The sequence below is a fragment of the Vibrio sp. ZF 223 genome, assembly GCF_003050585.1.
GTDB classification, from domain to species: Bacteria; Pseudomonadota; Gammaproteobacteria; order Enterobacterales; family Vibrionaceae; genus Vibrio; species Vibrio crassostreae.
Window position 1 is genome coordinate 1 of sequence record NZ_PIGB01000012.1, and the last position, 57,671, is coordinate 57,671.

Sequence of the window (57,671 nt, forward strand, 5' to 3'; positions counted from 1 at the left end):
AGTAAGACACACCCTGGAGGGGTTCCCGAGTGGCCAAAGGGAGCAGACTGTAAATCTGCCGGCACTGCCTTCGATGGTTCGAATCCGTCTCCCTCCACCATATTCTTCTTACCTCTTTCGAGAGTTAAGAGAACAACCTAGTTGATGGGCTTATGGGAAAACATCAATTTAGGCTTACTTTGTGAAAAGTAAGACACACCCTGGAGGGGTTCCCGAGTGGCCAAAGGGAGCAGACTGTAAATCTGCCGGCACTGCCTTCGATGGTTCGAATCCGTCTCCCTCCACCATATTCTTCTTACCTCTTTCGAGAGTTAAGAGAACAACCTAGTTGATGGGCTTATGGGAAAACATCAATTTAGGCTTACTTTGTGAAGAGTAAGACACACCCTGGAGGGGTTCCCGAGTGGCCAAAGGGAGCAGACTGTAAATCTGCCGGCACTGCCTTCGATGGTTCGAATCCGTCTCCCTCCACCATATTCTCCTTAATTGGAAGATCGAAAAGCCAGCTCATTGAGTTGGCTTTTTTTGTTTCTGAACGCGTTATTGAAAAGCCCTGTCTTATCAAGACAGAAGTTGAAACCGCTTCTGTCTAAGTTCAACACTTCAAACTTCTATCCGTAGATCTCATAACAAGATTGAATCTCTTAAAGATCATTGAGCACTCAGTCTCTCCAGGCTTCCATGTGGCGTCCACATACCAAGTAAGCAGCGCAACCTAAGCAGTTTGTAGATACATGCTCCTCACACTCATCCGCTATTTGTTGTTTCTGCTGTAGTGATGTTTCAGGTTCTAGTATCGGCTCGAAAAATTCAGTCGTCACGATTAATACCTCTATATTGGTTAGATAGCCTCGATTGAATATCTAAATAAAATGAGTAACTTGCGTTCAGCCTAACTCACTGTTAGCACAAAGTATCACTCTAAATAATTGTCGTGATGGTACTATTTTCTAGCAACGCGAATATCTAAAGAGCCGCATCTTCTGTAAGCCGAAGGCAAACGCCCTTCTTAAAATTTACAGTTCCAAACAACCGGACACAAAAAAGCCCCTACAGATTTCTCCGTAAGGGCTTTCAATAATCAAAGTAATGTCTAGTTAACTCATTTTTAGTTAACTATCGAGATTAACCTTGAATACCAACAATTAACCACGGTGCATTTTGAGTCGTTAAATCACGCTCTAAGTGCCAGATATCAGTGATATCTTCTTTCGTTAAATCACGCTCTAAGTGCCAGATATCAGTGATATCTTCTTCAATGCCGTCCGCTGTATCACGGTAGCGACCGCTAAACTGAAGGCTTAGCTGCGCTTTGCTACCATCATGATCTGCGCGAACGATTTCAGCATCAACGTACATTACGTCTGTGTGCTGATCACCGTCCAGCTTATTACGCTCAACTTTTAGATCTTCAAATAGGCTTGGAGACACGTACTCTTCAATCGTGTTTAGCTCGTTGTGGTTCCATGCACCTTGCAGTGTACGGTAGTGCTCACGAGAGCCATTGATGAATGCCGCTTGATCAAAGCCTGGTGGGTAGTTATGTGGAACATCGCTTTGTGCACCAAAACCGAAACCACCAGCAGCGCCTTGTGATTGAGGCTGTGCTTGTTCGAAGTTATGAACGTTTGGTTGCTGCTTAGGTTGTTCAAACTTGTTCTGACCCATTCCGCCGAATGCTGGCTGCTGGCCACGTGCATTCTGCTGATTCATTGAGCCCTGCTTCGCACCCAACATTCCACGTAGGAATTTAAACGCTAGGAACGCAATCAGACCCATGATAAGAATATCCATAAACTGGATACCTTCAAATGCGCCACCAAAGAATGCTGCTAAAAGACCACCAGCAAGTAAACCACCTAGTAGACCGCCCATAAGGCCTTTCTTGCTAGAGTTAGCTGCTGTGTTCTTACCCGTTTGATCTTGTCGGATCGAATTCGTGTTTTGTTGTTTTGGTGCTGGAGCCGTTTTAAAGCTTTTGCCAAATGACTTACCACCACCAAACTTTTTCGCTTCCGCGATTGGCGTCACCGCGACTGTTACCAACAGGATCGCGACTAGTGAGAAAAATCGTTTCATTATTATCCTTTATAGGGTTCTTTATCTTTCGACACCTTAATCATACTCGTTAACAAAGAACAATGAAATATTCACGGCCTTTACACATGTATCATAATATTGCGGCTATTAATTGATTACTAAACTAGCGAAGGGATTGACGGCACTCTGGGGCAGCATTAAAATATTGAACGATGTTCATTTAATAGAAAGTACCCATGGCAAGACGAAACGATCATACTCGCGAACAATTAGTGCAATTAACCTTAAAAACGGTGACCGACTTCTTAGAAGAGCACTCTTATCACGAGTTAAGTCTACGTAAAATCGCCAATATGATTGGTTACGTTCCAAGTACCTTGGTGAATGTATTTGGTAACTACAACCTATTGCTATTACATGTGGTCGCTCAAACATTAGATGAACTGGCGTCAGAATCTGCTGCAGCGGTTGAACAATCGAGCAACCCTCAACAAGCTCTATTCAACCTTGCATACTGTTACCACGATTTTGCACAAAAACACCCTCACCGTTGGCAGCTTATCTTTGAGCACAACATGAACGGTGAAAACCTTCCTGAATGGCAATCAAACCGCATCGATAGAATGACAGGTATGCTAGAGCAACTATTAATAGCTATTGCCCCTGAACATACTAAAAGCGAAGTCGTTAAAGCTAGCCGTGTATTATGGTCTGGAGTACATGGAATTACTCTACTCAGCGTTGATGATAAATTTTTCGCCGCTGAGCCAATCGATGGTAAAGAGTTGATCAATAACCTAGTCTCAAACTACTTAACCAACTGGTAATCATCCAAGGAAAGACAATGAACAACAGCAGCCAATCTTCGCTGTTAACGCAAAAAAGGTTCCTACCCTACTTTATTACCCAATTTCTAGGAGCCTTTAACGACAACATATTCAAAAATGTCCTGTTACTGTTTGTTGCTTTCGCAAGCGTAGACACGCTGCCTATTTCTAGCAATCTATTCATTAATTTGGCCGCTGGCCTGTTTATTCTGCCCTTCTTCCTATTCTCAGCTTTAGCCGGTGTACTGGCTGATAAATACGAAAAATCGTGGTTTATCCGTAAAGTTAAGCTCCTTGAAGTGGTGATTATGTCACTGGGTGCGATCGGATTTATCTATGAAAGCTACGGAATATTACTTCTGCTTCTGTTCCTTATGGGAACACAAAGTGCTTTCTTTGGCCCTGTGAAATACGCCCTGCTTCCACAACAGTTAGAAACAAAAGAACTGGTATCTGGTAATGCTCTCGTCGAAACAGGTACATTCTTAGCGATCCTGATCGGTACTCTAGGCGCAGGCATCATTGCATCTGAAGAAGGCGCAAAGCTCATTGCCGCAGTGTGTATTGTTTCGTTCGCCGTGCTTGGCTATGCATCAAGCTGCTTTATTCCACAAGCGCCAAGTAATGCACCAGACCTGAAAGTAAAGTGGCAACCTGTAAAGCTCACCCGTGCAACACTGGCGATTGCCAAAAAAGACCGCCCAACCTTTCAAGCTCTGATGTCTATAAGCTGGTTCTGGTTCCTTGGTGCAGCTTACCTAACTCAGTTTCCCAACTTCACCAAACTGCATCTAAACGGTACTGAAAGCTCAGTCGCCTTTTTACTGGCACTGTTCTCAGTAGGCATCGCGATCGGCTCTTTAGCTTGCGATAAGTTATCTAACCACCGCATTGAAATCGGCATCGTGCCAATGGGCAGCTTAGGTATCTCGATCTTCGGTCTTTTGATGGCGATATCCATCCCGGAGTCTTTACCCAACTTTAGCTCTTTCCACCAATTCGTAACCTATTCAGAGCTGTGGCCGCTATTTGCTTACCTTCTGCTATTGGGGATCTCTGGCGGTATCTTTATTGTTCCTCTGTATTCACTGATGCAGCTACGTGCCAAGCCAGATGAGCGTGCCCAAGTGATTGCCGGGCTCAATATTTATAACTCACTGTTCATGGTGGGAAGTGCGGTTTTAGGTATTGTTTGCCTCAGTGTTCTAGAGCTTTCAATTCCACAGCTGTTTGTGTTGCTCGCGTTGGGCAACACTTTGGTGATGCTGTACCTGTTTTATCAGGTTCCTATCTACGCTTTCCGCTTCTTTACGTGGGTGGTCACTCACACCATGTACCGAGTCAGGCATAAAAACTTACATCACCTGCCAGAAAAAGGCGGTGCGTTAATTGTCTGCAATCATGTAAGTTATATGGATGCACTGCTGCTGAGTGCGGTTTGCCCTCGTCTTATCCGTTTCGTGATGGAAGAGGAATACACCAAGTTGCCGCCGATTCGACGTTTCTTGAAAAGAGCTGGGGTGATTCCAATCTCAGCAACCAACCGCAGTTCGATACGAAACGCTTTTAAAGAAGTAGAGCGAGCCCTGCATGAAGGCCACATCGTGTGTATTTTCCCAGAAGGAAAGCTAACCTCTGATGGCGAAGTGGCTGAGTTCATGCGTGGTATGGAGCTAATTATCAAACGCTCCCCTGTCCCTGTGATCCCTATGGCTCTAAAAGGATTATGGGGAAGCTACTTTAGTCGTTACAAAGGCCGTGCCTGCAAAGGGCTACCCACTCGCTTCTGGACCAAATTAGAGATAGAAGCTGGCGAACCTATTGCACCTAAAGAAGCCTCTTGTGAAACTCTTCGACAGTCGGTGTCCAATCTTCGCGGATCTCTACGCTAGCTAACCAGCCCTTTATTCATATCAGCTGAACAAGCGTTAAGTTTTCCTTAACGTTTGTTCAATTCATTTAGACTTACTTATCATTTTATTGAACGTATAGTGGTCTCATTACAATAACATCACTACAAAACAAGACTCTAAATACAATGAACCTAAAAAAGTCCGTTCCGTTTTATCTTGCTGCGCTGTTTTGCTTAACGCCTTGGGTCAGCTCACCGACAGCCCTGGTTATCGGTTTCCTACTTGCTAGTTTAGGTTTAGTCCCTGAACACTTGGAAGTCGGCAAACTCACCAAAAAGCTACTAGCTTACTCGATTGTTGGCTTGGGTTTTGGCATTCAGTTTGAAAAAGCATTAGCGGTAACAGGCGATGGTATTGGTCTCATTGTAACGACGATTATCGGTACATTAGTCATTGGTTGGTTCTTGGCTAAGAGAATGGGGCTAGACCGCACAACGGGTTACCTTATCTCTTCTGGTACCGCGATTTGTGGTGGTAGCGCGATAGCAGCAGTGGCACCCGCGATCAAAGCAGACGATGAACAGATTGGTTTGGCGTTAGCCACTGTATTCGTGTTGAACTCGGTCGCTCTATTCTTATTCCCTATGATTGGTCACGCGCTTGAACTCAGCCAACAAACATTTGGTACTTGGGCAGCTATTGCGATTCACGATACGTCTTCAGTTGTCGGCGCAGCTTCAGCGTATGGCGAAGAAGCACTGACGACAGCGACCACATTGAAGCTCGCTCGGGCACTTTGGATCATCCCAATCGCTTTAATCAGTGCGATGCTCTTCAAGAACGATCAAAAGAAGATTACGGTTCCCTACTTCATTTTCTTCTATTGCGCTGCTATCGCAGTGAGTGACTTACTGCCACAATTTGAGATGGTTTATCAAGGAATCTTTGATGTGTCTAAGCGAGCACTGGTGGTGTGTTTGTTCTTAATTGGCTGTGGTATTTCAGTTGAGAAGTTAAAAGCAGCAGGACCGAAACCATTGATGTTTGGTATTACAATGTGGGTCATGATCTCGACAGGTTCATTGGCGTGGTTAACTCTCACCTAGACCGCAAGCGAACGCTCTAGATAGTTGCTCGATTACCTAGACACTCAGATTAGCGAATGACACAACAAAAAGGCAAAGCTCAAATGGGCTTTGCCTTTATCGTTTGTGGTAAAAATATTCTTTGTTGCAACAATCACGAATCAAACAGGGGCTTATCACTCTTCTTGCTCTCTCTTTTCATTAAAACGAGTACCACAACCAACACAAATGCGGTGAGTTCAGCCAACGAGCGAGTCAACCCTGACGAAGTAACCGCTTGGCCTATCTGCAGCAAAACCGCAATGATGAGGGCAATTTTCATAATAAGACCTTATTCTATAATCCGTTATTTATATGGCTTATTATGATTGATGGTTATAAAGATAATAAATTCTGTTTTGAACTATCTAATTGCTAAATTAACTAACTGCAGGCCAAGTGAACAAAAAACCTCCGACTCAATTAGTTAGAGCGCCGGTGTTGCAACAACCACTGCGCTAATCCCGCTCTCGATACCTTAATACCTAACTGTTCTTGTTGAGGCATGCGGTAATACTCAATAGGGAACTTAAATCGCTCTAGGCTTCCTTGTAGCTGTTCTGCAAACCATTCTTTGGTTAGAACTTCATCACAGTCCACAATAGCTACTGGTCTAAAACCAAATTCGCTGTCTTCTATGGGCACAATAAAGGCTTGCTTAACTTCGGGCAGCTGGTTAAGTACTCGCTCGACCTCCTCACAGTGAATATTCTCACCGCCAGAAATAAACTGATTGTCGGCGCGACCAATAATCGACACTTGCTCACCAACCCACTCCCCAAGATCCTTGCTATCAAACCAGCCATTCTCACCCACTAATGGGGTTAAAGTGCCTTGATAGTAGTAACCAGAAGCGAGCGTCTCGCCGCCAATAAAGATGCGTTGTTCTTCAATTTTTAGCTGGCGATGATTAAGGACAAACCCTGCAGTGCTGCTAGCATCAACAGGCTTTGCCGTCACCGTAGAGGCTGCTTCCGTCATTCCATAACCAAGCCAAGTCTCAATCCCCATTTGCTGAGCTTCAAGGCCAAGCGCCTCTGGAATATGGCTACCACCCAAAAGTACATGAGTTAAAGTAAGTGCTTGCTTACTCTTTAACAATCGATGTAACTGAGTAGCCACCAATGAGGCATGACTGCAACCTTCTATATCGGTTTCAAGCTGGCCAGAACCTATTTTGATGCAGCCACCCGCAGTTAACCAGCGATGGACAATCGCCAATCCCGACACATGGTACATAGGTAAACTCAGTAACCAAGTGTTACCTTGTTGATAACGAAACACCTCAAGTAGCCCAGACGCAGAACATAAGTGCTGCTCAAGTGTATGGGCGACCGCTTTGGGGTTTCCAGTAGAACCTGAAGTGAATACGATGCTCGCTAGATTTTTCGGATTGAAGTTAGAGTCTTGAGATGTCGAGAGCCGATTGTCATCACCATCGACCTTAACTTCATTTAAGCAAGGCAAGGTCACCAACTGAGCATTCAAGTCCGTAGTATCAGATTGTTCTATGCCGCTACTGCCCAAAAACCAAAGGTAGCTCTGTTGATCTGCTTGATATAAGGCATCGAGCTTTTGCTTCAGGCGTAAACGAGGCTGAGGCATCGTTAATGCACAAACCACACCCAAATTGAGTGCGGCAAGGTAAACAGGGAGCACTTCAGCTTGGTTCTTACCAACAATCGTCAATACATCACCTTCAGATAGGCCTTGATGAGATAGCTGTTGTTGGTACTCACTCACCAACACAAACACTTGTCGCCAAGTATAAGTGCGGTGAGTAGTCACTAGCGCTGGTTGAAGTGGGTTCTGCTGCGCCCACTGTTCCCAAAGTGGGTGATTATTAGATTGTGGGCGCATCATAAGATAACCAAGTTATAGATTGAAAAGTGTCTAAGCCAATCAAACGATCAGCCTAAGAAGACCAAATCAGTTGCTGCTGATCAAGAGTCGAAACAGGAAGTTGGCAACCCGGCCATGAAACTTCCAACTGTTGCTGATACAAGCCAATCGTATCCAGCCCCGGCACTTCATTTGGCAGATATTGCTGCGCCAGACGAGCAATCTGAGTCAGACCTAGGCTCGACTCAATGCTTGAACTCAATACAGGTTTAATCCCAAGTTGCTGTGCACGCTCAATGATTGCCACACAACGCTCTACAGAGCCAATGAGAGTTGGCTTGATAACTACAGCTTTAACACCAGTAAGGTCGCTAAGATCAAACTCTGGATTACGCACAGCTTCTTGCAGTGTTTCATCCCAAGCAATCGCTACGCCGTGGTCAATAGCAAATGCCAAGCTGTCTTCCGGCTTTTGGCAAGGTTCTTCAATAAAGCTGATACGCTGACGTAATGAAGGCGAAATGTACTTAATGAACTGCTTCGCTTTTTCTGGCTTCCACGCACGGTTGGCATCAAGCCTTAGAGTCAAATCCGGAATCGATTCAAGGAATAAGCTAACCAGCATGCCATCGCGAATCGCTTCGTAGAGGCCGACTTTCACTTTTGCAACCTTCTCGCCTTCCATTTCATTTAGTACAGGGATCAGTTCATCTGGATCACCTGTACACAAAGGCGCAGCCTGGTAGTTACCTTCCGTGTTGAGTTCGCCTCGTAATTCCATCATCGCCATCGAAAAACCGAAGGCAACAGAAGGATATAGATCATTAAAAGGTGTTTGAGGGTTGTTGTGACTCCAAAGCTCTAATTCATGTTGCAGTTGAATACCGGCTTGTTCAGCATCTTCTTGGCTGAAGCCTGGCAGAGGCGCCACTTCACCAAAACCTGTTTTACCGTCACACTCTAGTTGGATGACATAGCCAACGCGTTCGTTCAACTTATTGTCACGAAGAACCACTCCACTATCCATAGGTAATTGATAACGGTAGAGTTTAGCGTGACGCTGAGAATTCACTGAGTTCATAAAGTTTCCTAAAAAACGGGGAACATCAAAACAAAACGAGCCGCTATTAGCGACTCATTTTGAAAAGGAGAAAGACTATGGGTTACGCGGGAACTTGTCGAAGTCCGGTCGACGTTTCTCGTTGAATGCGTTGCGGCCTTCTTGACCTTCCTCTGTCATGTAGAACATCATGGTTGCGTTACCAGCCAACTCTTGTAGACCGGCTTGACCATCACAGTCAGCATTAAGAGCTGCTTTCAAGCAACGTAGAGCCATTGGGCTGTGTTGCAGCACTTCACGACACCAACGAACGGTTTCTTTTTCTAGGTCAGCGACAGGCACAACCGTGTTCACCAAGCCCATGTCCAATGCTTCTTGAGCATCGTAGAAACGGCATAGGAACCAGATTTCACGCGCTTTCTTTTGGCCAACGATACGAGCCATGTAAGAAGCACCCCAGCCGCCATCGAATGAACCTACTTTAGGACCAGTCTGACCGAACTGCGCGTTTTCAGCAGCAATCGTAAGGTCTGCCATCATGTGAAGTACATGACCGCCACCGACAGCCCAACCCGATACCGCTGCGATTACTGGTTTTGGACAAGTACGAATTTGACGTTGGAAATCCAGTACGTTCAGGTGATGTGTACCTGAATCGTCTTGGTAGCCGCCGTAGTCACCGCGAATACTTTGGTCACCACCAGAACAGAACGCCTTCTCACCAAGGCCCGTCAAAATGATTACGCCAACCTTCTCGTCGTAACGAGCGTCAGCCAATGCATTGATCATCTCTTTTACGGTTTGTGGACGGAAGGCATTGTGGACTTGAGGACGCGCAATCGTGATTTTTGCAATACCATCGTCAGACTTGTGGTACTGAATATCTTCGTATTGACTGCTTTCATCGCTCCAGTTAACTGCCGCATAAAGTTCTTCTTCTGTGATGCCTACTGTTTTAGCCATGGTGATTCCCATTGTTCTATTAGAGACCACGACTAACGAGTAGTCGTGACGGTGTTGCTCTGCTTTTGATAGTGCTTGATACGAGAGAATCGCTCAGTCAGATTAACGACGACTGGCGATACATTGGATTATCAGGTTGGAAAACAGTTCTGGTTGCTCAAAATGAACATTATGACCAGCGTAATCCACCTGACTATATTCAAAGCCACTATTCTCAGCTAGCTCCATGAATTTACGGTCTTTTTCTCCACACACATAATGCAATAAGTGCTCGTGAGATTTCAATGTGGCACGTAAATCCGGTTGCTTAGCTAACGAAGTAGATAACAACATATTTGCTACGGATACTCCAAGGTTACCACTACGCTTTATGACCAAAGTTTGTCTTTGCTCATGATTTAGTGAAGAAAAGACGCTTTGTTGATACCAATCGTCTAAAACATCTTCAATCGACTGCTGTGCAAAGCGAACAGCCCACTGCGTATCATGTACTAACCTTTGTGCTCTTTCTTCATCACATTCCAAACCAAAGTTGCCACCTTCAATGATGACTTTCTCTAGGTTAAGCGTCTCGAAGCAAGGGCTTGTCACCCCATACATAGCGAGTCTGCCGCCCATAGAATATCCGATCACCACGATAGGGTAATTAGCAGGAAGATCGTTGAGTGCCAGTTGAGATGTGATGCACTGGACAATTTTCTTGCAGCAATGATCAAACCCTACCGGATCGATAAAGCGACTTTGTCCGTGTCCGGGTAAATCTATGCAAAGGAGAGGAAAATCCTCGAGGAATGGATGGCATGCACTCCAATCATCCCCGCTTCCGAGTAAACCATGTAAAAAAACAAGCAAAGGTTTGTCAGAAGAATCTTGTACAGCTGGGTAATAATCGGAGTAAAGCATGTAAAGTCCTTAGGCTAATGCCTCGGTGAGCATTGAACTGAATTGTTTCAGCAAAGTAGACGCTTGTTCGGGAGGCGTCTTAACTTCCACGAGCAAGGTACCCTGACCCTGTTCGAAATGTTGTTCGATAATGGTTTGATAGCAATTCAAGGTTTCTGGCGCAGCGTATCCCAACTGGAATTGCGCAGCAGCGTGTTCAAAACTGAAACCATGAGGCATTTGATAAAGTGACTGTTTCTGCTGCTCTGGCACCGGCAATAAATCAAAGATCGCACCACCATCATTGTTGGTCACAACAATAACCATCGGCGTTAAATTATGAGTCAGCAGAGCGAGTGAGTTGATGTCGTAAAGCAAAGAAGTATCGCCAATCAACATCAATAAGGGATTCTGGTTGGCTTTCACCACGCCCGCAGCCGTCGCCACCAAGCCATCAATGCCCGATGCACCACGATTGCTGTAAACTCGATTCGCAGATATTGACGACAACATATCCACCAGCCTTACCATCAAGCTGTTTCCCACAAACAACTCTCTGTCTTTAAGTCTAGACGACAAGTCAACCGCAACACTCAACTCTGTCAGTTGGTCATTATTGGATATTTGTGCGAGTGCGAGTTGCTGAACGGTATTTGCGACCTCGATTAAAGGCGTCGCCCAACCAGAGTGTTTGCCTAACAATGTTGGCAGATGTTGATCGGTTATCCATGACTCAATATTGGCAACAATATGAGTTTGAGGCAGATGGTCTTGATTTATACGGTGCGCATCAGGTGAAACCACTACATATTGCGTGGAATCGAACGAAGCCGCTTGTGACTTAATCCATTGGTTTAGTCGTTTAGAAACGATACGCTCACCAAACTGAAGAATAAAATCACACTGGTTGAGTTGCTCTTTAACTGAGTCACTCTGTAACCACAGATCATAATGCTTCCAATCACTGTTCATGCCCGATTGAGGGTCACAGAAGATTGGCCAGCCCAAAGCAGAAGCAAACTGCTGCGCTTTTGTTGCCGCTTCTTTATCAATCGAACCAATAATCACGGCACCTTTACGCTCTAGGTAATCGCCCGGCGCTACTGGCTGTACAGTCAAATGATTGGGTAAACAAGTGTTAGAATACGGGTTGGCTGACGAGCTCCACCCTGCGATACTTTTAGTGTAATCCGCATACATTTCAGCACTGTTCTTAGAATAGAGCGGCTCTGGGAACGGACAATTGATATGAATCGCGCCGCCAACATTGCATTGTTTCGCAAGCGCACTATCAACCGATGTTAGCAGCCAATTCAAAGAAACTTGTATCGTAGGGCTTGGAAGGTTAAGCGCCGTTTCAACGTGAGACGAAAAGATACCCTGTTGCTGGATCGCTTGGTTAGCGCCGCAATCCACTAAATCGATAGGTCGATCTGAGGTCAGTAAAATCAGCTTCTCTCGTGTTAACCCAGACTCAGCGGTCGCAGGAAGAAGGTTCGCGACAGCTGTTCCCGATGTCACAATCACCGCAACGGGCTTGTTACTCGCCTTAGCTAAACCTAAAGCTAAAAATCCAAGCCCGCGCTCATCAAAGTGCGTGTGTAAGGTTAACTTGGGATTAGCTTCAGCTTCGAGAGTTAACGGTGTTGAGCGAGAACCCGGTGCAACACAAACATGTTCAACACCGTTGCGTGCTAGCTCTTCAAGTAATGTGTGACACCAAACTCTATTTAATACGGCTTGGTCGTGATTCATGACGCCACACCCAGTGGTGGATGATCGGAAATTAGGCTGAGCAGAGTCGACATCTTCTTGTTCAGCTCTTGCCACTCATGTTCAGCAACCGATCCCGGCACGATCCCTGCTCCAGCGAACAGCTGTACTTGATCGTTTACAATCAAGGCGCTTCGAATCGCCACGCAGAATTCCGCTCTCTGATGGCTGATATAGCCTACAGAGCCTGCATACCAGCCTCGAGCAAACGGTTCGTGTTCAAGAATGAAATCCATCGCTTCTTTACGTGGCAAACCCGCTACCGCTGCAGTTGGCTGTAAGGCAGCAAGCAACTGCACACCATTAACACCATTATTAAGTTGAGCATGGATATTGCGCTTCAAATGCTGCACCTTACGCAAGCGCACTAAGCGGGCATCCTTTTCAACATGGACCGTTTGAGAATGAGGAGTGAGACGCTCAATGATGTCGTCAACCACATACTGGTTCTCATTGAGGTTTTTGCTGTCTTGAGAAAGCCAGTTGGCCAGTTCCATATCCTCAGTAGCGTTCTCTCCACGACCAATGGTTCCAGCAAGCGCTTCGGTATCGAGCTCAGTACCATGTCGGCTATATAAGCGCTCTGGCGTCGAGCCAATAAAGCTGTGTTTAGAGTCCAGCACCAACATAAAGTGGAAACTGTGGTGATTTTGCAGATAGCTGGCTTTAAGTAATTGAGCCGCACAAATAGGCGCATCGAGTTGTAGCGTGGTTTTACGCGCTAAAACAACTTTCTTATACTCTTCGTCGCTAATGCCTTTTAGAACTTTCTCAACCAATCCGCCCCACTGTTCTCTTTCTGGAACGTGGTTAATCTGTTCAATATGAGCAGATAACGGCGCCAATATCGCCGCTTCAACGGATAACTTATTTAAGGCATTGATAGAAGCAACGCGATCAGGAGACAAGTTAACCGCCAGCGACCAAGTGTTGTCAAAGCGAATTAATTCAACCTGAGGAAGGAAGAAAAACGATTCCATGCAGCGACGGTTCTTTGCGGTGTGCCCGTCAAACGAGCGTCCACCCCAGATTCGTTGGTCTTCGCCAAGAATCGCGTACGCAGGTGCAGGATCTGAAAACGTATGTAACTGTCCGAGCGCAACAACCTCTTCACGAGTGTCGCGTGACTGCCAGTAGAACTTAGGAAAGAGCGGTTGAGCATGAAGCCATTCAATAAATGCAAACGATGGTTTTTGCGTTAGAACTTCAACACAACGAACTTCGCTTGCTTGGGCATTTTGTACTCGCTCAATCAAAGCGGAGATAGTTTGCTGGAAATGTGACAAATCGACCTCGTTCACATCTAAATTATTATTATATTAGTTTGATACTTTATGGGCAGTACCCACTTAGATCAAGAATGTACTATATCTTTTCAACATTCCTGTGATTTTAAGCGATCCCGCCCCTTTATTCATCTTAGCCAATAACCAAGAAAGCGATTAATTAAAATTTAGAAAATAGTGACAACAAAAAGACCAAACGTGACACTGAAATGCGACATTCATCAGATTTTTATTCTATCAAACGCCATTTTGCGGTACTTTAATAAAGTATTTAAATTAATTTCAGGAAATCGGCAATGCAAAATATCGGGATGTCGTCAAAACTCAACAGCGTATGCTACGAAATCAGGGGGCCTGTACTCAAACATGCTAAGCGCATGGAAGAAGAAGGGCATAAAATACTAAAGCTTAATATTGGTAACCCCGCCCCATTTGGTTTTGACGCCCCTGATGAAATCCTTGTTGACGTAATCCGTAATCTACCGACATCTCAAGGTTACTGCGACTCAAAAGGCATCTATTCAGCCCGCAAAGCGGTTGTTCAGCACTACCAGAAAAAAGGCCTACGTAACCTTGATGTAGAAGACGTTTACATTGGTAACGGCGCATCAGAGCTTATCGTTATGTCTATGCAGGCGCTACTGGATAATGGTGATGAAATCTTAGTCCCCGCTCCGGACTACCCACTATGGACAGCGTCTGTTGCGCTTTCTGGTGGTACACCGGTTCACTACATGTGTGATGAAGATGCTGATTGGTATCCAGATTTAGACGACATGCGCGCGAAAATCTCTCCAAAGACTCGCGGCATCGTTCTTATCAACCCGAACAACCCAACAGGTGCAGTTTACAGCCGTGATTTCCTACTACAAGTTGTCGAAATTGCACGTGAGCACGGCCTAATCATCTTCGCTGATGAGATTTACGATAAAGTACTTTACGATGGTGCAGTGCATACCTCTGTTGCAACGCTTGCTGAAGACGTATTAATGGTCACGTTCAACGGTCTATCTAAGGCTTACCGTGTATGTGGTTTCCGTGGTGGCTGGATGTTCTTAACAGGTCCTAAACACCTAGCAAAAGGTTATGTCGAAGGGCTAGAGATGCTTGCCTCGATGCGTTTGTGTGCCAACGTACCAATGCAGCACGCTATCCAAACGGCATTAGGCGGCTATCAGAGTATCAATGAGTTGATTCTTCCTGGTGGTCGACTGCTTGAGCAACGTGACCGAGCATGGGAACTGATTAACAAGATCCCTGGCGTTTCTTGTGTGAAGCCGAAAGGCGCAATGTACTTGTTCCCTAAGATCGACACCAAGATGTACAACATCAAAGACGATCAGAAGTTCGTACTCGACTTCCTGAAACAAGAGAAGGTGTTATTGGTTCAAGGTACAGGCTTCAACTGGCCTAAACCTGATCACTTTCGTATTGTGACTTTGCCACACATTGAAGACCTTGAAGTGGCGATTGGCCGCCTAGAGCGCTTCTTGCAAACTTACAGCCAAGACGATCTTATCGACGCTAAATAAACACAACGAGAGATGACTACAATTTGCTGTTTTAAAAGACTTTAACTTGTATTCATTCACTTCTATGCTTAAGAGGCTCCTGTTTAGGAGCCTTTTTTGTATCCGCTGTCTCGTACAGTTTGTGGCAAACACAAGGTACGAGTGGAGCACTCTCTAGATAGGACACTTATGAAACAGAGCCATTTCTTCGCCCATCTCGCACGCATGAAGCTGATTCAACGTTGGCCCCTGATGCGATCTGTTTCAAGCGAGAACATTTCAGAACACAGCCTACAGGTCGCTTTCGTTGCCCACGCTTTGGCGCTGATCAAAAACAAGAAGTTTGATGGTCAACTTAATCCTGAGCATATTGCTCTGCTTGGCATGTACCACGACACCAGTGAGGTACTGACAGGCGATTTGCCAACGCCAGTTAAATACTACAACCCGGATATCGCCCAAGAATATAAGAAGATAGAAGCCGCAGCAGAGCAAAGACTGCTTTCTATGTTGCCAGAGGAGTTCCGAGACGACTTCGCCCCATTTTTAATATCTGGAACAGCGAGTAAAGAAGAGCAAAGCATCGTCAAGCAGGCCGACACCATCTGTGCTTACCTGAAATGCTTGGAAGAGCTCAGTGCGGGCAATCATGAATACGAGCAAGCCAAGCGCCGACTGGAAGAGACACTCGAACAACGCAAAAGCCCAGAAATGGACTACTTTCTCACCACATTTGCGCCAAGCTTTGAATTATCACTAGACGAGATAAGCTAGCTGGGTATAAGTTGTTTTTAATTAGCTAAATAAAATCAATTTGATAGGTGCTATTTTGAATTCTCTACTCGAACCACCCTTTGTACTCGAACAAGAATGGCAGCATCGAAATGACGATGAACATAAAATAAGACGAGATGATCACCGTAGCCCATATCAACGTGACCGAGCGCGCGTGCTTCACTCTGCTGCTTTTCGTCGCTTACAAGCGAAAACCCAGATTCATGGCACCATGGTGAATGACTTTCATCGAACACGCCTTACTCACTCTCTTGAGGCCGCCCAGCTTGGCACAGGTATCGTTGCTCAACTGAAGAAAAAGCAACCCGAGTTTCGAGACCTATTACCCTCAGACAGTTTAATTGATTCACTGTGTTTGGCTCACGACATCGGTCATCCACCATACGGACATGGCGGCGAAGTCGCACTCAACTATATGATGCGCGACCACGGCGGCTTTGAAGGCAACGCTCAAACGTTTCGCATTGTCACTCAGCTAGAACCTTACACTGAGAATCACGGGATGAACCTGTCTCGACGCACGCTACTGGGGTTAATTAAGTACCCTTCGCTGCTCAGTCAAGTCCAAGCGAGATTACAGTCTGAACCGGTAAAGCATCAACGACAGCTCCGAGCCAAAGATTGGATGCCGGCAAAAGGCATCTACGATCATGATGAAGAGTTGTTTAACTGGGTGCTTGAACCGCTTTCAAGCAGCGACCAACAGCTCCTAAAACAGAAAAGAAAAACGCATACCGAGCCACTTGAGCACAATAAGACCAAATATAAGTCACTGGACTGTTCGATCATGGAGCTGGCTGATGACATCGCGTATGGCGTGCACGATTTAGAAGATGCGATTGTGCTTGGTTCTGTGACCAAAGCTCAGTGGATCGAATCGGCTTACCCTCAGCTGAAAGAGATGGCCGACCCTTGGATTTGTGAACACCTAGATTCAATTACAGAGATGCTTTTCTCTGGTGAACAGTATCGTCGAAAGGATGCGATTGGTGGAATCGTCAACGCATTGTTGACCAGTATTTCAATTAAGCGAGTGGATGCTAGCTTTGAGAATGTGCTTTTGGCTTACAATGCGGTGCTTGAACCAAGCATGGACGGCACGCTTGATAAACTGAAACACTTTGTCAGCGAGTTTGTGATTCAAGTGCCTCAGGTTCAAGTCATCGAATACAAAGGCCAACAGATCATCATGGATATGTTTGAAACATTCAGCGCTGATCCTGAACGCTTGCTGCCACTGCCCATCAAGAAGCAATGGCTACAGCATCAAGATGAGTCTCGAAAAATGCGCGTGATTGCGGATTACATTTCATCAATGACTGATGATCTTGCGCAGAAAATGCATCAGCAACTATTCTCGGCTCATACCGAGTTTTAATTCCTGACTCATTTTACTGAAACGGCTTAATCTAAGTAGTTTTTCTCAAACACACCCGGCGGCATTTGATTGATTTGAAACTGAATCATTTGATCAAATGCCGTTAGCAAAGGGCTAAATTCGCCATCACTCTCTAACAAGCTAAGCAAATGATAGCCAGCTTCAACGGTTGAAAGGCTGTTTTCACTGGGTGCTTTGCGAATTCGGTAATTACCCTTGAGATCTTTGGGTAAGTGGACCGTGTTCAACGCATGCAAGTTATTCGACACTTGCCACACCTTGAATGCTTTCTTCCACGTCCCATCCAATAAAATCACACGTAGCTTCTTGCTTGGGTATGTTGCCGACTCAACAGGCACAGAATTTTCACTTGGGTATAAAATCACATGTTGGTACTGTTCATCGGCCAGCAATGCGTTCAGTTGTTCGTTGTCTGAAAAGTCTTCACCAACAAGCGTCACGCTGTTTTTTAGAGATAACGAGAGAATACGCGCGGTTCCCATCGGACGGTGCTCTTCTGATGGGTGCTGAAGAATGATAAGCTCAACATTCGATTCGAGTGGTGTAACCCACTGACAAATACAAGCTTTCAAAGCCTTGCTGCATTGGGGGCAATAACGAGACATGGATTTAATGTGTACCCTGTTTTAATTTTCACTTCACTTTTATGCGTCTTATTCCAATTTGAGCCAATACAAGCTTGGGTCGTATGGGATAGCAATGCGATTGCCGAGGGGCAATGGTGGCGGATCCTAACAGGAAACTTTTCACATACCAACTACTCGCACCTTCTGATGAATCTAGCAGGCTTATGGATCATCAGCTATCTGTTTCAACCGAGTAAAAAACAGCTTGTTCTTGCTCTGCTTGTGATTAGTCTAGTGACTGGGATCGCTCTGTTGTTTTCGAGTATTCAGATCTATGTTGGCCTATCTGGCACTTTGCATGGGTTGTTTGGCTTATTCGCGCTCAGAGAGGCTTTAAACGGCAGGAAATCTAGTTGGCTATTAGTGTTGGGGTTAGTAGCTAAAATCGCTTGGGAGCAGCTTGTTGGCCCCTCTAGCACGACTGGCGAACTGATTAACGCTCGTGTCGCAATTGAAGCCCACCTAGCAGGTGCTCTGGTCGGGGGCTTCATGGCTATCATTTCATTTCTAATCAACAAAAAAATGGATCAAAGCTGAATTCTTTCACGGTTCTTTTCAACCGTCGCTTCACCTATCCCTTTCACACTCGCCAAATCATCAGCAGTAGTAAATGCCCCGTTCTGCTCTCTGTAGTCGACAATCTCTTGGGCTTTTTTGTCACCAACACCAACCAGTAGTGCTGATAGCTCTTCTGCTGTCGCGGTATTGATGTTAACCGTAATCTCAATGCCATCGTAAAGCTCAGCTTTAGTTGGGCTGTCTGCAAACACTGCAGGGCTTAAGAGCATCAGAAATGAAAGAAGTAGTGTTGAATATATCGTGCGCATAAATCGTTCCTTTGTACAAAAAAGGTAACTTATGCATTTGCAGCACTAGATAACACAATCACCAGACAAAAATAAAGCGGGTCTCCTAAGTGACCCGCTTCGTTATACATCTTGTTTTCATCAGTTTGTTTGTTGGCTCACAAATCTGATTTATCGAATAAACCTAATTTGCAAAACAACAACCATCGCATGTTGACTCTCGGTAGTCAGTAACCAAATAGGCTTAACTACCGAGCTAATCGATGCTTACTGACCTTGGCCTACTACGTAGTATTCAACGTCTGCGTTTTTACGAAGTACGTTTAGTACGTTCGTCAGATCTTGTTGGTTACCAACTCGTTCCAACTGTGCACCAATTTGAGTGCTGTAAGCTGGGTTGATTTCAGCCGTTACTTTAGAAAGCTCAACAACAACGATGTTACCGTCTTGGTCTTTAGATTGACCGAACACAGCTTGGCCTGCTTCTGGTTTCGCTAGAGCGAATACAGATGCTGCTAACGGAGAGTTACGGTCAATCGTTTCAAGTTCAGTGAACTCAAGATTGTTGTCCGCTAGCACTGCTTCATTGCCTTGCTTTAGTTCGTTCACTAGAGAAACACCTAGTTCAACCGCTTGTTGCTCAGCTTGTACAGCAGACAATGCAGCGACAACTTGATCTTTCACTTCAGCTAGAGGAAGAACTGTCTCGTCGCGAGTCTCTTCTACACGAACAACGATCACGTGCTCAGGAGCCACTTCGATAACTTCAGAGTTTAGACCGTCTTCTTTCACTTCAGGGCTCAAGATAGCTTGCATAACTGCAGGCGTCATCAGAACTTCTGGAGCGTCAATTTGAGAGATGAAATCTGTTGTTGTGATCTTCGCATTGATAGCTTCTGCAGAATCATCAAGAGAATCTGGGAATTCAAACGCTACTTTTTCTAGCTCAGTTTGTTGCTCGTAGAACTGGTCTACAGCGTGCTGGTCTAGAAGCTCTTGCTTAATCTCTGCCGCTACTTCAGTGTAAGGCTGAGCTTGAGACGCTTTTAGTTCGTCGAGCTTGATGATGTGGTAGCCGAAATCAGATTTAACTAGACCAGTCGTGTCACCAATATTCTCAAGAGCGAAAGCCGCGTCTTCGAATGCTGGGTCCATCACATCACGTTCGATCCAACCTAGGTCACCGCCAACGTCAGCACTGCCAAAGTCGTCAGATTTCTCTTCCGCTAGCGTAGCAAAATCAGCGCCTGCATTTAGTTCGTCTAGGATAGACTGAGCTTTCGCTTCGTCATCGCCTTGAACTAAGATGTGGCTAACTTTACGTTGCTCTTCAGTTGAGTACTTGTCTAGGTGCTCTTGGTAGTACTTCTGCGCTTCTTCATCGCTTACTTCAAGCTGAGACTTAAGTGCTTCAGCAGAAAGCTCAATGTAAGATACCTTCGCTTGCTCTGGACGAGTGTAAGCTGCAGGGTTCTCTTGGTAGTACTGTTCGATCTGTTCGTCAGTTAGCTCGATGCCTTTCGCAAGGTCAGCAACAGACAGTGTCACTGTGCGAATGTCACGAGTTTGTGCGATAAGCTTGCTCTGAGTATCGATTTCACCTTGAAGAACGAATTCACTGCCTTGAAGTGCAGTCACAAGCTGGTTGCGCATTAGGTCACGACGCATGTATTCAGCGAAGCTCTCTGCGCTGAAACCTGCACGACGTAGTGCCGATTGGTAAACTTCTTGGTCGAATTGACCAGCTGTTTGGAACTGAGGCATTTCTAGAATCATGGTACGGATTTGAGAATCACTGATTCGTAGGCCTAAAGACTCAGCTTGCTGCTCAAGCAGTACATCGTTGATCATGCGATCAAGTACTGATTTACGGAAAGACTCTACGTATGCAGGGTCTGCAAGCATTTGAGCGAAGTAATCGCCAAGTTGAGACTGCATGCGATTACGTTCGTTTTGGTAAGCCTGTTCGAACTCACCACGAGCAATTTCTGTGTTGCCAACTTTAGCTGCTGCGTTGTTACCGCCACCGGTGATGTAGCTGCCTACACCTGCGAATACGAATGACAGGATAATCAACCCAAGGATAATTTTTACCGCGATGCTATTCACGCCTTCGCGTAATCGATCCATCATAATTTAAGTGCTCTCCGGATATGAAGCATTGGCTTCAAAATAAAAATCTATTCACGCGATATTATCAGAAAAAGAAATGCGCATCAGTAGGATGCGCATAATTTAAATAAGTTCAATGTGCTTTGTACACATACTGTTTAAAAATGAAACATCATTTTTCAAACAGTAAACGCATTTTACAGCCTTCCCCTCGCAAAACCGAGGTTTCAGCCGTAGAAATTAGTTACATGCGTCTTTAAGTGCTTTACCCGCTTTGAAGCCAGGTACTTTAGCTTCTGCGATTTGGATCTCTTCACCAGTTTTTGGGTTACGACCTGTACGAGCAGCACGAGTACGAACACTGAAAGTACCAAAGCCAACAAGTGCAACTTGGTCGCCTGATTGTAGCGTTGTGCCAACTGCTTCGATGAATGCGTCTAGAGCGCGGCCAGCTGAAGCTTTAGAGATGTCTGCGTTTTCTGCGATTGATTCTACTAGTTGTGTTTTATTCACTGTTTTTCCCCTATGTGTCATCTGTGACTACTTCTTGATGACTGTACGTTCCATTTTGGTTTTAATTTAGCCGCAAGCCTTATTGCAAAAGGGCTGCCGCTTTGATCAATAACTTAGCGTCCAAAAAAAACGCTGACAAGCCTTTTCGGGCCTATCAGCGTAATTCTTTACTTATTTTTGCTATGCATCACTATTTTTTCACGTCAAACTCGACCCCAGACGGATCTCGTTCTAGCGCTACTTTGAGTACTTCATCAATCCACTGAACCGGGATCACCTTCAAGTCAGCGATTACGTTGTCTGGAATCTCTTCCAAATCACGCTCGTTGTCTTTAGGAATCAGTACAGTTTTGATGCCACCACGGTGTGCTGCAAGCAGTTTTTCTTTCAAGCCACCGATAGGTAAAACTTCACCACGAAGGGTAATTTCACCTGTCATACCGACCTCAGCTTTAACAGGGTTACCCGTCAAGCTAGATACTAATGCAGTACACATTGCGATACCCGCACTCGGGCCATCTTTCGGTGTAGCACCTTCTGGTACGTGAACGTGAATATCGCGTTTCTCATAGAAATCTGAGTTAATACCCAGTTTTTCTGCACGAGAACGAACCACGGTCATTGCCGCTTGAATCGATTCTTTCATCACATCACCAAGTGAACCGGTTTGCGTTAGCTTACCTTTACCCGGCATTGCTTCAGTTTCGATAGTCAGTAGATCACCACCAACTTGAGTCCAAGCTAAACCAGTCACTTGACCAATACGGTTACTTTCATCCGCTTTACCGAAGTCATGACGTTGAACGCCTAAGTACTCTTTCAGGTTATCAATATTAACCGTTACAGACTTAAGGTCGCTGTCTAGCAAGATGTTCTTCACTGCTTTACGACAGATCTTAGAGATTTCACGCTCTAGGCTACGTACACCCGCTTCACGCGTGTAGTAACGGATAATGCCGATGATTGCAGAGTCTTCAATCTCAATTTCATGAGGCTTAAGACCGTTGCGTTGAACTTGCTTGTCCAATAGGTGGCTCTTAGCGATGTTCAGCTTTTCATCTTCTGTGTAACCAGACAGGCGAATCACTTCCATACGGTCCAATAGTGGGCCAGGGATGTCCATCGAGTTAGACGTTGCAACAAACATCACATCAGATAGATCGTAATCGACTTCTAGGTAGTGATCGTTAAATGCGTTGTTTTGTTCTGGATCTAGTACTTCTAGAAGCGCTGAAGATGGGTCGCCACGCATATCAGAAGACATCTTATCGATTTCATCTAATAGGAACAGTGGGTTCTTAACGCCAACTTTAGACATCTTCTGGATTAATTTACCCGGAAGTGAACCGATGTACGTACGACGGTGACCACGAATCTCAGCTTCATCACGAACGCCACCTAGTGCCATACGTGTGTACTTACGACCCGTTGCCGCAGCAATCGAACGACCTAGCGAGGTTTTACCTACACCAGGAGGACCTACAAGACAAAGGATTGGACCTTTTAGCTTGTTGATACGGTTTTGTACTGCCAAGTACTCAAGAATACGTTCTTTAACACGCTCTAAGCCGTAGTGATCTTCGTTTAAGATCTCTTCCGCTTTAGCTAAATTCTTTTTAACTTTTGAACGCTTAGCCCAAGGAACACCAACCATCCAATCAATGTAGCTACGTACTACTGTTGCTTCAGCAGACATTGGCGACATCATTTTCAGTTTTTGAAGTTCTTGCTCAGTTTTCTCACGAGCTTCTTGAGGCATCTTAGAATCTTCGATCTTCTTCTTCAGAGTCTCGAATTCATCAGGTGCGTCGTCCATCTCGCCAAGTTCTTTCTGAATCGCTTTCATTTGCTCATTCAGGTAGTACTCACGCTGAGATTTTTCCATCTGCTTCTTAACGCGGCCACGGATACGTTTTTCAACTTGCAGGATGTCAATTTCTGACTCCATTTGGCCCATCAAGAATTCCAGACGTTCTGTCACATCTAAGATTTCTAGAACGTGCTGTTTATCTACCAACTTAAGTGGCATGTGCGCAGCAATCGTATCAGCAAGGCGAGCTGCCTCATCAATACCGTTCAGAGATGTTAGAACCTCTGGTGGAATCTTTTTGTTTAGCTTAATAAAGCCTTCGAATTGATTGATCGCACTACGAACAACCACTTCTTGTTCTTTTTCGTCAAGTTCTGAGGTAACAACGTATTCGGCGTCCGCTAAGAAGAATTCACTTTCTTTGAATTGGTGAATCTTTGCACGCTGCTGACCTTCAACAAGTACTTTAACCGTACCATCAGGGAGCTTGAGTAACTGAAGAATGGTAGCGACTGTACCTACGTTAAATAGGTCGTCGATTGAAGGCTCATCAGTGTCCGCTTCTTTCTGCGCTACAAGTAGTACTTGTTTGTTAGCTTCCATTGCCGATTCAAGGCATGTAATCGATTTTTCACGACCAACAAACAATGGAATAACCATGTGTGGGTAAACCACTACATCACGTAGAGGTAGCACGGGGATTTCGATACGCTCGGAACGTTCCAAGTTCATATATTTCTCTCTTCCGCTTTAACTTATAAAGCAGTATATGGGGCTTAAACGACTGGATTCAATGGAAGAATAAAAAAAAGGAGGTAATTGCTTACCTCCTTTTTCAATTTGAGTGACTTGTCTAAAAAAGACCTACTCTGCAACAGCTGCTTGGTTATCTGAGTTGCTGTAAATCAATAGTGGTTCTGACTCACCATTAATTACCGACTCATCAATCACAACCTTGCTTACATCAGTTGAAGATGGCAGTTCGTACATAGTTTCTAGTAGAACACCCTCCAAGATAGAACGTAGACCACGAGCGCCTGTTTTACGGTTCATTGCTTTCTTAGCAATTGCACGTAGGGCGTCTTCACGGAATTCTAATTCTGTATCCTCAAGCTCAAATAATGCTGCGTACTGTTTTGTCAGTGCATTCTTTGGCTCACATAGGATTTGGATTAGCGCTTCTTCATCAAGCTCTGTCAGTGTTGTTGTCACCGGTAGACGACCAATGAATTCTGGAATCAGACCATACTTCACTAGATCTTCAGGTTCTACTTGAGTAAACAATTCACCGATAGTTTTGGTTTCGTCTTTTGAACGCACTTCTGCGCCAAAGCCGATACCTGAACCTGTTTCTACACGTTGTTCAATCACTTTATCTAGGCCTGCAAACGCACCACCACAGATAAATAGGATCTTAGACGTGTCCACTTGCAAGAACTCTTGCTGTGGATGCTTACGACCACCTTGAGGTGGAACTGAAGCAACTGTACCTTCAACAAGTTTTAGTAGAGCTTGCTGTACACCTTCACCAGACACGTCACGCGTGATTGATGGGTTTTCAGCTTTACGAGAAATCTTGTCGATTTCATCGATGTAAACAATGCCGCGTTCCGCTTTCGCTACGTCGTAATCACATTTCTGAAGCAACTTCTGGATGATGTTTTCAACATCTTCGCCCACGTAACCCGCTTCGGTTAGTGTTGTTGCATCAGCCATAGTGAAAGGAACGTCTAGGAAACGAGCCAATGTTTCAGCAAGTAGTGTTTTACCACTACCAGTAGGACCGATAAGAAGAATGTTACTCTTACCTAGCTCTACGCCTTCAGCTGTCGTGTCACCATTACGTAAACGCTTGTAGTGGTTATAAACTGCAACTGCTAGCACTTTCTTCGCGTATTCTTGACCGATTACATAGTCGTCAAGATGCTCACGAATCTCACGCGGCGTTGGCAGCGATTCCGATTCTTTCTTAGGAAGAACATCTTTAATTTCTTCACGAATAATGTCGTTACAAAGATCGACACATTCATCACAAATGTAAACAGAAGGACCTGCGATTAACTTGCGAACTTCGTGTTGGCTTTTGCCACAGAAAGAGCAGTAAAGCAGTTTACCGCTACCACCCTCTTTGCTTTTATCTGTCATTCGCTAACCTCTTAGCCTTAACTCTCTATGCTTGAGTGTATATCAATTTGAATCACTTTGCGTTAAACAATTGCCCTGCAATTATTGACCGCGATGATTAAGAACTGAATCCACTAAGCCGTATTCTACTGCTTGATCAGCAGACATGAAGTTATCACGATCTGTATCGCGCTCAACAACTTCTAGAGGCTGACCCGTGTGCTCTGCCAATAGTTTGTTTAGCTTTTGTTTGATCGTTAGGATCTCTTGCGCGTGAATTTGAATATCAGACGCTTGGCCTTGGAAGCCGCCAAGTGGCTGGTGAATCATTACACGTGAGTTTGGAAGCACGTGACGCTTACCAGGAGTACCACCCGCTAGTAAGAATGCACCCATAGAGCAAGCTTGACCCATACATACTGTGCTCACGTTTGGCTTGATGAACTGCATTGTGTCGTAGATAGACATGCCTGCTGTTACGCTACCGCCAGGTGAGTTGATGTAAAGATAGATATCTTTGTCTGGGTTTTCTGATTCCAAGAAAAGCAGTTGAGCCACGACAAGATTTGCCATGTGGTCTTCCACTTGACCTGTTAAGAAAATGATACGTTCTTTTAATAGACGAGAATAAATATCGTAAGAACGTTCACCACGGGAAGTCTGTTCAACCACCATAGGAACTAGTGCGTCCATAATCGATGGCATTGTATTTTTTTCTTGGTAGCTCATATTCTTATGTCCCTAAAATAAATGGCCCGAATGATTAAATCATACGGACCATTGTTAGCAGAATTGTTGACCGTACGTCAACCTTCTACGTCAGATATTACTATATTAAGCAGGTTGCTGATTCATTAGCTCGTTGAAGCTAACTTCTTTATCAGAAACTTGAGCTTTAGCGATGATTGCATCAATAGCTTGCTCTTCTAGAGCAACATTGCGCATGTTGTTCATCATTTGCTCGTTTTGCTCGTAGTAAGCAATAACTTCTGTTGGATCTTCGTATGCTGTAGCCATCTCTTCGATGATAGCTTTAACTTTCTCGTCGTCAGCTTTTAGCTCTTCAGTCTTGATTACTTCACCAAGAAGAAGACCTACAACTACGCGACGTTTAGCTTGCTCTTCGAACAGCTCACGTGGAAGTTGGTCAGCAGCTTCAGTGTTGCCACCGAAACGTTGAGCAGCTTGTTGACGTAGAACACCGATTTCTTGATCGATAAGAGCAGAAGGTACGTCGATGTTGTTTTCGTTAACTAGACCGTCGATAGCTTGCTCTTTGATGCGGTTCTTAACAGCTTGCTTAAGCTCACGCTCCATGTTCTTACGAACTTCAGCTTTAAGACCTTCAACGCCGTCAGCAGCGCCGAACTTAGAAACGAATTCTTCGTTTAGTTCTGGAAGTTCACGAGCTTCAACTTTGTTCAGCTTGATAGAGAACTTAGCTGCTTTACCTTTTAGGTTTTCAGCGTGGTAATCTTCTGGGAAGTTTACGTCGATTTCGAATTCCATACCTGCTGTTTTACCAACGATACCGTCTTCGAAGCCAGGGATCATGCGACCAGCGCCCATCTCTAGTGGGAAGTTCTCAGCTTTGCCGCCTTCAAACTCTTCACCGTCGATAGAACCAACGAAGTCGATAGTTGCACGAGAACCAGCGTCAGCAGCAGCTTCAACTTCAGTCCAAGTCGCTTGTTGCTTACGTAGAGTTTCGATCATCTCTTCAACGTCAGCTTCTTTAACTTCTACTGCTGGTTTCTCAACAGTGATGTTTTCTAGACCTTTCAGCTCAACTTCTGGGTAAACTTCAAAAGTTGCGTTGAATACTAGGTCAGCGCCTTCGTTGTTTTCAACTGGTGCGAAAGTTGGAGCGCCAGCTGGGTTGATTTTCTCTTTAACGATCGCTTCGATGAAGTGACGTTGCATTACTTCGCCCATCACGTCTTGACGTACTGCTTTGCCGTACATTTTAGCAACCATCTTCATTGGCACTTTGCCTTTACGGAAACCATCGAAACGACGGTTTTTCGCGATGTTGCGTAGTTCAGCTGTAACTGCATCTTCGATGTTAGCAGCAGGAACAGTAATATTAAGACGGCGCTCTAGGCCTTCTAGCGTTTCAACAGTAACTTGCATTATATAAACCTCAAAACTGGCTCAGTAATCTGAGCATATGAGCCGTAACTTAGCTTTAATTCAAAAGCCGACGTTGTTGGCTGCATCCTTGTGTAGTGCTCTATCCGAACACCTAATTTAAAATCGAGCATTGATGTCTGAATTGATTATTCAACCAAACACCAGACTAATCAGCGATATCTTCGTTCTTCACACGTCGATTAAAACGCAATAAAGCTTGTTTTCAGAAACAAGAAAGGTATCTCCGATTAGCCTCAGGACAGAAATTTTAGACGCGACATTCTAGCGATCTGTTTAATCTCTGTCGAGCCGTTCACCTCTGCATGATGATGAATGCTCTAAATTCGTCCAACTAAGTGATACAAAAACGATCAAATCATCACTTAGCACAACAGAAATGGGGACAATAGCGACTTTTTCAAGGGAATCGAGGGCTTTTTTTGCTAAAAACCTTAAAAAGAGATCTTGCTCTTGTTTTACCCCTCAGAGTCGATAACTTTTTCAACAATCCCCGTTACAAACCCTTAACCTACACCCATCTGTTCACTCTCTGCTTTCAGCAAAAACGACCGCTATTTGCTACCATAAACGAGAGAAGACAGGCTTGATTGTTTACCAAAGACATTAGCGGAGAGCCTTCATGTTTCAAGCTTTTAGAATCCCAATACTCTTAATGGTCGCATACAGTTTACTGATGGTGTTTGGCGGTCATTGGGTGTGGAGCACAAGCCATGAAAGTTTGTTAAATGATCATCAATCTAAGCTAGACCGTTTTTCAGTTCATATTTCAAGTCAATTGGACAAGTTCGCGCACATTCCAGAACTGCTTTCAAAAGACAAAGAGCTGGTCGATGCCCTGCACTCTCCAAGTAACTCTGCGCAAATCGAACTCACTAATCGTTATCTAGAGCACGTAAACTCGGTGATTCAAGCATCCGACACCTACCTACTAGACAGTATCGGTACCACCATCGCAGCCAGTAATTGGAATCAACCGCGTTCTTTTATTCGTCGTAATTTTGCTTTCCGCCCTTACTTTCAAGAAGCGATTCTTGGCAATGAAAATCAATATTTTGCGCTAGGATCAACTTCTGGGAAGCGAGGCTATTATTATTCTTACCCCGTCTCCTATGCCGCCGAGATTATTGGCGTCATTGTTGTAAAGATGGATTTATCGCTGATTGAAGCAAGTTGGAAAGGCAAACAGAGTTTTTTTGTTGCTGACGATAAAGACCAAATCGTATTTATGTCGAGTAACCCTGAATGGCTGTTCAAAAGCCTTCAACCACTAAGCGAAGAACAGCACTCTCAAATTCAAGAAAGCAGACAGTATCTCGATACAAAAATAGAAAGCCTACACTTCTCCGGTGATTTCGAGAGCGCTACTAGCAATATTGAGTCTCAGCACAAGCTCGTCCAAGAACAGTTCTTTAGCTCCTCTCGCTTCTTAGCCGAGCCAAAACTCACCATACGGGTATTTTCTCCGACCCACTTAGTTTGGTGGGACTTGGTTGCTTACCTTGTGGTTCTCAGCCTTATCTTTGCGATTATTTATCTCACAATGCAACTCAACCACCATCGACAACAAAGACGCGCTCAGATAGATAGGCTGCAATCCGAAGCCAAGCAAAAGCTCGAATTTCAAGTGCTCGAACGCACATCAGAGCTGCATGTCGAAATTAAACATCGTATCGAAACCGAACATGTATTGAGGCAAACCCAAGACGAACTCATCCAAGCAGCCAAACTGGCGGTGCTAGGGCAGATGTCAGCGAGCATCAGCCACGAGCTAAATAACCCGCTCGCTGCGATTCGCAGTTATGCCGACAATGGCCGACTGTTTCTTGCCAAAGAAAAAACCGATCGTGTCGATGACAATCTATCGCGAATCTCGGCACTCACTGATCGCATGGCGAAAATCAGCCACCAGCTTCGCTCCTTTGCAAAGAAATCCACCGCGGAAGAACTGCACACCTTGCAAATACTCCCTATCTTACATTCATCGAAAGAGCTGATGAAGCCACAGCTCAAGAGTGAACGAGTTAAGGTCAACGAACTCCCTGAAATCTTTGATGCTTGCGTGCTCGCCAACGCTATTCAACTGGAACAGGTGATCATTAACCTGCTGACTAATGCGATTCAGGCGATGGAACAACAAGATGATAAACAATTAGCTATTCTGTTAGAGATTTGGGAGTCCGACCATCAACAAGCCCAGACCTTGCTGATTCATGTCGATGATAATGGTCCCGGCTTCACCTCCCCTTCGAACGGACACTTTTTTGAACCCTTCCATACCACCAAGAAAAACGGACTTGGACTTGGGCTATCGATTTCTCAACAAATAATCAGCGGAATAAATGGCAAGCTCGTTACAGGAAGCAGCCCCCAAGGTGGTGCTCGATTTAGTATAGAGTTACCCCTTGTTGAACAAGAACAGCAAGCAAAAACGCAGCAATAACCAGAATACAAAGAAGTAAAGGAATCACTATGTGTCACGTCTATTTCATTGATGATGAATCCGATCTAAGAATGGCGATTGAACAGAGCTTCGAGCTCGCCGACATTGATGCCGAATTCTTTCCCGATGCGGAGTCAGCTCTGCTCGCGATTCAAGAAAACGGCTTACCTCACGTGATCATCACTGATATCTGTTTACCGGGTCTGTCTGGGCATGATCTGCTCAACACCGTGATGCACAAAGACAAAGAGATCCCCGTAATTATGATTACTGGTCACGGCGATATTTCGATGGCCGTTCAAGCAATCCAATACGGCGCCTATGACTTCATCGAAAAGCCGTTCGCCAATGAGCGCCTAATCGAAACCACCAAGCGAGCGATAGAAAAACGTCAACTAACCCTCGAGAACCTTGAGTTAAAACGTTCACTCAAGGCCAGCCAAGCGCTTGGCCCAAGGATCATTGGTGACACACAATCAATGACAGAACTGCGGTCTATCATCACTCACGTTGCCGACACCAACGCCGATATTTTGTTATTTGGCGAAACTGGCACAGGCAAAGAATTAGTTGCACGTTCTCTACATGAACAAAGCAGCAGACGAGAACAAAACTTCGTCGCGGTCAACTGCGGCGCTGTCCCTGAAAACCTGATTGAGAGTGAACTGTACGGCCATGAAAAAGGCGCATTCACTGGCGCAGAAAGCAAGCGAGTGGGTAAATTTGAATTTGCTCAAGGCGGAACTCTATTCTTAGATGAAATTGAGTCCATGCCGATGCAAGCACAAATTCGCCTGTTGCGCGTCTTGCAAGAGCGAGTCATCGAAAGGGTTGGATCTAATGGTTTAGTCCCTCTGGACATTCGAGTGATTGCGGCCACTAAAGTCGACTTAAAGAAAGCCGCTGAAGAAGGCACTTTCCGCCAAGATCTCTATTATCGACTTAACGTTGTGACCTTAGACTTGCCGCCGTTAAGAAGCAGACAAGAAGACATCCCAGCCCTGTTCCATCACTTCTTACTGGTTGCTGCGGCGCGTTATGGCAAGACAGCCCCAGCCCTTCCACAAAAGGAACTGCACGCACTTTTGGCTCATGATTGGCCAGGGAATGTACGTGAGCTACGTAACAGCGCTGAACGCTTCATCTTACTCGGAAAACTAGCTCAATTGGGGGATGGTGCGAACTCAGAGATCCATTCAGACGCCAGTATTAGCCTATCGGACCAAGTGTCAGAGTTCGAAAAAGCAGTGATCGAGCGCGCGTTGATTGAGAATGAAGGGAGTATAAAATTAACCATGTCTCAATTAAATGTCCCAAGAAAAACGCTTTACGACAAAATGCAACGCTATCAAATCGACAAAGATAATTTTAAGTAAACAATAGATTTTGAAGTGAAAATTAAGCTACGAAATAAAAGAATCAACAACGAAACAAAACGCAAAGCGCAACTTGATCTGAATGTCTATCGAAACTGGCAGAGATAAGATTCATCTTCCATAATTCATATGTCGACTTTAAGGATAAGTTGCATATGAACGAAAAAACGACCATTCCTGTCATTGTAGATACAGTGCTTATTGATGACCATTATGAAGTAGAAAGAAGATCTGGGCGCGATCGAAGAAAGAAAAAACTGCGCTGGAAAGGCTATGACAGACGCATAAGCGGTACTTTACGGCGCGGGAAAAAGAAAGCGATAGATGAAAAAGTATAACTCTTCATCTATCGCTGTTATTTACATTGAGAATGAAACCGTTCGTTAGACTAGCCGTGTATCTAAACCGCCAACTACTTGGTAATGATCTCCGGCCCCATCAAGGTGGTTGGTAACCATGTTGACACCCAAGGCACGTAAGTGACGATAATCAAGAACAAGAACATTACGCCTACCCAAGGCAGTGCGGCTTTTACCACGTTCATCATCGACATCTTCGCGACACCTGCGGTCACAAACAAATTGAGCCCGACAGGCGGCGTTATCATCCCTATCTCCATGTTCACCACCATCATGATACCTAAGTGAATTGGGTCGATACCGAGTGCAATGGCAATTGGGAATACCAACGGCGCTACGATGATCAGCAAACCTGATGGCTCCATGAACTGCCCACCAATCAAGAGTAGAACATTCACCACAATCAAGAAGGTGATCGGTCCTAAGCCAGCAGAAAGCATAGACTCAGTGATCATTTGAGGAATACGCTCTTCTGTTAGAACATGCTTAAGAATCAATGCGTTGGCAATGATAAACAGCAGCATGATAGTCAGCTTACCCGCATCATAGAGCGTGTCTTTGGTGTCTCTGTGACAAAAGGTTTGGAACACTTTCACCAGCGCAGGCTTGGTATTACTCTTGTCAGCGAAAGGTCCCATATCTTTATAGATAAAGTTGGCTATAAAGAAGGCATAAACCGCTGCAACAGCCGCCGCTTCTGTTGGTGTAAAGATTCCGCCGTAGATACCACCCAGAATGATGACAATCAGTAGCAAGCCCCAACTCGCATCTTTCGCTGCTGCGAACATCTCGCCCCAACCCACAAACGGCTGTGCCGGAATCTTCTTAATACGTGCCGCAATGTAGATAGCTATCATCAACATCACGCCCGCCAACAGGCCAGGAATCACACCGCCTAGGAACATACGACCTACCGATACATCGGTCGCTGCAGCATAAACCACCATCACGATTGACGGTGGAATCAAAATACCCAAGGTACCTGCGTTACAGATAACCCCTGCAGCGAATTCTTTTGTGTAGCCGTTTTTGATCATACCTGCGATAACAATACTACCGATCGCCACTACCGTTGCAGGAGATGAACCAGAAAGGGCTGCGAACATCATACATGCCACAACCGATGCCATAGCCAAACCGCCGCGGAACCAACCCACCATCGCGATAGCAAAACGAATAATCCGCTTCGCCACACCACCCGTAGACATGAAGCTAGAGGCCAAGATAAAGAAAGGAATCGCTAAGAGTGTGTAGTGGCCTGCAAATGCATTAAACAGCGTTTGTGCGACTGAAGCTAATGACGCATCTGAATGCATCAATAAGAATATTACGCTCGATAAACCGAGGGAAATTGCAATTGGTACACCGACCAACATGAAAGCAATTACCATTAAAAATAGAAATAACATTGCCATGATTAGTCTTCCTTACCGTTAGATTTTGTACCCGACTCGTTCGCTTTGTTCTGCTTAGTCGAATCCAATACTGCTGTCGCGTCTTCATCAGAACCCGCTAACACATCAGCTTTCAAGGCATCCAGCTCTTCTTCGGCTTCGTGTCCTGCAATCATACGGTCAAGCTTGCCTGTTACGACTTGGTAAGCAACTTGAGCAAAACGGAACGTCAACATTGCCATACCAATCGGCAACGCCATATAAGGAATAAAACGTGGCAGTTTCTCGTATCGCTCTCCTTCATTCAGCCAGTCAGCAAGAAACTGAAGCATCTCTGGCATTGGAATATCGTCGGTCTCGTACCATGCGCGATCGGTCGCGAATGGGTACCAATAATTCCAAGAGCCGATAAGAAGTAAGGTTGAAAATGCTAGGCAGCTTGTCACGGCGATTAGCGCGTACACTTTGCGTAGCTTTTCTGGGGCAAGGTTGATGATCACATCAACACCAATGTGGAAATGTTTTTTAACACCATAAGATGCGCCGACCAACACCATCCAAGCAAACATGAACACCGTCAATTCCAGTGCCCACAAGATATTGCCATTGAATGCGTATCGAAATACCACATTGGCAAAAGTAAGTAGCGTCATTGCGCCAAGGAAAAATGCGATTAATGACTCTTCAATCACATCCGTAACTCTTCCGACTTTGGAAAAAAGAGAGGTTTCCAGTGCTGATTCGCTAGAATTTGGTTGTTCCATTTGAGGCTTTTCCATAATTGACTCCGCTTATAATTGTTTTAATAAGGAGTGACGAATACTCGCCACTCCCTTAGCGGTATTATTGGTTTGAAGCTAACGCTGCATCGATAAGATCTGAACCGATGTCTTTTTCAAACTTCTTCCATACAGGTTGAAGCGCAACTACCCATGCTTCACGCTGTTCAGGCGTAAGTGTACGAACCTCACCACCAGCTTCGATGATGTTGTTTTTGTTCGCTAGGTTAACTTTTGAAGATTCTGCGTTACGCGTCTCAGACACTTCCTGAACGATAGTACCAAGCTGTGTGCGTACATCTTCAGGTAGGTCTTTCCAGAAGTCGTTTGACGTTACCACTAGGTAATCCAAGATACCGTGATTGGTTTCAGTCACGCCGTCTTGTACTTCAAAGAACTTCTTACCGTAGATGTTTGACCATGTGTTCTCTTGGCCATCGATAACCTTGGTTTGCAGGCCACCGTACACTTCTTTGAAAGACATCTTCTGTGGGTTAGCGCCTAGTTGTTCAAACTGAGCTACCAATACGTCTGATGCTTGAACACGGAATTTCAAACCTTTTGCATCTTCAGGGCTGATAAGAGGTTTGTTCGCCGACATTTGTTTCATGCCGTTGTGCCAGAATGCTAAGCCTTGAAGACCACGACGCTTCATCGCATTCTTCAGTTTTTCACCAGATTCTGAGTTTTGGAAACGGTCGACGGCTTCTACGTCTTCAAATAGGAAAGGAAGGTCAAAAATGCGGTATTTCTTAGTGAATTTCTCAAATTTAGACAGCGAAGGTGCCGCCATTTGAACATCACCATTTAACAGGGCTTCCAGTACCTTATTATCATCGTAAAGTGTCGAGTTAGGGAAAACTTGCATACAAGCTTTACCATTCATTTCAGTGTTTACTCGCTCTTCTAGTAGAGAAGCGGCAATGCCTTTCGGGTGCTTATCGGTATTGGTTACGTGACTGAATTTAATCACGATTTCACCAGGGTCACAGTTTGCAGCAGCATTAAAACTTGTGAGCGCCAGAGCAGATACAGACAGCAGGGTAAGAGGCTTAAACATTATTATTCTCCTTAGTAAACAAAGCAGCCCTTCAATGGGAACTGCGTGCTTTCACTAAGGCAATTAGCGCGCCACATTAACACAAACCATTAACAAGCCTTTAACCATAAGGCTTCATCAGTTCTATCTGCAGTAGTCGCGAACTCGCGGTAAGAGTTAATGGGTGGAAAATGACACATAGAATATTTGTAAATGGGTGGAAGCTGACCAATGTATTAGTAATGAATAAGGCCGAATGAGGTCTGACCAAAAGCCACATTACCGATGATGCCTTGAAGTAATTTCGACCTATCCTGTAAAGTGCTGCACAACTTAGTCAGATTTACTGATCCACTACTTACCAAGAGTTGCTACCAATGAGTCAGGTCTACCATCACCCAGTACAAATTTACTATGAAGATACCGATCACTCAGGTGTGGTTTATCACCCTAACTTTCTTAAATACTTCGAGCGTGCGCGCGAACATGTCTTGGGCAGCGATAAACTGGCGACCTTGTGGAATGAGCACGGATTAGGTTTTGCGGTGTATAAAGCCAACATGACTTTCCAAGATGGGGTTGAGTTCGCTGAGATTTGCGATATCAGAACCTCTTTTGAACTCGATGGAAAATACAAAACGCTATGGCGACAAGAAGTGTGGCGCAAAGATGCCACTAAGCCTGCTGTGATTGGTGATATTGAAATGGTCTGCCTTGATAAAGACAAGCAACTTCAGCCTGTACCCGCTGAAGTATTAAAAGCGATGCTTGGCGAAACGAGCTAACTTCACCTCACCAAGCTAGCTTAAAAGAGATGAGATGATGGAAAGGTTCTCATCTCTATCTGCATCGGTAGCAAATTTCCGCCGAGCGTAACCGCAAAGCGATACTGCTCATCCAACCGCCCTAAGCAACATTGCCAATCTGTAGAAATATCGGTTTGCTCAGTAACATCCAACCCAACTCCACTGTATATGCTGATTTCACCATGAAATCTAATTTCATCCTGCAACTTTGGTTGAAAATTCGAAGGGTGAATTGGCAATGTTTGCTCCGTCAGATTGGAGAAATCAAACGAAAAGCTTCGCAACGATGTGGCTAGCCCCCTGCCCGTCGCTTTGATATACGACTCCTTCAGCGCCCATAGATCGAAAAAGCGCTCTCTCTGCAGCTCTTTACTAAGTTTAAGTAAATCCGCCAATTCCTTATCTGAAAAATAGTGCTTCATGATCGAATCGATATTGGTCGAGCTTCTTGCATGTTCGATATCGACACCCAGTTGAACTCGCTTCCCTTCTCTCTGGCAAACCGCGACTAACAAATGTTCTTTGCTATGACTGATATTGAAATTCAGGCCGGTTTCTATTTGTTGTTTCTCAATTAATCTTGGCTTCCCTTTCTCACCATATTCAAAGCACCACGCTTCAGGCATCAAATCAGAATAGCTAGACAGCACCTTTCTTAGGTAGTTGCGAACATACAGGGCCTGAATTTGAGATGAAGGCATTCGATAGCGCTCAACTTTGGCTATCTCGTCGGCCGTCAGTCTCTTTTTGAGCTGAGATACAATATCTGGCTGGTCATTCAAGTTACCCAGAGAACATAGCCACAAATCAACAACGGGAGTTTTCATTTAACTCGAACTCACTTCTATAAATCACTCTTCAAAACACGATTGGAACAACCCAATCGAACAAATTTAACTCACCTATGAATTAAGTGGAACCTAGAGAATACGGGAGGGAAACCCCCTTCATATGAGGACTTAAAACTAATTTTTCAAATAATAACAAATTAAAACACAGATCACACTTAGCCTTGCACAAGAGGCATCCATTAAATGTTACTTACAAAAATATGACATAGATCTCACCAACTCAAAATATAGAGCAAAAACACTAAAAAACAACTCATACCCATTAATTATCAATAAGTTAATTAAATTAAAAATACAAAAATCAAAACCATGCCAAATTCATCTGGTCTGAACAGATCATAGTGGCCTCTGGGAGCATTGTATCGACCACTCACCTCGGGTAGCCTGCTCAACCATTAAACAAATTCACACGTTTTCTTTGCGGATACCGACTTGTCGTTTAGTCAGACTTTGAACAGGATTTTAATGGACATCGCCTCAACATTTGAATGCCACCGTCGCGCATGAAACACCTCCCCTACTCTCGTAAGTCAACGCACTTCGAAAGCCTAATTTCTATCTGGTTGCCGTCACTCAGCAACCTGAATTTTCAGCTGCGCTTCCCTAAATCTGTTTCAGATTTTCTTTCTATAGCTTTAAAAGCGCAGCCTCAAAACACGACATCGCCCTCAGTGATTTCAAGTGGAGACTCATAATGAGCCAACCCGAAAAAAATACCCCGGAATCAGTCGACGACACTCGACTTAATAAACGTCTTAAAGACATGCCTATTGCTATCGTTGGAATGGCAAGCATGTTTGCGAACTCTCGTTACTTAAACAAGTTCTGGGATTTGATCAGCGAAAAGATCGATGCAATTACCGAAGTGCCTGATACGCACTGGCGTCCAGAAGATTACTACGATTCAGATCGTACAACGCCAGACAAATCTTACTGTAAGCGCGGTGGTTTCATCCCCGAAGTTGACTTCAACCCTATGGAGTTCGGTCTTCCGCCAAATATCCTTGAACTGACTGATACGTCACAGCTGCTTTCTCTGATCGTGGCAAAAGAAGTACTTGAAGATGCGAAACTGCCTGAAGGCTACGATCGCGATAAGATCGGTATCACGCTCGGTGTTGGTGGTGGTCAGAAGATCGCTCAAAGCCTAAATGCACGTCTTCAATACCCTGTTTTGAAAAAAGTCTTCAAGAGCAGTGGTATCAGCGACGACGACAGCGAAATGCTGATCAAAAAATTCCAAGACCAATATATCCACTGGGAAGAGAACTCATTCCCTGGTTCATTGGGTAACGTAATATCAGGTCGTATTGCTAACCGCTTTGACCTTGGTGGGATCAACTGTGTCGTAGATGCTGCGTGTGCAGGTTCTCTAGCCGCAATGCGTATGGCTCTGAGTGAGCTGGTTGAAGGCCGCAGTGAAATGATGATCACTGGTGGCGTGTGTACTGATAACTCGCCAACCATGTACATGAGTTTCTCTAAAACACCTGCATTTACCACCAATGAAACCATTCAACCTTTCGACATCGATTCAAAAGGGATGATGATTGGTGAAGGCATCGGCATGGTTGCTCTTAAGCGTCTTGAAGATGCTGAGCGCGATGGCGACAGAATCTACTCAGTGATTAAAGGTGTCGGTTCTTCTTCGGACGGTAAGTTCAAGAGTATCTACGCGCCTCGCCCTGAAGGACAAGCAAAAGCACTAAAACGCGCTTACGATGATGCTGGTTTCGCACCACACACGCTTGGCCTTTTAGAAGCGCACGGCACAGGTACAGCAGCAGGTGATGTTGCTGAATTTGGTGGCCTAAACTCGGTATTCAGTGAGAACAATGAAGAGAAGCAACACATTGCGTTAGGCTCTGTGAAATCTCAAATTGGTCACACTAAATCAACTGCGGGTACTGCAGGTTTAATCAAAGCTGCATTAGCACTACACCACAAAGTACTGCCGCCAACGATCAACGTATCGGCTCCGAATCCTAAGTTGGATATCGAGAACTCACCGTTCTACCTAAACACACAAACGCGTCCTTGGATGAAACGTGTCGACGGCACACCACGCCGTGCAGGTATCAGCTCATTTGGTTTTGGTGGCACTAACTTCCACGTTGTATTAGAAGAGTACACACCAGAACACGTTCGCGGTGACAAATACCGTCAACGCCAAGTACCGCAAACTCTGTTATTCAGCGCGGAATCTCGTCAAGCACTGATCAATGAGCTCAAGCAGGTTTCAACTCAAGCTGCAGATGCGGCATTCAAACTAGAAGCGCTTGCTGAGCAGCACGCTCTGCGCGAAGTAGACGCTAAGCACGCTCGTCTTGGTTTAGTTGTCACTGACCAATCAGACCTTCAAGCGCAACTGACTCAAGCGGTTTCTATGCTTGAGAGCCAAACCAAAACACATTGGCAGATGCCAAACGGTACTAGCTACCGTGAGTCGGCACTGATTGCAGAAAATGGTGCAGGTAAAGTGGCAGCACTATTTGCAGGTCAAGGTTCGCAATACCTCAACATGAGTCGCGAGCTTGCTTGTCATTACCCAGAGATGCGTCAACAGCTTGCTCAAGCGGATCAGGTATTTGGTCAGCACAAGAAAACGGCTCTGTCGCAAATTCTGTTCCCAATTCCAACCTTCACACCAGAAGCAACCAAAGCTCAAGAAGCTGTGTTAACCAACACGGCCAACGCGCAAAGTGCGATTGGTACTGTGTCTATGGGTCAGTTCGACATCATGACTCAAGCTGGCTTCAAAGCAGACATGGTGGCAGGCCACAGCTTTGGTGAACTAAGTGCACTATGTGCATCGGGTGTTATCTCGCAAGACGATTACTACCAGCTAGCTTTCGCTCGTGGCGATGCGATGGCAGCGACACCTGAACAAGGCGACAGCGGTACTATGTTTGCAGTCATCCTAGATGCAGACAAACTTCCAGCTGTTGAAAGCTGCATCAGCCAATTTGAAGGCGTGAGTATTGCTAACTACAACGCTCCGACTCAACTGGTTATTGCAGGTCCAACTGCGACGGTTCAACAAGCAGCACAAGCGCTAACTGAGCAAGGCTTCAAAGCGATTGCTCTGCCAGTTTCTGGCGCTTTCCACACACCGCTTGTTGCTCACGCTCAAAAACCATTTGCTTCTGCAATTGATAAAGCTTCATTCAGCGCTCCAACACTGCCGCTTTACTCAAATGCAACGGGCAAGTTGCACAGCAAAGACGCGAAAGCGATCAAGAAAGCGTTCAAGCAACACATGCTGCAATCGGTTCGTTTTAGCGAGCAAATTGAAGCGATGTATGAAGCAGGCGCGCGCGTATTCGTTGAGTTCGGTCCGAAAAACATTCTTCAAAAGCTGGTTGAGAAAACATTGGCTAATAAGAACGAAGAGCTTTACGCAATCAGTATCAACCCAAGCCCTAAAGGCGACAGTGACCAACAGCTTCGTTTAGCTGCAGTTCAACTATGCGTGGCAGGTGTTTCATTAGACAACATTGACCCTTACCAAGCTGACATTGCTGAACCTGCGAAGGCATCACCAATGAACATCAAGCTGAATGCAACCAACTACATCAGCCCTGCTACTCGTAAGAAAATGGATCAATCATTGGCTTCGGGCAACGTCACCGAAAAGACTGAGATTGTTGAAGTGAAAGTTGAAGTCGAGAAAATCGTGGAAAAAGAAGTGATTAAAACAGAAATCGTTGAAGTACCTGTGGCTGCTCCTCAAGCTTCAAATGTACAACAGTCAACTGCTCCAGCACCAAGTGCACAAGTAGCAACAGCTGCTCCACAATCACAAGTGGTTCAAACTGCCCCAGCAACTATTCAGCCAGCAGCTCAAGTAACCGTTGATGAATCTTCACTGCAATCGTTCTTCAATGCTCAACAACAAGCAGCAGAAGTACATCAGCAATTCTTGGCGATTCCTCAGCAATACGGTGACACATTCAACACCCTAATGTCTGAGCAAGCGAAAATGGCAACAGCAGGCGTAGCAATTCCTGATAACCTACAGCGTTCTATGGAAATGTTCCACCAGCACCAAGCTGAAACGCTAAAAGCTCACGCTCATTACCTAGAAATGCAAGCGCACAGCAACAACTCAGCACTTAATATGCTGACGCAAGGTTCAGTACAAACGGCACAACCAACCTTCGTTGCGCCAGTAAATGCTCAACCAGTGATTCAAGCTCCAACTACTCCAGCAGCTATCGTCCAACAGCCTGTAGCTCAAGTACAAGCTGCTCCTGTACAAGCTGCGCCAGTTCAAGCTGCACCGCTTCAAAAGACAGCAGCTCAGCAAGCTCCAGTACAGAAAGCCGTTCCTACACCACAAGTAGCGGCTCAAGCGGCAGCGCCTGTTGCAGCTCAACCTGTGCCAGTTAAAGCGCAACCGGCTCCTGTGGCTGCACCAGTGGCAGTACAATCAGCCGATGCTGAAAAAGTGATGCTAGAAGTGGTCGCTGAGAAAACGGGTTACCCAACGGAAATGCTTGATCTAGAAATGGACATGGAAGCAGACCTTGGTATCGACTCAATCAAGCGCGTAGAGATCCTTGGTACCGTTCAAGACGAAATGCCGAACCTACCAGAGCTGAACCCTGAAGATTTAGCTGAATGTCGTACTCTTGGTGAAATCGTTACCTACATGAACAGCAAGATGCCAGCATCAGCGCCTGTGGCAGCACAACCAAGCGCAACTGCTCCTGTTCAAGCTGCTAACGGTCTTGATGCAAAAGTCGTTCAACAAACCATGCTAGAAGTGGTTGCTGAGAAGACCGGTTACCCAACGGAAATGCTTGATCTAGAAATGGATATGGAAGCAGACCTTGGTATCGACTCAATTAAACGTGTTGAGATTCTTGGTACGGTTCAAGATGAACTGCCTACTCTTCCAGAGCTAAACCCTGAAGATTTAGCTGAGTGTCGCACTCTTGGCGAAATTGTTGCTTACATGAACAGCAAGCTCCCAGCTTCTGCACCAGTTGCAGTACAAACGGAAGTAGGTGCGCCAGCAGCAGCTAACAGCGGTCTAGATGCGGCTGTCGTTCAAAAAACCATGTTAGAAGTAGTGGCAGAGAAGACGGGCTACCCGACTGAAATGCTAGACCTAGCAATGGATATGGAAGCTGACCTTGGTATCGATTCAATCAAACGTGTTGAAATCCTAGGTACGGTTCAAGACGAGCTACCGACTCTTCCAGAGCTAAACCCTGAGGACCTCGCTGAGTGTCGCACTCTTGGCGAAATCGTAGACTACATGAACAGTAAGCTTCCAGCTTCTGCTCCAGTAGTGGCTCAAGTATCTGCACCAGCGCAAGCAGTATCAAACGGTTTAAGCGCAGAACAAGTTCAAAGCACAATGTTGAGCGTAGTAGCTGATAAAACGGGCTACCCAACAGAAATGCTCGACCTAGCAATGGACATGGAAGCTGACCTTGGCATCGACTCAATCAAACGTGTTGAGATCCTTGGTACGGTTCAAGACCAGCTACCAACATTACCAGAGCTGAATCCTGAAGACCTGGCTGAGTGTCGTACTCTTGGCGAAATCGTTGACTACATGAACAGCAAGTTAGCTCCTAACGCAGCAACTGCGACAGTAGCAGCTACAGCCGCCGCAGAAAGCACGAGCAACGACCTAAACCCTGCGCATGTTCAATCCACAATGATGGAAGTGGTTGCCGACAAAACAGGCTACCCAGCAGAAATGCTCGACCTAGCGATGGACATGGAAGCAGACCTTGGCATCGACTCAATCAAACGCGTTGAGATTCTAGGTACGGTTCAAGACCAGCTACCAACGCTGCCGGAGCTAAACCCTGAAGACTTAGCTGAGTGTCGTACGCTTGGTGAAATCGTTACCTACATGCAAAGTAAGCTATCCGCTGCTGCACCCGTAGCGACTCCAAAAGCTGAATCAGTAACGCCTATCGTAGAAACAGCGACAGCGGAACTTCCTCCACACAATGAGGTAGCGCTAAAAAAGCTACCAGCGGCAGATAAACTCGTCGATTGTTTCTCAAAAGATGCTTGTGTCGTGATCACAGATGATGGTCACAACGCCGGTGTTCTAGCAGAAAAGTTGACCGCTAACGGCATTCAAGTTGCTGTAGTGCGTAGTGCTCTTTCTGCCGCGTCACCTTTAAACAGTGAAATCGCAAGCTACACGCTCAACAGCGTCGATGATGCTGGTGTGACTGCGGTTATTAACGACATCGAAGTAGACCTTAAAACGTCGAACAAAGTGATTGCTGGCTTCATTCACCTACAAGCTATCGTTGATGCTAAACAAAGCAACGAGCAAGCGGTTAACTTGAATGCAGACTCAAGAGCTTCGCTAACCACAGCGTTCTTGTTCGCGAAGCACCTAAATGGCCAACTGAATGCTGTTTCTGGTCGCAGCGTGTTCTTCACGCTAAGCCGTATCGATGGTGGCTTTGGTTACCTAGATACTAAGCAACTAGCGAATGCAGAACTTAACCAAGCCGCGTTGTCTGGTCTCACTAAGACACTGAGCCATGAATGGTCAAACGTGTTCTGCCGTGCATTGGATGCTGACGCTTCGATTGATGCTCGTCACCTTGCTGAAGCTATCACAGGCGAACTGTTCGATATCGATACCAACACGGTTGAAATCGGCCTTAGCCATGCGGAAAACGGTGAATCTGGTCGTGCAACATTGATTGCTGCAACACCAGGTGCTGCACAAACTAAAAACACAGGCGCTCAACTCACCAAGAGCGATAAAGTTCTGGTAACTGGTGGCGCTAAAGGCGTGACGTTTGAATGTGCACTGACGCTTGCTAAGCAATGTAAATCTCATTTCATTCTTGCAGGTCGTAGTAAGCATATTACTTCAGCTGAGCTACCTCAGTGGGCACAGGGCAAGCAAGAGAAAGAGCTAAAACCAGCGGCTATCGCTCACCTACAAGCAACAGGTGACAAACCAACACCGAAAAAAGTTGATGCCTTGCTAAAACCGGTATTGAGCAGCCTTGAAATCAACGCAGCACTTGCCGCTTTCAACGAGATTGGCGCGAGCGCTGAATACCTAAGCCTAGATGTATCGAACCATGAGTCTGTAGCGAAAACACTGGCGAATTTCGACGGCATCACGGGGCTAATCCACGGCGCAGGTGTATTGGCTGACAAACACATTCAAGACAAAACGCTTGATGAACTGAACATGGTTTACGGCACCAAAGTGGGTGGACTAGAAGCGGTTCTTGGTGGTCTTGATAGCGGCAAGTTAAAACTGATTGCGATGTTCTCTTCGGCGGCGGGTTTCTATGGAAACACAGGCCAAAGCGATTACTCGATGTCTAACGAGATCCTAAACAAAGCGGCTCTACAACTGTCTGCGCGTAACCCTCAAGCGAAAGTAATGAGCTTCAACTGGGGACCGTGGGACGGCGGCATGGTAAACGCAGCACTGAAACGTATGTTTACAGAGCGTGGTGTGTACGTAATTCCTCTTCAGGCAGGTGCAGAACTGTTTAGCTCTCAACTACTGAACGAAACTGGCATTCAACTGCTGGTTGGTACGAGCATGCAAGGTTCTGACAACAAGGAAGCTGCTGTAAAAAAGCTTAATGCGGAGTCTGTGCATCTTGCAGAGAGTCCGCTGAATACAAGCATTACTGTGACACGTCATCTTGATCCTAAAGCATTGCCTTTCATTCAAGATCACTGCATTGCCGGTAACCCCGTGTTACCGACAGTGTGTGCCATCCAATGGATGCGTGAAGTGGCGGAGCAACTGTTAGGGGTGAACGTTAGCGTTCACAACTACAAACTGCTTAAGGGTGTGATTTTTGATACTGATGAAGTGCAAGAGCTAAAACTGGTTCTTTCTTCTGATGCTAAATCAAAAGATCAGCTAAAAGCAGTGATCAGTTGCCAAGGACGACCACAGTATCAAGCTCAGTTGCAAGTTGCCTCTGTGCAAGTGTCTGAAGATGTTCAACAAGCGTCGACAAAACGCTTTGAAGCTAACTCTTCAACACCAGTAACAACGGCGCAAGCTCTATACAGTGATGGCACTCTGTTTCACGGACCAAGATTGCAAGGTATTACTTCAGTCGAGCGCTTTGACGACTTAGGCTTATTGGCTCAATGCCAGTTGCCTCAGATTGAAAACAGCGACTGCGGATCATTTATTCCGAAGCAAGGTTTTGGTGATAGCCAGCCATTCGCGGAAGATTATTTGCTGCAAGCCATGCTGGTATGGGCTCGATTGAAATACGGCGCAGCAAGCCTACCGTCTGCAATTGGTGAGTTTATTTGTTACGCACCGATGCACAATGGTGACCAAGGTTGGCTAGAACTGAGCGTGATAAAAAGCACGGCTCGTTCACTGCAAGCTGATATCTCGCTTTACCATCAAGATGGTCGTTTAAGCACAGTAATGAAAGGTGCCAAAGTCACCATCAGCAAGAGTTTAAATGACGCATTTTTGCCGAAGTCTAGCTCAACAGTATCGAAGAAAGAGTCTAATAAGAACGCAGAAAAGGAGCAATTGTCATAGTGACTGTTCCTACTAATAAAGCGATGCCATTGCGCATCGCTCTTTTAGCTCAGCCAGCAAACGCGGCTGAGCTTTCTGCCGACTTATCATCTTCGCTTCCAGAAATGATGACTGTTGTGGTTGATGGCAATTTTAATCAAGCACTTACTCAAGCGATTGAGGCAGTCAATCAAGGCAGTGCTGTTAAGCTTTGTTTGGATTCTCACTCACCATCATTGTTGATGTTGAGTGCGTTGACGGCTGCTCAAAACAAGATTCATCCACACGCTTATCTAGCGGGTTTTGTAGATACAACTACCGGAGATAGCGTTCAGCTTGCTCTGGATATTGCTCGCCGCCCCGCTACAGATCTAAGCCATCAACAGCAATACTCTTCACTATCTGTTTCGCAGCAGTTTGGTCAATTGTTGAATATGGTTAATGCGATATCGAGCCGTTCATTACCGAGCCATTCATTACCTAACTATTACTGGTTCACTGAGCCAAACAAAGCTCGTGTTGCGTCATTGACCTTCAATGACGATAGCCAACAATCCACCAGCCTGATATTGACTCAAGCGACCGGTTTGCAAGAGCCAAAGCCCCTGCTATCCAGCGAGCGTTTGATGTTTGTGCTTTCTGGCAATGACCAAGCTGAATTGGTTTCTCAGCTAACCTCATTAAGAGAAGAGCTTAAATGCATTAGCGATTCAGCGGACAGCGAAATTGCTATCGCCACCTTAATGCATTCAAACCTAAGTCACTTCCAAAGTGTTCAGCACAATGTTGGCCGTGGTGCGAACATCGTGATTCAGGCGGCTTCAATTGATGCTGCATTGCAAGAGATCACCGCGGTAGAAAATGCGTTGCCAAAAGTAATGGCTGATAATAGCCAATACAAAACGCCTGCGGGAAGTTGTTTCTCACCGATGCCTCAAAGCAAAGGTGGTGTTGCATTTGTTTACCCTGGTGTTGGCACGGTTTATCCCGGTATGTTGCGAGAGTTTCACCACCATTTCCCACAGTTATTTGCTCGTTTAGAACGTGAAGGTAACTTGAAAGAGATGCTGCAGGCTGACAAAACCTACGCTGAAGACGCGCAAGAAATGTCGCTTAGTGAATTGGCCATTGCAGGTGTGGGCAGTAGTTATCTGTTAACACAACTGCTGTGTGATGAATTCAAAGTGCAGCCAGATTTCGCCTTGGGCTACTCCAAAGGTGAAGCCTCCATGTGGGCCAGCTTAAATGTTTGGAAAAACCCACATGCGCTAATCGAGATGACTCAAACTAGCCCTATTTTCACCACGGCTATTTCTGGCGAACTCACCGCAGTGCGTCAAGATTGGCAGCTGAACGGCTACGAAAGTATCCAATGGAATAGCTTTGTGGTTCGCAGTGATGCACAAGCGATTGAGGCTCTGTTACCAGAATTTCCGCGCGCTTATCTCGCTATCATCCAAGGTGATACTTGCGTACTGGCAGGCTGTGAAAGCACCTGTCGTGCTCTGCTCAAGAAACTGGGTAAACGTGGCATTGCCGCGAACCGTGTTACTGCAATGCACACCACGCCAGCATTGAGCCAACATAGCCAAGTGCGTGAATTTTACACGCAACCACTGTTCGACCAATTGCCAAAGCATATCCGCTTTATCAGCGCAGCAGGTCTACCGACTGGCGCACCAATCAATATCGACAGCGACAGCATCGCCCTTTCGATTGCCAACACTTTCTGTTCAACGCTGGATTTCACCGCGTTGATCCAGAGTGCGCGTCAACAAGGTGCTCGTCTGTTTATAGAAGTAGGTGCCGATCGTCAAACCAGCACATTGATCGATAAGATCAACCGCAGCGACAGCGTAGCAGACCAATACTGCACAATCGCTTCCAATGCCAAGGGGGGTGACGATGTTGTCACGCTCATCAAGTGCATTGGTCAACTCATTACTCATCAAATTCCACTGTCTGTCGAGCCGCTTATTCAAGGGTTAGAACAACAGATCACCGCCGCTAAGCAATTAAGTGGTGTATCTCAAGGCAGCGCAGTAAATCATCAAGGAGAGCTAGTATGAGTTCTCAATATCAGGCTCAGAATAAGCAGCAAGTGAAGTGCAATAAGATCGCGATTGTCGGTATTGCCAACCAATACCCGGAAGCTGATACGCCAAAAGATTTTTGGCAAAACTTGCTGAACAAAAAAGATTCTCGAACCACATTAAGCGCTGAAAAGTTAGGTGCTAAACCTGAAAGCTATCAGGGTGTGCAAGGTGAGTCAGACCGTTTTTACTGTGATAAAGGTGGCTACATCGAAAACTTCAATTTCGATGGCAATGGCTACCGCTTAACAGCCGAATCATTCAAAGGTGTTGACCAGAGTTTCCTATGGGCTTTGGATACCAGTCGTAAGGCTTTAGTCGACGCTGGCATTGATTTGAATGCCGATGTTTTAGAGCGCACAGGCGTGATCATGGGTGCCCTTTCGTTCCCAACCACACGCTCAAACGACCTGTTTCTGCCGATGTATCACTCGGTGGTCGAGAAAGCACTCAAAGATAAATTGGCTAATGACCAATTTTCACTGCTACCAACCAATGAAACTGCTCAAGACCTCAACCCGATCAACGGTGCTGCAGCACACAACGCCTCTAAGTTAGTAGCTGATGCGCTAGGTTTAGGCAACGTACAACTTAGCCTAGATGCGGCATGTGCAAGCTCAGTGTATTCATTGAAGTTAGCGTGTGATTACTTGAACACGGGCAAAGCCGACATGATGTTGGCAGGCGCGGTATCCGGTGCTGACCCATTCTTTATCAACATGGGTTTTTCCATTTTCCACGCTTACCCTGACCACGGTGTGTCGGTTCCGTTTGATAGCAACAGTAAAGGCCTGTTTGCTGGCGAAGGTGCCGGTGTTTTAGTGCTAAAACGCTTAGCTGATGCAGAGCGTGATGGCGACAACATCTACGCAGTCGTCAGCGGTATTGGCTTGTCGAACGATGGCCGTGGCCAGTTCGTATTAAGTCCAAATAGCAAGGGACAAGTCCAAGCCTTTGAACGCGCTTACGAGGCTTCAAACCTATCACCAGACAGCATTGAAGTGATTGAGTGCCACGCAACCGGCACACCGTTAGGTGACAAGGTTGAGTTAACCTCAATGGAACGTTTCTTTGCTGACAAGTTGAATGGTTCTAACCCGCCATTGATTGGCTCTGCCAAGTCAAATCTCGGTCACTTACTGACGGCAGCAGGTATGCCTGGGATCATGAAGATGATCTTCGCGATGAAAGAAGGTGTGCTTCCTCCAAGTATTAATTTGGACAAGCCACTATCGTCGCCAGAAGGTTTATTTGGTTCACAGACGCTACCAACACAAGTGCAACCTTGGCCAAGTAAAGCGGGCAACCAAGAGCGCTGTGCGGGTGTTTCTGTATTTGGTTTCGGTGGTTGTAATGCTCACTTACTGCTTGAAGCGTATTCAGGTACGGGTCATGCAAACCAGACTCTAGAGTCAGCATCTCCAAGCCTACAATCGCCTAATTTAAGCATTACTGGTCTCGCGTCTCACTTCGGTTCTCTGCAAAGCATCAATGCACTAAGCACTGCGATTGAGACTAACAGCGATGCTTTCATTACCTTGCCGAAGAAACGCTGGAAAGGCTTAGACCAACATCCAGAACTGCTGAATCAGTTTGGTTTACACGGCATTCCAAATGGCGCGTACATCGATCAATTCGACCTCGATTTCCTACACTTCAAAGTGCCGCCTAATGAAGATGACCGTTTGATCTCTCAGCAGTTGCTACTGATGAAAGTTGCAGACGAAGCCATCAAAGATGCCAAGCTTGTAGCTGGCCAAAAGGTAGCAGTACTCGTCGCTATGGAAACAGAGCTTGAGATGCACCAATTCCGTGGACGCGTAAACCTGCATAGCCAATTGGCTGACAGCTTTACCAACATGGGGATTGAGCTGACACAAGACGAATACCAAGCGCTAGAAACCATTGCGATGGACAGTGTGATGGACGCAGCCAAGCTGAACCAGTACACCAGTTTCATCGGTAATATCATGGCTTCGCGCATCTCTTCATTGTGGGACTTTAACGGCCCTGCCTTTACGATTTCAGCCGCTGAACAGTCGGTTGCTCGTTGTATCGATGTCGCACAAAACCTAATGTCGCAAGAATCCATGGATGCAGTCGTGATTGCAGCCGTTGACCTTAGCGGCAGCGCAGAACATGTGATTCTGAAGAACAGCGTGAGCCCAGTGTCACTTGATCCTAAATTCGGACAACCGCAAGACGGCAGTTGGAATGTCGGTGAAGGCGCTGGTGCAATCGTTCTTGTTGAAGAGAGTCGAGCCACCGGAAACCAAGATACGGCTTACGGCAGCATCAATGCATTGGCCTTTGGTTCAAGCGAGCGTAGCAACGCCGTTGCTGATGAGTTACTGACTCAAGCAGGCATCGGCTCGAACGATGTATCTTTGCTTGAGCTTAACCATGCACCAGAGTCTTCATCACACGAGCTTGTATCTCTCAATCTAGGTGTAACCAAGACCACTCAAGCAAGTCTACGTGTGGGTCACTGCTCTGCAGCTTCTGGCATGGCAAGTCTGCTACACGGTCTGCTCAACCTGAACCTAAAGTCTCTGAATCCAAACATCAGCTCTAAGAGCGCGATTGTTGCCAACATCAGCGAAGGACAATGTTCACAGCTGCTACTAAGCCAGTCGAGTGTTGAATCTCAGTCACTTTCCGTTCGTTTAAGCAATGAACTAGCGAGCGATGCTAAACGTCAATTGGTTAAGCAAGTGACATTAGGTGGTCGCGATATCTATCAACATATTGCTCAAACCCCAGTGACCAACTTGGCAACGATTCAACAGAAAGCTTCTGGTAAACAAGCAGCAAGAGTGGCGTCGATTCCAACGACAGCAAGCATTCAAGCGGCCCTTGCGCAAAAAGAGTTAGAGAAGAAAACATTAGCGCAGAACGCGGTAGAGCCAGTCATCGAAACTCCTACATCAGTATCCCCTACTCTGGCGCCAACTCGCCACAGTCAGCTAACAGGTAACCACAGCAATATGACTCATGTCCTATCCGCTAAAAATGGCGCGTCTCAAATCGACGCTAAGACGGATGCAGCATTACAACCGTCTGTAACACCACATAACCAAGCTTTTGCTCAAAACCAGCAAGCGGCCCAGCAAGTACACAAAGCATTCCTGCACACTCGTGCCCAAGGCATGCAGATGGCTGATGCACTATTAAAGGCACAGTTAAACGCAATTACGTCTGGTTTAGATAGCTCAGCCGAAACATCAGCTCAACCAGCTCAAGTTCAGTCAGTGCCAGTAAACGCACTTACGACGCCAGCACCAGTAAAACCTATCCGTAAGCCATGTATCTGGGATTACGATGATCTGGTTGAATACGCTGAAGGTGATATCGCCAATGTATTTGGTCCTGACTACGCGATCATCGATAGCTACTCGCGCCGCGTTCGATTGCCAACCACCGACTACCTATTGGTATCTCGTGTCACTAAGCTCAACGCGACAGTGAACGAGTACAAGCCAAGCACCATGACCACAGAATACGACATCCCAGTTGATGCGCCGTATCTTGTCGATGGTCAGATCCCTTGGGCTGTAGCGGTAGAATCTGGTCAGTGTGACCTAATGCTGATCAGCTACCTAGGTATTGATTTTGAAAACAAAGGCGAGCGTGTTTATCGCCTGCTTGATTGTACACTGACCTTCCTTGGCGACTTGCCTCGTGGTGGCGACACACTGCGTTACGACATCTCAATCAACAGCTTTGCTCGCAATGGCGACACACTACTGTTCTTCTTCTCGTACGAATGTTTCGTTGGCGACAAGATGATCCTGAAAATGGACAACGGTTGTGCAGGCTTCTTCACTGATGAAGAGCTAGCAGACGGCAAAGGGGTGATTCACACTGAAGAGGAGATCAAGGCTCGTAAGCTTGCCACTAAGCAGCGCTTTGACCCGATTCTGCACTGCCCTAAAACCCAGTTTAACCACCAAGAACTGCGTCACCTACTGACTGCCAACATCGCAGAGTGTTTTGGCCCAACTCACCAATCTGATCGCCACCAGCCTTCTTTATGTTTCAGCTCAGAAAAATTCATGATGATCGAAAAGGTCAGCCGTGTTGAACCGCAAGGCGGCACATGGGGACTTGGTCTGATTGAAGGTCACAAACAGCTAGAACCTGAGCATTGGTACTTCCCTTGTCATTTCAAAGATGACTCAGTAATGGCCGGCTCTTTGATGGCAGAAGGTTGTGGTCAACTGCTGCAATTCTTCATGATGCACCTTGGCATGCACACGCTTGTTCAAAATGGTCGTTTCCAGCCGCTTGAAAATGCGCCTCAACAAGTACGCTGTCGTGGTCAAGTTCTACCACAATCGGCAGAACTGACTTACCGCATGGAAGTGACCGAGATTGGTTTAAGCCCTCGCCCATACGCAAAAGCTAACATCGATATCTTGCTGAACGGCAAAGTGATTGTTGATTTCCAAAACTTAGGTGTAATGATCAAAGAAGACGACGAATGTACTCGTTACCTGCCTTCTTTAGAAACAGCTGTCGCAACCCCTGTTATCGAAAACTTGGGCCATACACCAGCAGTGAATCAACAAGCTTCAGCAAATGCGCCACTTATGGCGCAAATTGAAGACCTAGAAACAACGCCAAATAAAGGCGTGATTCCTCTTCAACACGTTGAAGCTCCGGTAACGCCTGATTACCCGAACCGCACACCCGATACGGTTCCATTCACGCCTTACCATATGTTCGAATTCGCGACTGGCGATATCGAGAAATGTTTCGGCCCTGATTTCTCAATCTATCGCGGGATGATTCCACCACGTACTCCGTGTGGCGATCTGCAGCTAACCACTCGTGTCGTAGAGATTGATGGCAAGCGTGGCGACTTCAAGAAGCCTTCATCGTGTATCGCAGAATACGAAGTGCCAGAAAATGCATGGTACTTTGATGAAAACAGCCACCACACCTTGATGCCTTATTCGGTATTGATGGAGATTTCACTGCAGCCAAACGGCTTTATCTCTGGCTACATGGGCACCACGCTTGGCTTCCCAGGTGAAGAACTGTTTTTCCGTAACCTAGATGGCAGCGGCAAAATGCTGCGTAACGTCGACTTGCGTGGCAAAACGATTACCAACGATTCTCGTCTGCTTTCAACCGTAATGATGGGCACTAACATCGTACAGAGCTTCAGCTTCGAACTGAGCACTGACGGCGTGCCTTTCTACGAAGGTACAGCGGTATTTGGTTACTTCAAAGGCGCAGCACTGAAAGATCAGCTTGGTTTGGACAACGGTAAAGTGACTCACCCTTGGCACGTTGATAACAACCGCACACCGGATGTAAACATCAACCTGCTAGACAAAACGACTCGTTACTTCAATGCACCTGTTTCTGCTACTGGTGAAGTGCAAGAACACTACCAACTGGCTGGCGGTCGTTTGAACTTTATCGATACTGTGCAGATCACAAGCGATGGTGGTAAAGACGGTCTAGGTTACCTATACGCTGAGCGTACGATTGACCCAAGCGATTGGTTCTTCCAGTTCCACTTCCATCAAGATCCGGTAATGCCTGGTTCTCTAGGTGTCGAAGCGATCATCGAACTGATGCAAACCTACGCGCTAAACAAAGATCTTGGCGCTGGCTTCCGCAATCCGAAATTTGGTCAAATCCAATCTGAAGTGAAGTGGAAATACCGTGGTCAGATTAACCCTCTGAACAAGCAAATGTCTCTGGATGTACACATCACTGCGATTAAAGACGAAGACGGCAAACGTATCATCGTTGGCGACGCAAACCTGAGCAAAGATGGTCTGCGTATTTACGAAGTGAAAGACATCGCGATTTGTATCGAAGAAGCATAAGCCGCCATTAGAGACAGAGAATTAGGAAAGAATTTAGTATGACAACTCAAACTACTATCAATAACGAAAAGCTATCTCCGTGGCCTTGGCAGATCGAAGAGAACACAACGCGTTTCGATAGCGCGGCAATGTCGACAATCTTGAAAGATCTAAGCCTTGCTTGTTACGTCGTGAACCACCCAGAAAAAGGCTTAGGCGTTAGCCAACAAGCAGAGATTACATCGGGCAATTCAGCAAGCTCTGCTAACAGCCAACCTGTTAGCGCATTTGCTCCGGCTCTTGGTACTCAAAGCCTAGGCGACGAAGATTTTCGTCGCTGCCACGGCGTAAAATACGCTTACTACGCAGGTGCAATGGCAAACGGTATCTCATCAGAAGAGTTGGTGATAGCGCTTGGCCAGGCAGGCATTCTTTGTTCATTTGGCGCGGCGGGCTTAATCCCGTCTCGCGTTGAGCAAGCGATCAACCGTATTCAAGCAGCACTGCCAAACGGTCCTTATGCGTTTAACCTGATTCACAGCCCAAGCGAACCCGCTCTAGAGCGCGGCAGTGTAGAGCTGTTTTTGAAGCACAAAGTGAAAACCGTTGAGGCTTCAGCCTTCTTAGGTTTAACTCCGCAAATCGTTCACTACCGTGCCGCTGGCCTTAGCCGTGATGCGCAAGGTGAAATCCAGATCGGTAACAAAGTCATCGCAAAGGTGAGCCGTACTGAAGTCGCAAGCAAATTCATGCAGCCGGCTCCTGTGAAAATGCTGCAAGCTTTGGTTGAAGAAGGTCGAATCACAGCAGAACAGATGGAGCTAGCACAGCTGGTTCCTATGGCTGATGACATTACCGCAGAAGCCGATTCTGGTGGTCACACCGATAACCGTCCACTGGTTACGCTACTGCCAACGATTCTTGCACTGAAAGAGCAAATCCAAGCACAGTACCAATTCAAAACTCCGCTACGTGTCGGTTGTGGTGGTGGCGTAGGTACGCCTGACGCTGCTCTAGCGACGTTTAACATGGGTGCTGCTTACATTGTTACCGGTTCAATCAACCAAGCGTGTGTTGAGGCTGGCGCGAGCGAACACACACGTAAGCTGCTTTCGACAACTGAAATGGCTGACGTGACTATGGCTCCAGCAGCAGACATGTTCGAAATGGGCGTGAAGCTGCAAGTGGTTAAGCGCGGTACCTTATTCCCAATGCGTGCGAACAAGCTGTACGAGATCTACACACGTTACGACTCGATTGAAGCGATTCCAGTTGAAGAGCGTCAAAAGCTAGAGAAGCAAGTATTCCGTTCAACACTGGATGATATTTGGGCTGGTACTGTGGCGCACTTTAACGAGCGCGACCCTAAACAGATCGAACGCGCTGAAGGCAATCCAAAACGCAAAATGGCGTTGATCTTCCGTTGGTACTTGGGTCTTTCTAGCCGTTGGTCAAACACAGGCGAACAAGGTCGTGAGATGGATTACCAAGTATGGGCAGGCCCGGCACTTGGCGCATTCAACGCGTGGGCGAAAGACAGCTACCTAGACGATTACCAACAGCGTAATGCCGTCGATCTTGCTAAGCATTTGATGCACGGTGCTGCGTACTTGGCTCGTGTTAATCTTCTTACCTCACAAGGTATCAAGCTTGATCCAGAGCTAGCACGTTGGAAGCCGACGCAAAGAATGGCATAGGCATTTCAATACAGAGTTAATTAAACTCAACGAATAAAAAAAGCGACCTTATCGGGTCGCTTTTCTTTTGGTCATTCTTCTTAAGCTAGCTAAAAGATTAAGATTTCTGCATACGCTTTTTCAAGCGTGCCAAATCAATCGCGCTTGAGCGAACGGTCAACTTAATACACTCGTAGTCGTACTCTTCTTTTACCACACTCATGTTTGAGCGAATCTCACCAATGATGCCTTGGCCAGAATAAGGAATCGTGATCTCTTCTTCGATCATGCCTTCTTCAGCAACACCAACGATGTACTTGTGCAGTTTCGTGATATCCAGAGGATCACGAGTTGATGTTAGCATCGCATCTGGGAATTCTTCGATAAGCTCTAATTGCTGCTCTTCAGTCAATCTATCGCACTTATTCAGCACTAATAGTTTTTCGCTGCCTTCTACACCCACTTGAGCTAATACGTCGTGTACCACATCAAGTTGTGCGCGGAATGAAACATCAGAAGCATCAACGACATATAGCAGCAATGAAGCATCATGCGCTTCTGCTAGCGTAGAGTGGAACGAAGCAACCAGATCGTGTGGCAATTTCTTGATGAAACCCACTGTATCCGAAACCAGAATACGCGGCTGAGTAATTGGTTGCAGCGCACGCACCGTGGTGTCTAGCGTTGCGAACAGTTTATCCTCACCCACCACTTCGGTTGCGGTCATTGCACGCATCATCGAAGATTTACCGGCATTGGTGTAGCCAACTAAAGCAACAGTGAAAAGCTCCGCGCGCCTTGTGCGTCGGGTCTTCATTTCATCTTGTACGCTTACTAGCTCACGCTTAAGCGCAGCAATTTGGTCACGTACGTTACGACGGTCTAGCTCTAATGAAGTTTCACCTGCGCCCTGACCCATTTGACGCTCTTTATCACCCTCAGCCGTTTCACGAAGTCGTGGCACTAAGTAGTTTAGACGAGCGATATCAACTTGCAGGCGAGCAGTACGAGTACGAGCGTGACGGCTAAAGATTTCGATGATGATGCCAGTACGGTCAAATACTTCCACACCCAAACTAGCCTCAACAGTGCGCAGTTGAGATGGGCTTAAATCACAGTCAAAGACAACAACATCGGCAGCGCCGTATTGAAAGTCGCCCGTTGGAAGATCATCAAAATCTAACTCGTCGATTTCTGAATCAAACAGGCCCGATTCATCAAGGAAGTCTTCATCTTCTGCTTCTTCAATCGAACCTTGGTAACCGGTTAGATGAGCAATTTCCGCAAGCTTACCAGCACCCAACACGTTTTGTCGTTGAGTTGAACTGTGGTGCTGCGATTGAGTACCAACCACTTTAAACCCTAGGGTTGTTACTAAGCGAGCAAGTTCGGCAAGAGACTCTTTTGCTTCGTCACCTTTGAAGTCCGGTGTCGTAATAGAAATAAGTAAAGCGTTACTAGCTGAGGGTTTTGCTGTTAGTTTCATGTATTCTTCTGTTTATGCACCAAAGTGCAACCTAGTATTTGGTCTAAAGTTGAGTCGATCCTACGCGTTTCTACGTCAGCTTTATATAGCCACATCACACTAAATATCAGCTTTGATGATAATTAACTGTCTACTCGATGATTATTCACAATAAAAAACGACCCATCAGGTCGCTTTTTATTGCCTACAACGGCATTTTTATACCTACTTAAACTATCAAACAAGTTAATTACTCACTGCAATAGGGTCAGGAGATCCGTCGGGATCATTATTCACATCTCCATCCAAAGAGAATGAGCCTCCGGTGGCTAACAGTACTCCACAAAAGTGAGGAGCCGCCATTGAGGTACCATTGTAAGAAACCGTTCCTCCGCCCGTTTTGGTCGATAACACATCGACTCCAGGTTGAGCGTAATCTACATCAGAGCCATAATTGGAAAAGTAAGCGAAATTATCGTTAGATTCGCCAAATGCGGAAATAGTAAATATATTCGTGCCGTTGGTACTCGCTGGCGTAAACCCACTGGCATCCTGCCCTGAATTACCCGCTGCGATTGAGAAAAATATCCCTTGGGTAGCGGCTGTTTTAATCGCGCTATCCAAGGCGGCTGAATATCCGGCTCCTCCCAAACTCATATTGGCACAGTCACCAGAGTCACCATAGCGAGCAACATGATCAACACCAGCAATAACTCCGGACATTGAACCACTACCACTATTATCCAGAACTCGAACAGGGATCACTTCCACACCGGGCGCAACACCAATGACATCAAAGCCATCGTCGTAAGCTCCTATCGTTCCTGCTACATGCGTGCCGTGACCATTACCATCGCTAGTATTATTTTTCTTACCGCGAGTAAAGTTTGCCCCTCGAGATTTGTTTACATTTAAATCTGGGTGGTTACTGTCAATACCCGAGTCTATAACCCAAGCAACAGATGAGGAATTACTCATATCAACAGTACCACCTTTGACTCTGGTTACACCCCAAGGAACCTGTTGAACAGCCCGCTCAACACTATCTCCACCTCCGCCTCGATTAGGTTTCCCCCCTCGTGGCAAAGCGTACATGACGATATCAGGCTCAATGTAATCAATCTCGGGGAACCTATTTTTAAGACCTTTGAGAGCTTGCTCTGGGACCTTAAGAGAAAACCCTTTCAAGGCGTGGCTATATTGATGGCCGATCACACCGTGTCCTTTAGCAACTTCACGCGCGATATCATTCGCCCGAGATTCCGATACACTCTCTTTTAAAACGACAATATAACTGTCTCTCAAATCATGATTAACAACAGCAGATACAGGAGAGGAAAGAAGAGCAAGTGACATTGCTCCTGCAAATATTTGGACTCTCATTACAGACATCCTTTTTCCAAAAATTAATATCTCATTAAGCATAGGCGCTAATGAGTTTTTTATCACTAATATGACAGCTGAGCTGTCCTGATACAAAAACACCCCATCCAATGATGAGGTGTTTGGTGAAACTAACTTGCTAGCAACACTTAGAAATCAATTCTCGCTTC

39 protein-coding genes, 3 tRNA genes and 1 pseudogene (1 of these 43 running past the window's edge) are annotated in these 57,671 nt (G+C 45.8%); 19 read left to right on the plus strand and 24 right to left on the minus strand.

All coding sequences use genetic code 11. The features are described 5' to 3' along the window. Positions 1–15: 15 nt before the first annotated feature. The 3 genes from CWO13_RS19395 (at position 16) to CWO13_RS19405 (ending at position 474) form a co-directional block, all read left to right on the plus strand. Positions 16–100: transfer RNA gene (locus CWO13_RS19395), tRNA-Tyr, on the plus strand. Between the two features lie 102 nt (positions 101–202). Then, positions 203–287, plus strand: a tRNA-Tyr gene (locus tag CWO13_RS19400). Between the two features lie 102 nt (positions 288–389). Further along, a tRNA-Tyr gene (locus tag CWO13_RS19405) sits at positions 390–474 on the plus strand. 651 nt (positions 475–1,125) lie between these two features. On the opposite strand, the gene CWO13_RS19410 is transcribed toward CWO13_RS19405, so the two are convergent. Beyond that, positions 1,126–2,079, minus strand: a complete 954-nt coding sequence (locus tag CWO13_RS19410; RefSeq protein ID WP_108083410.1) for a Tim44 domain-containing protein — start codon at positions 2,077–2,079, stop codon at positions 1,126–1,128. A gap of 197 nt (positions 2,080–2,276) precedes the next feature. Here CWO13_RS19410 and CWO13_RS19415 point away from each other — a divergent pair, with 197 nt between their 5' ends. The 3 genes from CWO13_RS19415 (at position 2,277) to CWO13_RS19425 (ending at position 5,826) form a co-directional block, all read left to right on the plus strand. Beyond that, positions 2,277–2,867 carry a TetR/AcrR family transcriptional regulator gene (locus CWO13_RS19415; RefSeq protein ID WP_017071712.1) on the plus strand — a complete coding sequence of 197 codons (591 nt, stop codon included), beginning with the start codon at positions 2,277–2,279 and terminating at the stop codon, positions 2,865–2,867. A gap of 17 nt (positions 2,868–2,884) precedes the next feature. Further along, on the plus strand, positions 2,885–4,759 hold the full coding sequence (locus CWO13_RS19420; RefSeq protein ID WP_108083411.1) for an MFS transporter: 1,875 nt from the start codon (positions 2,885–2,887) through the stop codon (positions 4,757–4,759). A 146-nt stretch (positions 4,760–4,905) separates the two neighbouring features. Continuing rightward, positions 4,906–5,826, plus strand: coding sequence for a YeiH family protein (locus CWO13_RS19425; protein WP_102432826.1), 921 nt, complete (start codon positions 4,906–4,908; stop codon positions 5,824–5,826). Positions 5,827–5,959: 133 nt separating this feature from the next. Here CWO13_RS19425 and CWO13_RS23525 read toward each other — a convergent pair whose 3' ends face one another. The 7 genes from CWO13_RS23525 to CWO13_RS19455 form a co-directional block, all read right to left on the minus strand. Beyond that, complete coding sequence (locus CWO13_RS23525; RefSeq protein WP_048664248.1) at positions 5,960–6,127, minus strand: hypothetical protein; 168 nt, start codon at positions 6,125–6,127, stop codon at positions 5,960–5,962. 140 nt (positions 6,128–6,267) lie between these two features. Then, positions 6,268–7,707 (minus strand): o-succinylbenzoate--CoA ligase, encoded by a 1,440-nt coding sequence (gene menE, locus CWO13_RS19430; RefSeq protein WP_108083412.1) that lies wholly within the window; start codon positions 7,705–7,707, stop codon positions 6,268–6,270. 52 nt (positions 7,708–7,759) lie between these two features. Further along, the gene (menC, locus tag CWO13_RS19435) at positions 7,760–8,767 is read right to left on the minus strand and encodes an o-succinylbenzoate synthase (RefSeq protein WP_108083413.1); all 1,008 of its coding nucleotides are present in this window, start codon (positions 8,765–8,767) and stop codon (positions 7,760–7,762) included. Positions 8,768–8,842: 75 nt separating this feature from the next. Beyond that, entirely contained in the window at positions 8,843–9,709 is an 867-nt protein-coding gene (menB, locus tag CWO13_RS19440; protein ID WP_017060170.1) for a 1,4-dihydroxy-2-naphthoyl-CoA synthase, read from the minus strand. A 102-nt stretch (positions 9,710–9,811) separates the two neighbouring features. Beyond that, the gene (gene menH / locus CWO13_RS19445) at positions 9,812–10,612 is read right to left on the minus strand and encodes a 2-succinyl-6-hydroxy-2,4-cyclohexadiene-1-carboxylate synthase (protein ID WP_102432828.1); all 801 of its coding nucleotides are present in this window, start codon (positions 10,610–10,612) and stop codon (positions 9,812–9,814) included. Positions 10,613–10,621: 9 nt separating this feature from the next. Next, positions 10,622–12,346 (minus strand): 2-succinyl-5-enolpyruvyl-6-hydroxy-3-cyclohexene-1-carboxylic-acid synthase, encoded by a 1,725-nt coding sequence (menD, locus tag CWO13_RS19450; protein WP_102432829.1) that lies wholly within the window; start codon positions 12,344–12,346, stop codon positions 10,622–10,624. Further along, complete coding sequence (locus CWO13_RS19455) at positions 12,343–13,650, minus strand: isochorismate synthase (protein WP_080967738.1); 1,308 nt, start codon at positions 13,648–13,650, stop codon at positions 12,343–12,345. Before CWO13_RS19455 ends, menD begins: the two co-directional genes overlap by 4 nt. 296 nt (positions 13,651–13,946) lie before the next feature. Here CWO13_RS19455 and CWO13_RS19460 point away from each other — a divergent pair, with 296 nt between their 5' ends. From CWO13_RS19460 to CWO13_RS19470, 3 genes are all read left to right on the plus strand, one after another. After that, complete coding sequence (locus CWO13_RS19460; RefSeq protein ID WP_107899290.1) at positions 13,947–15,182, plus strand: pyridoxal phosphate-dependent aminotransferase; 1,236 nt, start codon at positions 13,947–13,949, stop codon at positions 15,180–15,182. 168 nt (positions 15,183–15,350) lie between these two features. Then, positions 15,351–15,935: a 5'-deoxynucleotidase gene (gene yfbR / locus CWO13_RS19465; protein WP_017060613.1), complete on the plus strand. Its 585-nt coding sequence runs from the start codon at positions 15,351–15,353 to the stop codon at positions 15,933–15,935. A gap of 55 nt (positions 15,936–15,990) precedes the next feature. Next, a complete protein-coding gene (locus CWO13_RS19470; protein ID WP_048661470.1) occupies positions 15,991–17,334 on the plus strand; it encodes an anti-phage deoxyguanosine triphosphatase in 1,344 nt (447 codons plus the stop codon). 26 nt (positions 17,335–17,360) lie between these two features. On the opposite strand, the gene CWO13_RS19475 is transcribed toward CWO13_RS19470, so the two are convergent. Beyond that, the gene (locus CWO13_RS19475) at positions 17,361–17,960 is read right to left on the minus strand and encodes a tRNA-uridine aminocarboxypropyltransferase (protein WP_102478429.1); all 600 of its coding nucleotides are present in this window, start codon (positions 17,958–17,960) and stop codon (positions 17,361–17,363) included. Between the two features lie 9 nt (positions 17,961–17,969). Between CWO13_RS19475 and rrtA the strand changes: the two genes are divergently transcribed. Further along, positions 17,970–18,518 (plus strand): rhombosortase, encoded by a 549-nt coding sequence (rrtA, locus tag CWO13_RS19480; protein ID WP_102432831.1) that lies wholly within the window; start codon positions 17,970–17,972, stop codon positions 18,516–18,518. Here rrtA and CWO13_RS19485 read toward each other — a convergent pair. The 8 genes and pseudogenes from CWO13_RS19485 to CWO13_RS23780 all read right to left on the minus strand — a co-directional run. Beyond that, a complete protein-coding gene (locus CWO13_RS19485) occupies positions 18,509–18,808 on the minus strand; it encodes a ComEA family DNA-binding protein (protein WP_102432832.1) in 300 nt (99 codons plus the stop codon). The genes rrtA and CWO13_RS19485 overlap by 10 nt on opposite strands. A 246-nt stretch (positions 18,809–19,054) precedes the next feature. After that, positions 19,055–20,920 (minus strand): peptidylprolyl isomerase, encoded by a 1,866-nt coding sequence (ppiD, locus tag CWO13_RS19490; protein WP_048661474.1) that lies wholly within the window; start codon positions 20,918–20,920, stop codon positions 19,055–19,057. A 219-nt stretch (positions 20,921–21,139) separates the two neighbouring features. Beyond that, complete coding sequence (locus CWO13_RS19495) at positions 21,140–21,433, minus strand: HU family DNA-binding protein (protein ID WP_012604504.1); 294 nt, start codon at positions 21,431–21,433, stop codon at positions 21,140–21,142. Positions 21,434–21,602: 169 nt separating this feature from the next. Beyond that, positions 21,603–23,954 (minus strand): endopeptidase La, encoded by a 2,352-nt coding sequence (lon, locus tag CWO13_RS19500; RefSeq protein WP_019824784.1) that lies wholly within the window; start codon positions 23,952–23,954, stop codon positions 21,603–21,605. A 132-nt stretch (positions 23,955–24,086) separates the two neighbouring features. Then, entirely contained in the window at positions 24,087–25,367 is a 1,281-nt protein-coding gene (gene clpX / locus CWO13_RS19505; protein ID WP_009847283.1) for an ATP-dependent protease ATP-binding subunit ClpX, read from the minus strand. Between the two features lie 81 nt (positions 25,368–25,448). Beyond that, on the minus strand, positions 25,449–26,075 hold the full coding sequence (gene clpP / locus CWO13_RS19510) for an ATP-dependent Clp endopeptidase proteolytic subunit ClpP (RefSeq protein WP_004736080.1): 627 nt from the start codon (positions 26,073–26,075) through the stop codon (positions 25,449–25,451). A 105-nt stretch (positions 26,076–26,180) separates the two neighbouring features. Continuing rightward, positions 26,181–27,479: a trigger factor gene (gene tig, locus CWO13_RS19515; RefSeq protein ID WP_017106221.1), complete on the minus strand. Its 1,299-nt coding sequence runs from the start codon at positions 27,477–27,479 to the stop codon at positions 26,181–26,183. A 294-nt stretch (positions 27,480–27,773) separates the two neighbouring features. Beyond that, positions 27,774–27,956: pseudogene (locus CWO13_RS23780) on the minus strand (hypothetical protein); the annotation flags it as partial. A gap of 163 nt (positions 27,957–28,119) precedes the next feature. Between CWO13_RS23780 and CWO13_RS19520 the strand changes: the two are divergent. From CWO13_RS19520 to CWO13_RS19530, 3 genes are all read left to right on the plus strand, one after another. Next, positions 28,120–29,940 (plus strand): sensor histidine kinase, encoded by a 1,821-nt coding sequence (locus CWO13_RS19520; RefSeq protein ID WP_102478427.1) that lies wholly within the window; start codon positions 28,120–28,122, stop codon positions 29,938–29,940. 29 nt (positions 29,941–29,969) lie between these two features. After that, positions 29,970–31,316 carry a sigma-54-dependent transcriptional regulator gene (locus CWO13_RS19525; RefSeq protein WP_048664260.1) on the plus strand — a complete coding sequence of 449 codons (1,347 nt, stop codon included), beginning with the start codon at positions 29,970–29,972 and terminating at the stop codon, positions 31,314–31,316. A gap of 155 nt (positions 31,317–31,471) precedes the next feature. Next, complete coding sequence (locus tag CWO13_RS19530) at positions 31,472–31,654, plus strand: hypothetical protein (protein WP_017106218.1); 183 nt, start codon at positions 31,472–31,474, stop codon at positions 31,652–31,654. A gap of 74 nt (positions 31,655–31,728) precedes the next feature. Here the strand turns inward: CWO13_RS19530 and CWO13_RS19535 are convergent, their stop codons facing one another. The 3 genes from CWO13_RS19535 to CWO13_RS19545 form a co-directional block, all read right to left on the minus strand. Continuing rightward, complete coding sequence (locus tag CWO13_RS19535; protein WP_102432835.1) at positions 31,729–33,090, minus strand: TRAP transporter large permease; 1,362 nt, start codon at positions 33,088–33,090, stop codon at positions 31,729–31,731. A 2-nt stretch (positions 33,091–33,092) separates the two neighbouring features. Next, a complete protein-coding gene (locus CWO13_RS19540; protein WP_108083414.1) occupies positions 33,093–33,848 on the minus strand; it encodes a TRAP transporter small permease in 756 nt (251 codons plus the stop codon). 64 nt (positions 33,849–33,912) lie between these two features. After that, positions 33,913–34,908, minus strand: coding sequence for a TRAP transporter substrate-binding protein (locus tag CWO13_RS19545; protein ID WP_048661479.1), 996 nt, complete (start codon positions 34,906–34,908; stop codon positions 33,913–33,915). A gap of 356 nt (positions 34,909–35,264) precedes the next feature. Between CWO13_RS19545 and CWO13_RS19550 the strand changes: the two genes are divergently transcribed. Continuing rightward, positions 35,265–35,672 carry a thioesterase family protein gene (locus CWO13_RS19550; protein WP_048661480.1) on the plus strand — a complete coding sequence of 136 codons (408 nt, stop codon included), beginning with the start codon at positions 35,265–35,267 and terminating at the stop codon, positions 35,670–35,672. A 20-nt stretch (positions 35,673–35,692) separates the two neighbouring features. Here the strand turns inward: CWO13_RS19550 and CWO13_RS19555 are convergent, their stop codons facing one another. Next, positions 35,693–36,520: a 4'-phosphopantetheinyl transferase family protein gene (locus CWO13_RS19555; RefSeq protein ID WP_107899292.1), complete on the minus strand. Its 828-nt coding sequence runs from the start codon at positions 36,518–36,520 to the stop codon at positions 35,693–35,695. A 527-nt stretch (positions 36,521–37,047) separates the two neighbouring features. On the opposite strand from CWO13_RS19555, the gene CWO13_RS23785 reads away from it, so the two are divergent. From CWO13_RS23785 to pfaD, 5 genes are read left to right on the plus strand one after another with little or no spacing between them, the layout of a single operon-like run. Beyond that, a complete protein-coding gene (locus tag CWO13_RS23785) occupies positions 37,048–37,239 on the plus strand; it encodes a hypothetical protein (RefSeq protein WP_107899293.1) in 192 nt (63 codons plus the stop codon). After that, positions 37,239–45,080, plus strand: a complete 7,842-nt coding sequence (locus CWO13_RS19565; RefSeq protein ID WP_108083415.1) for a type I polyketide synthase — start codon at positions 37,239–37,241, stop codon at positions 45,078–45,080. The genes CWO13_RS23785 and CWO13_RS19565 overlap by 1 nt, the downstream gene beginning before the upstream one ends. Next, positions 45,080–47,128, plus strand: a complete 2,049-nt coding sequence (locus CWO13_RS19570; protein ID WP_108083416.1) for a PfaB family protein — start codon at positions 45,080–45,082, stop codon at positions 47,126–47,128. The genes CWO13_RS19565 and CWO13_RS19570 overlap by 1 nt, the downstream gene beginning before the upstream one ends. Continuing rightward, positions 47,125–52,998, plus strand: coding sequence for a hotdog fold thioesterase (locus CWO13_RS19575; protein ID WP_108083417.1), 5,874 nt, complete (start codon positions 47,125–47,127; stop codon positions 52,996–52,998). The genes CWO13_RS19570 and CWO13_RS19575 overlap by 4 nt, the downstream gene beginning before the upstream one ends. Before the next feature lie 38 nt (positions 52,999–53,036). Then, positions 53,037–54,674, plus strand: a complete 1,638-nt coding sequence (gene pfaD / locus CWO13_RS19580; RefSeq protein ID WP_107899297.1) for an eicosapentaenoate synthase subunit PfaD — start codon at positions 53,037–53,039, stop codon at positions 54,672–54,674. A 97-nt stretch (positions 54,675–54,771) separates the two neighbouring features. Here pfaD and hflX read toward each other — a convergent pair whose 3' ends face one another. The 3 genes from hflX to CWO13_RS19595 all read right to left on the minus strand — a co-directional run. Then, positions 54,772–56,139 carry a GTPase HflX gene (hflX, locus tag CWO13_RS19585; protein WP_048661485.1) on the minus strand — a complete coding sequence of 456 codons (1,368 nt, stop codon included), beginning with the start codon at positions 56,137–56,139 and terminating at the stop codon, positions 54,772–54,774. A 225-nt stretch (positions 56,140–56,364) separates the two neighbouring features. Then, positions 56,365–57,510, minus strand: coding sequence for a S8 family serine peptidase (locus CWO13_RS19590; protein ID WP_108020809.1), 1,146 nt, complete (start codon positions 57,508–57,510; stop codon positions 56,365–56,367). A gap of 140 nt (positions 57,511–57,650) precedes the next feature. After that, positions 57,651–57,671, minus strand: the 3' portion of a protein-coding gene (locus CWO13_RS19595; RefSeq protein WP_019824809.1) for an ABC transporter ATP-binding protein. Its footprint extends 1,092 nt past the window's final position; 21 of the gene's 1,113 nt are visible here — the last part of the coding sequence; its start codon lies beyond the right edge, outside the window — the gene reads right to left on this strand; the stop codon is at positions 57,651–57,653.

Excerpts from the sequence above, each read along its gene's own strand:
- ppiD (WP_048661474.1), bottom strand. The coding sequence starts at position 20,920 with ATGATGGATCGATTACGCGAAGGCGTGAATAGCATCGCGGTAAAAATT.
- pfaD (WP_107899297.1), top strand. The coding sequence starts at position 53,037 with ATGACAACTCAAACTACTATCAATAACGAAAAGCTATCTCCGTGGCCT.
- menD (WP_102432829.1), bottom strand. The coding sequence starts at position 12,346 with ATGAATCACGACCAAGCCGTATTAAATAGAGTTTGGTGTCACACATTA.
- CWO13_RS19530 (WP_017106218.1), top strand. The coding sequence starts at position 31,472 with ATGAACGAAAAAACGACCATTCCTGTCATTGTAGATACAGTGCTTATT.
- clpP (WP_004736080.1), bottom strand. The coding sequence starts at position 26,075 with ATGAGCTACCAAGAAAAAAATACAATGCCATCGATTATGGACGCACTA.
- CWO13_RS19575 (WP_108083417.1), top strand. The coding sequence starts at position 47,125 with ATGAGTTCTCAATATCAGGCTCAGAATAAGCAGCAAGTGAAGTGCAAT.
- CWO13_RS23525 (WP_048664248.1), bottom strand. The coding sequence starts at position 6,127 with ATGAAAATTGCCCTCATCATTGCGGTTTTGCTGCAGATAGGCCAAGCG.
- CWO13_RS19420 (WP_108083411.1), top strand. The coding sequence starts at position 2,885 with ATGAACAACAGCAGCCAATCTTCGCTGTTAACGCAAAAAAGGTTCCTA.
- CWO13_RS23785 (WP_107899293.1), top strand. The coding sequence starts at position 37,048 with ATGAAACACCTCCCCTACTCTCGTAAGTCAACGCACTTCGAAAGCCTA.
- clpX (WP_009847283.1), bottom strand. The coding sequence starts at position 25,367 with ATGACAGATAAAAGCAAAGAGGGTGGTAGCGGTAAACTGCTTTACTGC.
- lon (WP_019824784.1), bottom strand. The coding sequence starts at position 23,954 with ATGAACTTGGAACGTTCCGAGCGTATCGAAATCCCCGTGCTACCTCTA.
- CWO13_RS19460 (WP_107899290.1), top strand. The coding sequence starts at position 13,947 with ATGCAAAATATCGGGATGTCGTCAAAACTCAACAGCGTATGCTACGAA.
- CWO13_RS19540 (WP_108083414.1), bottom strand. The coding sequence starts at position 33,848 with ATGGAAAAGCCTCAAATGGAACAACCAAATTCTAGCGAATCAGCACTG.
- CWO13_RS19520 (WP_102478427.1), top strand. The coding sequence starts at position 28,120 with ATGTTTCAAGCTTTTAGAATCCCAATACTCTTAATGGTCGCATACAGT.
- menB (WP_017060170.1), bottom strand. The coding sequence starts at position 9,709 with ATGGCTAAAACAGTAGGCATCACAGAAGAAGAACTTTATGCGGCAGTT.
- CWO13_RS19545 (WP_048661479.1), bottom strand. The coding sequence starts at position 34,908 with ATGTTTAAGCCTCTTACCCTGCTGTCTGTATCTGCTCTGGCGCTCACA.
- yfbR (WP_017060613.1), top strand. The coding sequence starts at position 15,351 with ATGAAACAGAGCCATTTCTTCGCCCATCTCGCACGCATGAAGCTGATT.
- menE (WP_108083412.1), bottom strand. The coding sequence starts at position 7,707 with ATGATGCGCCCACAATCTAATAATCACCCACTTTGGGAACAGTGGGCG.
- CWO13_RS19485 (WP_102432832.1), bottom strand. The coding sequence starts at position 18,808 with ATGCGCACGATATATTCAACACTACTTCTTTCATTTCTGATGCTCTTA.
- tig (WP_017106221.1), bottom strand. The coding sequence starts at position 27,479 with ATGCAAGTTACTGTTGAAACGCTAGAAGGCCTAGAGCGCCGTCTTAAT.
- hflX (WP_048661485.1), bottom strand. The coding sequence starts at position 56,139 with ATGAAACTAACAGCAAAACCCTCAGCTAGTAACGCTTTACTTATTTCT.
- CWO13_RS19525 (WP_048664260.1), top strand. The coding sequence starts at position 29,970 with ATGTGTCACGTCTATTTCATTGATGATGAATCCGATCTAAGAATGGCG.
- CWO13_RS19475 (WP_102478429.1), bottom strand. The coding sequence starts at position 17,960 with ATGTCTCGTTATTGCCCCCAATGCAGCAAGGCTTTGAAAGCTTGTATT.
- CWO13_RS19550 (WP_048661480.1), top strand. The coding sequence starts at position 35,265 with ATGAGTCAGGTCTACCATCACCCAGTACAAATTTACTATGAAGATACC.
- menH (WP_102432828.1), bottom strand. The coding sequence starts at position 10,612 with ATGCTTTACTCCGATTATTACCCAGCTGTACAAGATTCTTCTGACAAA.
- CWO13_RS19555 (WP_107899292.1), bottom strand. The coding sequence starts at position 36,520 with ATGAAAACTCCCGTTGTTGATTTGTGGCTATGTTCTCTGGGTAACTTG.
- CWO13_RS19425 (WP_102432826.1), top strand. The coding sequence starts at position 4,906 with ATGAACCTAAAAAAGTCCGTTCCGTTTTATCTTGCTGCGCTGTTTTGC.
- menC (WP_108083413.1), bottom strand. The coding sequence starts at position 8,767 with ATGAACTCAGTGAATTCTCAGCGTCACGCTAAACTCTACCGTTATCAA.
- CWO13_RS19495 (WP_012604504.1), bottom strand. The coding sequence starts at position 21,433 with ATGACACATAGGGGAAAAACAGTGAATAAAACACAACTAGTAGAATCA.
- CWO13_RS19535 (WP_102432835.1), bottom strand. The coding sequence starts at position 33,090 with ATGGCAATGTTATTTCTATTTTTAATGGTAATTGCTTTCATGTTGGTC.
- CWO13_RS19415 (WP_017071712.1), top strand. The coding sequence starts at position 2,277 with ATGGCAAGACGAAACGATCATACTCGCGAACAATTAGTGCAATTAACC.
- CWO13_RS19590 (WP_108020809.1), bottom strand. The coding sequence starts at position 57,510 with ATGTCTGTAATGAGAGTCCAAATATTTGCAGGAGCAATGTCACTTGCT.
- CWO13_RS19410 (WP_108083410.1), bottom strand. The coding sequence starts at position 2,079 with ATGAAACGATTTTTCTCACTAGTCGCGATCCTGTTGGTAACAGTCGCG.
- CWO13_RS19565 (WP_108083415.1), top strand. The coding sequence starts at position 37,239 with ATGAGCCAACCCGAAAAAAATACCCCGGAATCAGTCGACGACACTCGA.